This is a genomic window from Actinoplanes sp. NPDC004185, from assembly GCF_053603475.1.
Genome location: NZ_JBSGFR010000037.1, coordinates 1 through 55,221 on the forward strand (window position 1 = coordinate 1; position 55,221 = coordinate 55,221).

The 55,221-nt window shown below is 71.3% G+C and carries 55 protein-coding genes and 1 pseudogene (1 of these 56 only partly in view); 36 read left to right on the top strand and 20 right to left on the bottom strand.

What is annotated here, in order from left to right:
• The coding region (locus ACWEOZ_RS31445) for an endo-1,4-beta-xylanase (protein WP_451914286.1) at window positions 1-257 on the bottom strand (257 nt) is incomplete at its 3' end.
• Window positions 258-513: 256 nt separating this feature from the next.
• Here ACWEOZ_RS31445 and ACWEOZ_RS31450 point away from each other — a divergent pair.
• The 9 genes from ACWEOZ_RS31450 (at window position 514) to ACWEOZ_RS31490 (ending at window position 11,741) form a co-directional block, all read left to right on the top strand.
• The gene (locus ACWEOZ_RS31450) at window positions 514-669 is read left to right on the top strand and encodes a hypothetical protein (RefSeq protein ID WP_451914287.1); all 156 of its coding nucleotides are present in this window, start codon (window positions 514-516) and stop codon (window positions 667-669) included.
• 39 nt (window positions 670-708) lie between these two features.
• Entirely contained in the window at window positions 709-1,386 is a 678-nt protein-coding gene (locus tag ACWEOZ_RS31455; protein WP_451914288.1) for a hypothetical protein, read from the top strand.
• On the top strand, window positions 1,383-1,736 hold the full coding sequence (locus tag ACWEOZ_RS31460; RefSeq protein WP_451914289.1) for a transcriptional regulator: 354 nt from the start codon (window positions 1,383-1,385) through the stop codon (window positions 1,734-1,736). Before ACWEOZ_RS31455 ends, ACWEOZ_RS31460 begins: the two co-directional genes overlap by 4 nt.
• Window positions 1,736-2,914: an alpha/beta hydrolase family protein gene (locus ACWEOZ_RS31465; RefSeq protein WP_451914290.1), complete on the top strand. Its 1,179-nt coding sequence runs from the start codon at window positions 1,736-1,738 to the stop codon at window positions 2,912-2,914. Before ACWEOZ_RS31460 ends, ACWEOZ_RS31465 begins: the two co-directional genes overlap by 1 nt.
• Window positions 2,915-3,107: 193 nt before the next feature.
• Window positions 3,108-5,702 (top strand): rifamycin-inactivating phosphotransferase, encoded by a 2,595-nt coding sequence (rph, locus tag ACWEOZ_RS31470; RefSeq protein ID WP_451914291.1) that lies wholly within the window; start codon window positions 3,108-3,110, stop codon window positions 5,700-5,702.
• 111 nt (window positions 5,703-5,813) lie between these two features.
• Entirely contained in the window at window positions 5,814-6,638 is an 825-nt protein-coding gene (locus ACWEOZ_RS31475) for an ABC transporter substrate-binding protein (protein WP_451914292.1), read from the top strand.
• Window positions 6,635-7,441 (top strand): amino acid ABC transporter permease, encoded by an 807-nt coding sequence (locus tag ACWEOZ_RS31480; protein ID WP_451914293.1) that lies wholly within the window; start codon window positions 6,635-6,637, stop codon window positions 7,439-7,441. The genes ACWEOZ_RS31475 and ACWEOZ_RS31480 overlap by 4 nt, the downstream gene beginning before the upstream one ends.
• Window positions 7,442-7,446: 5 nt before the next feature.
• Window positions 7,447-8,223, top strand: a complete 777-nt coding sequence (locus ACWEOZ_RS31485; protein ID WP_451914294.1) for an amino acid ABC transporter ATP-binding protein — start codon at window positions 7,447-7,449, stop codon at window positions 8,221-8,223.
• A 167-nt stretch (window positions 8,224-8,390) separates the two neighbouring features.
• Complete coding sequence (locus ACWEOZ_RS31490; RefSeq protein WP_451914295.1) at window positions 8,391-11,741, top strand: family 16 glycoside hydrolase; 3,351 nt, start codon at window positions 8,391-8,393, stop codon at window positions 11,739-11,741.
• A 66-nt stretch (window positions 11,742-11,807) separates the two neighbouring features.
• Here ACWEOZ_RS31490 and ACWEOZ_RS31495 read toward each other — a convergent pair whose 3' ends face one another.
• Entirely contained in the window at window positions 11,808-14,615 is a 2,808-nt protein-coding gene (locus ACWEOZ_RS31495) for a TIM-barrel domain-containing protein (RefSeq protein WP_451914296.1), read from the bottom strand.
• A 194-nt stretch (window positions 14,616-14,809) separates the two neighbouring features.
• Between ACWEOZ_RS31495 and ACWEOZ_RS31500 the strand changes: the two genes are divergently transcribed.
• A complete protein-coding gene (locus ACWEOZ_RS31500) occupies window positions 14,810-16,777 on the top strand; it encodes a methyl-accepting chemotaxis protein (protein WP_451914297.1) in 1,968 nt (655 codons plus the stop codon).
• Window positions 16,778-16,853: 76 nt separating this feature from the next.
• Here the strand turns inward: ACWEOZ_RS31500 and ACWEOZ_RS31505 are convergent, their stop codons facing one another.
• Both ACWEOZ_RS31505 and ACWEOZ_RS31510 read right to left on the bottom strand, forming a co-directional pair.
• Window positions 16,854-17,492: a DUF4360 domain-containing protein gene (locus ACWEOZ_RS31505; RefSeq protein WP_451914298.1), complete on the bottom strand. Its 639-nt coding sequence runs from the start codon at window positions 17,490-17,492 to the stop codon at window positions 16,854-16,856.
• A 193-nt stretch (window positions 17,493-17,685) separates the two neighbouring features.
• Window positions 17,686-18,393: a Clp protease N-terminal domain-containing protein gene (locus ACWEOZ_RS31510; RefSeq protein ID WP_451914299.1), complete on the bottom strand. Its 708-nt coding sequence runs from the start codon at window positions 18,391-18,393 to the stop codon at window positions 17,686-17,688.
• 135 nt (window positions 18,394-18,528) lie between these two features.
• Between ACWEOZ_RS31510 and ACWEOZ_RS31515 the strand changes: the two genes are divergently transcribed.
• Genes ACWEOZ_RS31515 through ACWEOZ_RS31525 form a run of 3 tightly spaced genes read left to right on the top strand, consistent with a single transcriptional unit; the run spans window position 18,529 to window position 21,352 of the window.
• Window positions 18,529-19,752 (top strand): serine hydrolase domain-containing protein, encoded by a 1,224-nt coding sequence (locus ACWEOZ_RS31515; protein WP_451914300.1) that lies wholly within the window; start codon window positions 18,529-18,531, stop codon window positions 19,750-19,752.
• Between the two features lie 4 nt (window positions 19,753-19,756).
• Complete coding sequence (locus tag ACWEOZ_RS31520; protein ID WP_451914301.1) at window positions 19,757-20,434, top strand: TetR/AcrR family transcriptional regulator; 678 nt, start codon at window positions 19,757-19,759, stop codon at window positions 20,432-20,434.
• Between the two features lie 3 nt (window positions 20,435-20,437).
• Window positions 20,438-21,352, top strand: a complete 915-nt coding sequence (locus tag ACWEOZ_RS31525; protein ID WP_451914302.1) for an aldo/keto reductase — start codon at window positions 20,438-20,440, stop codon at window positions 21,350-21,352.
• 9 nt (window positions 21,353-21,361) lie between these two features.
• Here the strand turns inward: ACWEOZ_RS31525 and ACWEOZ_RS31530 are convergent, their stop codons facing one another.
• Window positions 21,362-22,183 carry a DeoR/GlpR family DNA-binding transcription regulator gene (locus ACWEOZ_RS31530; RefSeq protein WP_451914303.1) on the bottom strand — a complete coding sequence of 274 codons (822 nt, stop codon included), beginning with the start codon at window positions 22,181-22,183 and terminating at the stop codon, window positions 21,362-21,364.
• 294 nt (window positions 22,184-22,477) lie between these two features.
• On the opposite strand from ACWEOZ_RS31530, the gene ACWEOZ_RS31535 reads away from it, so the two are divergent.
• From ACWEOZ_RS31535 to ACWEOZ_RS31560, 6 genes are read left to right on the top strand one after another with little or no spacing between them, the layout of a single operon-like run.
• The gene (locus tag ACWEOZ_RS31535) at window positions 22,478-23,767 is read left to right on the top strand and encodes an ABC transporter substrate-binding protein (RefSeq protein WP_451914304.1); all 1,290 of its coding nucleotides are present in this window, start codon (window positions 22,478-22,480) and stop codon (window positions 23,765-23,767) included.
• Between the two features lie 52 nt (window positions 23,768-23,819).
• Window positions 23,820-24,755, top strand: a complete 936-nt coding sequence (locus ACWEOZ_RS31540) for a carbohydrate ABC transporter permease (protein WP_451914305.1) — start codon at window positions 23,820-23,822, stop codon at window positions 24,753-24,755.
• Between the two features lie 5 nt (window positions 24,756-24,760).
• Window positions 24,761-25,603 (top strand): carbohydrate ABC transporter permease, encoded by an 843-nt coding sequence (locus tag ACWEOZ_RS31545; protein ID WP_451914306.1) that lies wholly within the window; start codon window positions 24,761-24,763, stop codon window positions 25,601-25,603.
• Window positions 25,604-25,639: 36 nt separating this feature from the next.
• Window positions 25,640-26,503 (top strand): ketose-bisphosphate aldolase, encoded by an 864-nt coding sequence (locus ACWEOZ_RS31550; protein WP_451914307.1) that lies wholly within the window; start codon window positions 25,640-25,642, stop codon window positions 26,501-26,503.
• A 1-nt stretch (window position 26,504) separates the two neighbouring features.
• Window positions 26,505-27,707 (top strand): ADP-dependent glucokinase/phosphofructokinase, encoded by a 1,203-nt coding sequence (locus ACWEOZ_RS31555; RefSeq protein ID WP_451914308.1) that lies wholly within the window; start codon window positions 26,505-26,507, stop codon window positions 27,705-27,707.
• On the top strand, window positions 27,704-28,663 hold the full coding sequence (locus ACWEOZ_RS31560) for a class I mannose-6-phosphate isomerase (RefSeq protein WP_451914309.1): 960 nt from the start codon (window positions 27,704-27,706) through the stop codon (window positions 28,661-28,663). The genes ACWEOZ_RS31555 and ACWEOZ_RS31560 overlap by 4 nt, the downstream gene beginning before the upstream one ends.
• Here the strand turns inward: ACWEOZ_RS31560 and ACWEOZ_RS31565 are convergent.
• On the bottom strand, window positions 28,615-30,075 hold the full coding sequence (locus ACWEOZ_RS31565) for an MFS transporter (RefSeq protein ID WP_451914310.1): 1,461 nt from the start codon (window positions 30,073-30,075) through the stop codon (window positions 28,615-28,617). The genes ACWEOZ_RS31560 and ACWEOZ_RS31565 overlap by 49 nt on opposite strands.
• A 66-nt stretch (window positions 30,076-30,141) precedes the next feature.
• On the opposite strand from ACWEOZ_RS31565, the gene ACWEOZ_RS31570 reads away from it, so the two are divergent.
• From ACWEOZ_RS31570 to ACWEOZ_RS31580, 3 genes and pseudogenes are all read left to right on the top strand, one after another.
• Window positions 30,142-30,768, top strand: a complete 627-nt coding sequence (locus ACWEOZ_RS31570; RefSeq protein WP_451914311.1) for a TetR/AcrR family transcriptional regulator — start codon at window positions 30,142-30,144, stop codon at window positions 30,766-30,768.
• A gap of 116 nt (window positions 30,769-30,884) precedes the next feature.
• Window positions 30,885-31,316, top strand: a pseudogene (locus tag ACWEOZ_RS31575) (sigma factor); the annotation flags it as partial.
• A 52-nt stretch (window positions 31,317-31,368) separates the two neighbouring features.
• Entirely contained in the window at window positions 31,369-31,854 is a 486-nt protein-coding gene (locus ACWEOZ_RS31580; protein WP_451914312.1) for a hypothetical protein, read from the top strand.
• A 6-nt stretch (window positions 31,855-31,860) separates the two neighbouring features.
• Here the strand turns inward: ACWEOZ_RS31580 and ACWEOZ_RS31585 are convergent, their stop codons facing one another.
• The gene (locus tag ACWEOZ_RS31585) at window positions 31,861-32,910 is read right to left on the bottom strand and encodes a hypothetical protein (protein ID WP_451914313.1); all 1,050 of its coding nucleotides are present in this window, start codon (window positions 32,908-32,910) and stop codon (window positions 31,861-31,863) included.
• 92 nt (window positions 32,911-33,002) lie between these two features.
• Here ACWEOZ_RS31585 and ACWEOZ_RS31590 point away from each other — a divergent pair, with 92 nt between their 5' ends.
• From ACWEOZ_RS31590 to gap, 3 genes are all read left to right on the top strand, one after another.
• Window positions 33,003-33,629, top strand: coding sequence for a TetR/AcrR family transcriptional regulator (locus ACWEOZ_RS31590; RefSeq protein WP_451914314.1), 627 nt, complete (start codon window positions 33,003-33,005; stop codon window positions 33,627-33,629).
• Window positions 33,630-33,679: 50 nt separating this feature from the next.
• Window positions 33,680-34,618, top strand: coding sequence for a GlxA family transcriptional regulator (locus ACWEOZ_RS31595; protein ID WP_451914315.1), 939 nt, complete (start codon window positions 33,680-33,682; stop codon window positions 34,616-34,618).
• Between the two features lie 78 nt (window positions 34,619-34,696).
• Window positions 34,697-35,701, top strand: a complete 1,005-nt coding sequence (gene gap, locus ACWEOZ_RS31600; RefSeq protein WP_451914316.1) for a type I glyceraldehyde-3-phosphate dehydrogenase — start codon at window positions 34,697-34,699, stop codon at window positions 35,699-35,701.
• Between the two features lie 13 nt (window positions 35,702-35,714).
• On the opposite strand, the gene ACWEOZ_RS31605 is transcribed toward gap, so the two are convergent.
• Window positions 35,715-37,163, bottom strand: coding sequence for an alpha/beta hydrolase (locus ACWEOZ_RS31605; protein WP_451914317.1), 1,449 nt, complete (start codon window positions 37,161-37,163; stop codon window positions 35,715-35,717).
• 88 nt (window positions 37,164-37,251) lie between these two features.
• Complete coding sequence (locus ACWEOZ_RS31610) at window positions 37,252-37,713, bottom strand: VOC family protein (RefSeq protein WP_451914318.1); 462 nt, start codon at window positions 37,711-37,713, stop codon at window positions 37,252-37,254.
• Window positions 37,714-37,858: 145 nt separating this feature from the next.
• Here ACWEOZ_RS31610 and ACWEOZ_RS31615 point away from each other — a divergent pair, with 145 nt between their 5' ends.
• A complete protein-coding gene (locus ACWEOZ_RS31615) occupies window positions 37,859-38,833 on the top strand; it encodes a helix-turn-helix transcriptional regulator (RefSeq protein ID WP_451914319.1) in 975 nt (324 codons plus the stop codon).
• A 7-nt stretch (window positions 38,834-38,840) separates the two neighbouring features.
• Here the strand turns inward: ACWEOZ_RS31615 and ACWEOZ_RS31620 are convergent, their stop codons facing one another.
• Together ACWEOZ_RS31620 and ACWEOZ_RS31625 are read right to left on the bottom strand one after the other, a co-directional pair.
• A complete protein-coding gene (locus tag ACWEOZ_RS31620; protein WP_451914320.1) occupies window positions 38,841-39,263 on the bottom strand; it encodes a GTP pyrophosphokinase in 423 nt (140 codons plus the stop codon).
• Window positions 39,232-39,357 carry a hypothetical protein gene (locus ACWEOZ_RS31625; protein WP_451914321.1) on the bottom strand — a complete coding sequence of 42 codons (126 nt, stop codon included), beginning with the start codon at window positions 39,355-39,357 and terminating at the stop codon, window positions 39,232-39,234. The genes ACWEOZ_RS31620 and ACWEOZ_RS31625 overlap by 32 nt, the downstream gene beginning before the upstream one ends.
• 107 nt (window positions 39,358-39,464) lie before the next feature.
• Between ACWEOZ_RS31625 and ACWEOZ_RS31630 the strand changes: the two genes are divergently transcribed.
• On the top strand, window positions 39,465-39,920 hold the full coding sequence (locus ACWEOZ_RS31630; protein WP_451914322.1) for a GNAT family N-acetyltransferase: 456 nt from the start codon (window positions 39,465-39,467) through the stop codon (window positions 39,918-39,920).
• Window positions 39,921-39,930: 10 nt separating this feature from the next.
• On the opposite strand, the gene ACWEOZ_RS31635 is transcribed toward ACWEOZ_RS31630, so the two are convergent.
• From ACWEOZ_RS31635 to ACWEOZ_RS31645, 3 genes are all read right to left on the bottom strand, one after another.
• Window positions 39,931-40,914, bottom strand: coding sequence for a methyltransferase (locus ACWEOZ_RS31635; protein ID WP_451914323.1), 984 nt, complete (start codon window positions 40,912-40,914; stop codon window positions 39,931-39,933).
• 126 nt (window positions 40,915-41,040) lie between these two features.
• Window positions 41,041-41,622 (bottom strand): lytic polysaccharide monooxygenase auxiliary activity family 9 protein, encoded by a 582-nt coding sequence (locus ACWEOZ_RS31640; RefSeq protein ID WP_451914324.1) that lies wholly within the window; start codon window positions 41,620-41,622, stop codon window positions 41,041-41,043.
• A gap of 260 nt (window positions 41,623-41,882) precedes the next feature.
• Window positions 41,883-42,770 carry a LysR family transcriptional regulator gene (locus tag ACWEOZ_RS31645; RefSeq protein ID WP_451914325.1) on the bottom strand — a complete coding sequence of 296 codons (888 nt, stop codon included), beginning with the start codon at window positions 42,768-42,770 and terminating at the stop codon, window positions 41,883-41,885.
• Window positions 42,771-42,868: 98 nt separating this feature from the next.
• On the opposite strand from ACWEOZ_RS31645, the gene ACWEOZ_RS31650 reads away from it, so the two are divergent.
• From ACWEOZ_RS31650 to ACWEOZ_RS31665, 4 genes are all read left to right on the top strand, one after another.
• Window positions 42,869-43,489, top strand: a complete 621-nt coding sequence (locus ACWEOZ_RS31650) for a LysE family translocator (protein ID WP_451914326.1) — start codon at window positions 42,869-42,871, stop codon at window positions 43,487-43,489.
• A gap of 103 nt (window positions 43,490-43,592) precedes the next feature.
• Window positions 43,593-43,844 (top strand): hypothetical protein, encoded by a 252-nt coding sequence (locus ACWEOZ_RS31655; RefSeq protein ID WP_451914327.1) that lies wholly within the window; start codon window positions 43,593-43,595, stop codon window positions 43,842-43,844.
• Between the two features lie 16 nt (window positions 43,845-43,860).
• A complete protein-coding gene (locus ACWEOZ_RS31660) occupies window positions 43,861-45,402 on the top strand; it encodes a sensor histidine kinase (protein WP_451914328.1) in 1,542 nt (513 codons plus the stop codon).
• Window positions 45,403-45,421: 19 nt separating this feature from the next.
• Entirely contained in the window at window positions 45,422-46,078 is a 657-nt protein-coding gene (locus ACWEOZ_RS31665) for a response regulator (protein WP_451914329.1), read from the top strand.
• Window positions 46,079-46,184: 106 nt separating this feature from the next.
• Here the strand turns inward: ACWEOZ_RS31665 and ACWEOZ_RS31670 are convergent, their stop codons facing one another.
• The 3 genes from ACWEOZ_RS31670 to ACWEOZ_RS31680 are packed head-to-tail and all read right to left on the bottom strand — an operon-like array spanning window position 46,185 to window position 48,946.
• Window positions 46,185-47,336, bottom strand: a complete 1,152-nt coding sequence (locus ACWEOZ_RS31670; RefSeq protein ID WP_451914330.1) for a GDSL-type esterase/lipase family protein — start codon at window positions 47,334-47,336, stop codon at window positions 46,185-46,187.
• Between the two features lie 53 nt (window positions 47,337-47,389).
• Window positions 47,390-47,959, bottom strand: a complete 570-nt coding sequence (locus tag ACWEOZ_RS31675; RefSeq protein ID WP_451914331.1) for a TetR/AcrR family transcriptional regulator — start codon at window positions 47,957-47,959, stop codon at window positions 47,390-47,392.
• A 60-nt stretch (window positions 47,960-48,019) separates the two neighbouring features.
• Entirely contained in the window at window positions 48,020-48,946 is a 927-nt protein-coding gene (locus ACWEOZ_RS31680) for a quinone oxidoreductase family protein (RefSeq protein ID WP_451914332.1), read from the bottom strand.
• 84 nt (window positions 48,947-49,030) lie between these two features.
• Here ACWEOZ_RS31680 and ACWEOZ_RS31685 point away from each other — a divergent pair, with 84 nt between their 5' ends.
• From ACWEOZ_RS31685 to ACWEOZ_RS31695, 3 genes are all read left to right on the top strand, one after another.
• Window positions 49,031-49,438, top strand: a complete 408-nt coding sequence (locus ACWEOZ_RS31685) for a MarR family winged helix-turn-helix transcriptional regulator (RefSeq protein ID WP_451914333.1) — start codon at window positions 49,031-49,033, stop codon at window positions 49,436-49,438.
• 132 nt (window positions 49,439-49,570) lie between these two features.
• Entirely contained in the window at window positions 49,571-49,987 is a 417-nt protein-coding gene (locus tag ACWEOZ_RS31690; RefSeq protein ID WP_451914334.1) for a hypothetical protein, read from the top strand.
• Window positions 49,988-50,047: 60 nt separating this feature from the next.
• Window positions 50,048-51,082 carry an aminotransferase class V-fold PLP-dependent enzyme gene (locus ACWEOZ_RS31695; RefSeq protein WP_451914335.1) on the top strand — a complete coding sequence of 345 codons (1,035 nt, stop codon included), beginning with the start codon at window positions 50,048-50,050 and terminating at the stop codon, window positions 51,080-51,082.
• Here ACWEOZ_RS31695 and ACWEOZ_RS31700 read toward each other — a convergent pair.
• The 3 genes from ACWEOZ_RS31700 to ACWEOZ_RS31710 form a co-directional block, all read right to left on the bottom strand.
• Window positions 51,031-52,470: an MATE family efflux transporter gene (locus ACWEOZ_RS31700; protein ID WP_451914336.1), complete on the bottom strand. Its 1,440-nt coding sequence runs from the start codon at window positions 52,468-52,470 to the stop codon at window positions 51,031-51,033. The two genes, ACWEOZ_RS31695 and ACWEOZ_RS31700, sit on opposite strands and share 52 nt — an antisense overlap.
• Window positions 52,471-52,634: 164 nt before the next feature.
• Window positions 52,635-53,075 carry a MarR family winged helix-turn-helix transcriptional regulator gene (locus ACWEOZ_RS31705; protein ID WP_451914337.1) on the bottom strand — a complete coding sequence of 147 codons (441 nt, stop codon included), beginning with the start codon at window positions 53,073-53,075 and terminating at the stop codon, window positions 52,635-52,637.
• Window positions 53,076-53,100: 25 nt separating this feature from the next.
• Entirely contained in the window at window positions 53,101-53,832 is a 732-nt protein-coding gene (locus ACWEOZ_RS31710) for a helix-turn-helix domain-containing protein (RefSeq protein WP_451914338.1), read from the bottom strand.
• Window positions 53,833-54,063: 231 nt separating this feature from the next.
• On the opposite strand from ACWEOZ_RS31710, the gene ACWEOZ_RS31715 reads away from it, so the two are divergent.
• Complete coding sequence (locus ACWEOZ_RS31715) at window positions 54,064-54,729, top strand: DUF4097 family beta strand repeat-containing protein (RefSeq protein WP_451914339.1); 666 nt, start codon at window positions 54,064-54,066, stop codon at window positions 54,727-54,729.
• An 11-nt stretch (window positions 54,730-54,740) separates the two neighbouring features.
• Window positions 54,741-55,221: the 5' portion of an alpha/beta fold hydrolase gene (locus ACWEOZ_RS31720; protein WP_451914340.1), read on the top strand. 299 nt of this gene lie beyond the right edge of the window; 481 of the gene's 780 nt are visible here — the first part of the coding sequence; it begins with the start codon at window positions 54,741-54,743; the stop codon falls past the right edge of the window.

Consider the following 55,221-nt stretch of genomic DNA (forward strand, 5'->3'; position numbering starts at 1 on the left):
CTGTAGGTGAAGCTGCCCCGGGCCGGTTCGGTGGCGTCCCACTTCATCTCGTTCTCAGGGGTGACCGCGTTGAACTCGCTGTTCAGGATCCGGGTGTAGGTCGCATCACCCAGCCGGCCGGCCGCGATCGCCGCACCGAAGTAGCGGCCCTTGGCGGCCGCGGAAGCGCCCAGCGTGCTGGCGGCCTCGGCGGAGCCGACGACCGCGATGCTGGCGGCGACGACCACACCCGCGGTCGCTGCCGAGAGCAGCAGCATGCGTCGTTTTCCTGAGGAGGTTCGGAGCTTCATGAGGAGATGTGCCTTTCCGGCGCGGCGAGGACGGCGAATGGCGGGGATACGTCGGTCCCCCCAGCGGCCACGAAAAAGATGAGAGCGTTAACAGCCTGATGCGAGAGATTGCCAGATTGTTTCCACGCATTCAAGTGGCATCCTTCGATGTCTTTCATTGTTCCTGGTCAGGGCGGCATCAGCGGATCAGCGACTTTCTCGATGCGCCGGTCATAACAGGTAATTGATTTCCGCCATTGACGGCCTGGAATGCAATGTCAGCTTTCCCGGACAACGCCGCTACGGTCGGCCCGGCCCCGACGGCGGGATCGCCCGGGGCGAGCGGCGATCGATCGAGGAGCTGCCGGTGACCGAACCCGCGCCGTTCGCCACGGCTTGAGAGCTAGCGCAAATCGGTTTGCCGTGGAAACCTGTTGGCATGACCACTGAATCGATGTCCGCCGGCGGCGACCCCCGCCGGCTTCTGTCGGACGTCCGGGGCCTGACCCGCCGGGTACGCCTGGACCAGCGGCTGACCTGGCTGGCGCTGCTCGTGCTGGGCCTGGTGACCCTGGCCGGGATCCCGTTCGACTGGTTCGGCATGCGGCTGAACTGCGCCCCGGACGGCAGCTGCGAGTTCGCCCGGCGCGGCGTGCTCTTCTACTGGCCGCCCGCCCTCGTGCTGGCGTACGCGGGGATCGCGATCAGCTACATCCGGGCCGCCCGGGCGCGGGGGCTGGGCGCCCGGGTGCTGCCGTACGCGATCACCGGCGCCGCCCTGACCGTCCTGTTCACCGCCGCCTGGGTGGCGGCCGCTCTGTACTTCCCGGACCACCCGGTGCGGTTCCCGTCCTGGGTGCTCGTGGTGGACCGGCTGATCGCGCCGTGGGGGGTCATCGGGGTCGCGCTGCTGGTGCTGGCCCGGGTGGAACGCAACCTCGCGTTGCTGCTGTTCACCCTCGGATATCTCGCGGTGGCGCTGACGTTGCCCACCAACGAGGGGTGGGGGACCGCCTGGGGCATCCGGACCGACTTCGCGATCCCGCAGGTCATCTGCGGCATCGTGCTGCTGCTGGGCGCGACCGGCTTCGCGGTGGCCCGCCGGCGGCATCGGTGACCGCCGAGGCGCCGGAGCCGCGGACGGCGTCCGGGCATCCGGTCACCGGGCTGGACGAGGTCGTGCACCAGCGGGTGCGGCTGGGGATCCTCGCCATCACCCATGAGGCCCGCCGGGTCGAGTTCAGCTACCTGCGCCATCAACTGGACCTGACCGCCGGCAACCTTTCCAAGCACCTGAGCGTGTTGGAGATGGCGAGCCTCATCGACGTGGAGAAGGGCTACGAGGGCCGGCGTGGCCGCACCTGGATCACGCTGACCGCCGCGGGCAGCACCGCGCTCGCCGAGGAGATCAAGCGGCTGAAGCTGCTCATCACCCAGATCGAGAGCACCGACACCCCGGAGGACTGATGACCACCGCCCTGACCCGCCGGCACCTGCTCACCGCCGCGATCGCGACCGGCGTCGCCGTGCCGCTCGGCGCCGGCCCGGCCCGAACGGCCCATGCCGCGCCCGGCCCCGTACGGCTGAAGCTGCCCGCACCCACCGGGCCGCACCGGATCGGCACCGTGTCGTTGCACCTGGTCGACCGGTCCCGCCCGGACCCGGTCACCGGACGGGGGCACCGGGAGCTGATGATCAGTGTCTGGTATCCCGCCGCTCCCGGCGCCCGGAGTCATCCGGTGGCGCCGTGGATGACCGCCGCGCCGCTGCGGGCCCTGCTGGCCGACAACGGCTTCGATCCCGAGGTCGCGGCCGGACCCCGCACGGCCGGGCATGAGGATGCGCCCGTGCTGCGGGGTGGGGACCGCCGGCCCGTGATCGTGTTCTCCCACGGCTCCGGCGGTCACCGCTCGGAGACCACCATCGTGGTGCAGGAACTCGTCAGCCACGGGTACGCCGTGGTGACGGTCGACCATCCGTACGACTCCTACAGTGAGTTCCCCGGCGGGCGGCTCACCGTGCCCGGCGACGACGTACCGGTGACGCCGTGGGACCACGCGAACGACGTCCGCTTCGTGCTCGACCGGATCGAGGACCTCGTAGCCGGACGCAACCCCGACGCCGGGCGCCGCCGGTTGCCGGCCGGTCTGGGGGCCACGCTGGACACGCGCCGCGTCGGCATGTTCGGCTGGTCGAAGGGCGCGACGGCCACCGCCCTGGTCATGAACACCGACCGGCGGGTGCGGGCCGGGCTCAGCCTGGACGGCCCGATGCAGTCGCAGCCGCCGGTGACCGGGCTCGACCGGCCGTTCATGCTGATGACCGCCGAGTTCAACCGGGCCGCCGAACCGAGTGTCGAGGAGTTCTGGTCGCTGCTGCGGGGCTGGCGGCTCAACGTGCAGGCGGAGGGCGGGCTGCACGGGGCGTACTGCGACCACCAGTGGCTGGTTCCCCAGCTGGCGACGATCACCGGGATGAGCGACGACGAGCTCGCCGGCTGGATCGGCACTCTGGACCCGGCCCGGGCGGTACGGATCCAGCAGGCGTACCCGCTCGCCTTCTTCGACCGGCACCTGCGCCACCGCCGAGGACACCTGCTCGACGGTCCGAGCCGGGCCTTCCCCGAGGTGCGTTTCCTGCCCTGAGCCGGGCCCGGGAAGAAGTGGCGGGTGAGATAAAAGCAAAGGCAAGGAGAGATCTCCCTGCCACTTCTAACGTATAGCGCAGTGGGGGGCTTGCGGCAAGACCCCGGTGGTGGCGCAGAATCGTCCGCCGAGACCACCACCTGCGGAAATGGGGACACGACGTGCGGATGTTGTCGGCCGATGAGCTGCCCCGGTGACCGGGCGGTACGTGCTTGATCTCGACCGGATCGACGGGACGCGGGCTGCGGTGGCCGGTGGCAAGGGCGCGCAGCTGGGGGCGTTGTCCCGGCTCGACGGCGTCCGGGTGCCGGCCGGCTTCTGCGTGACGACCGACGCCTTCCGGCGGATCCTGGCGGAGGCGCCGTCGACCGGCGGCCGGCTCGATCAGCTGTCGGGCCTGGACCCGGACGACCGGGACGGGATCCGCACCCTGAGCGCGGAGATCCGCCGGAGCATCGAGGGGATCACCGTCCCGGAGGATCTCGCTGCGGACATCACCGGCGCGCTCGTGGAGCACGGCGAGCAGGCCGCCTACGCCGTACGGTCCAGCGCGACGGCGGAGGACCTGCCCACGGCCTCCTTCGCCGGCCAGCAGGACACGTATCTGAACGTGGTGGGGCCCGCGGCGATCCTGCAACACGTCAGCCGGTGCTGGGCCTCCCTGTTCACCGAGCGGGCCGTGATCTACCGCCGGCGCAACGGCATCGACGACCGTACGGTCGGCATGGCCGTGGTGGTGCAGCGGATGGTGTTCCCGCGGGCCTCCGGCATCCTGTTCACCGCCGACCCGGTCACCGGAGACCGGCGGACCGCCACTGTGGACGCGGGCTTCGGCCTCGGCGAGGCCCTGGTCTCCGGCCTGGTCAACCCGGACGTCTACCGGGTGCGCCGGGACGAGATCGTGGCCCGGACGATCGCCGCGAAGGAGCGGGCCGTGCAGGCCCGGCCCGGCGGCGGTACGCAGCAGGTGGCGATCGATGCAGACCGGCAGGAGCAGCCCGCGCTGACGGACCCGCAGGTCCTGGAGCTCGTACGACTGGGACGGCGGATCGAGGCCCACTTCGGCCGCCCGCAGGACATCGAGTGGTGCCTGGCCGAGGACGGCTTCCGGATCGTGCAGAGCCGCCCGATCACGACCTTGTTCCCCGTGCCCGCCGCCGACGACCAGGTGAACCGGGTGTACCTGTCCGTCGGTCACCAGCAGATGATGACCGACGCCATGCGGCCCCTGGGCTGGTCCATGTGGCAGCTGACGGCCATGGCGCCGATGCACGAGGCCGGCGGGAGGCTGTTCGTCGACGTCACCCGGGCCCTGGCCACGCCGGCCGGCCGCACCGGCCTGCTGGAGATGGCGGGCCGGTCCGATCCGCTGACCCGGGACGCACTGGAGACCGTCCTCAGCCGCGACTTCGTCCCGTTGTCCCCGGACGCGGGTCCCGGCCGGCCGGCCGCCGGAACCGGGCCCGCCCCGATCGAGACCGATCCGGCCATCGTCACCGAGCTCATCGCTCGCAGCGAGGCGTCGGTCGCTGCCCTGCAGCGCGACATCCGTACGCGGACCGGGCCGGCTCTGTTCGACTTCCTGCTGGAGGCGTTCGAGGAGCACAAGCGGGTCCTCAGTGATCCGGTGAGCATCCAGGCGATCATGGCCGGCATGGAGGCCACCTGGTGGCTCAACGACCGGCTGCAGGAGTGGCTGGGCGAGAAGAACGCGGCCGACACCCTGACCCTGTCCGCCCCGGGCAACATCACGTCGGAGATGGGGCTGGCACTGCTGGACGTCGCCGACGTGATCCGCCCGTACCCGGAGGTGGTGGCGTTACTGCGGGGCGTCGGGGACGAGGGGTTCCTGGAGGAGCTGCCCAAGCTTGCGGGCGGGACCGAGGCGCGCGACGCCATCGAGGCCTACCTCGACCGGTACGGCATGCGCTGTGTCGGCGAGATCGACATCACCCGGCCACGCTGGCGGGAGCGCCCCGGCACGCTCGTGCCGGTCATCCTCGACAATGTCCGCAACTTCGAGCCGGGTGCGGCCGGGCGGCGTTTCGAGCAGGGGCGGCGGCAGGCGCAGGAGAAGGCCCGGGAGGTGCTCGAACGTCTGCGCGCGTTGCCGGACGGCGAGCAGAAGGCCGGCGAGACCGAGCGGATGATCGACCGGGTCCGCACCTTCATCGGTTACCGGGAGTACCCCAAGTACGGCGTCATCTGCCGCTACTTCCTCTACAAGCAGGCTCTGCTGGACGAGGCCGGGCGCCTCGTGCGGGACGGTGTGCTCGCCGGGGAGGAGGACATCTACCACCTCACCTTCCAGGAGCTCCACGACGTCGTACGGACGCGCCGGGTGGACGAGCGGCTCATCGCGCGGCGCAAGGAGGAGTTCCGGGCGTACCAGGCGCTCACGACGCCGCGGGTGCTGACCTCGGACGGTGAGGGGATCGCGGGGTCGTACCGGCGCGACGACCTGCCGGCCGGTGCCCTGGCCGGGCTGCCGGTCTCCGGCGGGACGGTCGAGGGCCGGGCCCGGGTCGTCCTCGATCTGGCGCAGGCCGACCTGGAACCGGGCGACATCCTGGTCACGCCCTTCACGGACCCGAGCTGGTCGCCGCTGTTCGTCGGGATCGCCGGCCTGGTGACGGAGGTGGGGGGCCAGATGACCCACGGCGCCGTGATCGCCCGGGAGTACGGCCTGCCGGCCGTCGTCGCCGTGCCGCGGGCGACCCGGCTCATCCGCGACGGCCGGCGGATCCGGGTGCACGGCACCGCCGGCTACGTCGAGCTGCTGTCCTGAAGATCGTTGTGTCGAAGACCTCGTCCTCCCGTAGGGCATAGATGCTCTTGATCGCCCTGGACTAACCTGGCATCGCCCGCCGCGGGCGTGGGCCGGGACCGGGAGAAGACCATGAACATGCAGGGAACGAGTCGCGCGGCGGCCCTCGCGGCCGCCGCGGTGCTGGCGATCAGCGGCGTTGCTGGCTGCGCCAAGGAGGACACCGGAGGCACCACCGACAGCGGCGTGGCGCTGGTGAAGTCCGGGGTGCTGACCACGTGCACCCACCTTCCGTACGCGCCGTTCCAGTCCAAGGACGCGTCCGGCAAGGTCGTCGGCTTCGACGTCGCCCTCGTCGACCTGGTCGCGGCCAAGCTCAAGGTGACCCAGGAGATCGTGGACACGCCGTTCGAGGGCATCAAGTCCGGTTCCGACCTCAACGCCGGCAAGTGCGACATCGCCGCGGCCGGCATGACGATCACCGAGGAACGCAAGAAGGTGCTCGACTTCTCCGACCCGTACTTCGACGCCACCCAGGCGCTCGCCGTGCTCACCGGCAAGGAGGTCAAGACGCTGGAGGAGCTGGCCGGCAAGCGGCTCGGCGTGCAGGGCGGGACCACCGGCGAGGAGTACATCAACGCCCAGGTCAAGCAGAAGAAGCTGGACATCGAGGTGGTGTCCTACCGCGACCTCGCCGCGCTGCAGCAGGCGCTGGCCACCAACCAGATCGTCGCGGCCGTCAACGACCTGCCGGTGTGGAACGAGTACATCAAGGCCAACCCGGGCAAGGTCGTCGTCGCGACCGGCTTCGACACCGGCGAGCAGTACGGCTTCGCGGTCAAGAAGGGCAACGCGGCGCTGCTCAAGGTCGTCGACGAAGCCCTCGCGGCGGCCCGGTCCGACGGCACGTACGACAAGATCTACAAGAGCTGGATCGGCGAGAAGCCGGTCGGTTGATCCGCGACATGGTCATGAGCCGTCGCCGGCGGCAGCGGATCGTCCGCGTCGCCGGCTATGTCGTCTTCGCGCTGGTGATCGTGGCCGCGGTGAGCGCGGCGGACTGGGGCCGGCTGTCCGAGGCGTTCTTCCGGCTCGACGTCGCCGGGAGCATGTTCCCCCAGGCGGTCACCGTCGCGCTGCGCAACACCATCGCGTACACGTTGCTGGCGTTCGTCTTCGGTCTCACCGTCGGGCTGGTCCTGGCCCTGATGCGGCTGTCGTCGATCCTGCCGTACCGGTGGCTCGCCACCGCCTACATCGAGTTGTTCCGCGGCCTGCCCGCCCTGCTGGTGCTGTTCATGGTCGGTTACGGCGTGCCGCTGGCCTTCCCGGACCGGGAGATCCCCGGCGGGGTCTACGGCTCGGTGACCGTCGGTCTCGGCCTGACCGCCGCCGCCTACATGGCGGAGACCATCCGGGCCGGCATCCAGGCGGTGCCCAAGGGGCAGCTCGAGGCCGCCCGTACGCTCGGCATGTCGCACACCCGCGCGATGATCTCCATCGTGCTGCCGCAGGCGTTCCGGATCGTCATCCCGCCGCTGACCAACGAGATCATCCTGCTGACCAAGGACACCTCGCTGGTCTACGTCCTGGGCGTGACCCCGACGACGATCGAGCTGACCAAGTTCGCCGGCGACGCGCTCAACACGCGGGTCAACCCGACCCCGCTCGTGGTGGCCGGTCTGCTCTATCTCGTGATCACCCTGCCACTGTCCCAGCTGGTCCGCGGGCTGGAGCGCCGGGCCCGGAGAGAGAGGTGAGCACGATGTCCACCATCGAGATCGCCGGCCTGCACAAGTCCTTCGGCCGGCTCGAAGTGCTGCGCGGCATCGACCTCTCGGTCGATCCGGGCGAGGTCGTCTGCGTCATCGGCCCGTCCGGCTCCGGCAAGTCCACGCTGCTGCGCTGTGTGAACCTGCTGGAGGAGCCCAGCGCGGGCACGATCCGGGTGGCCGGCGTCGAGGTCACCGACCCGGACTGCGACATCGATGCCGTCCGCCGGGGCATCGGCATGGTGTTCCAGCAGTTCAACCTGTTCGGTCACCTGACCGTGCGGGAGAACGTCACCATCGCGCAGCGGCGGGTCCTCAAGCGCAGCCGGGCCGAGGCCGGCCGGATCGCCTCGGTGAACCTGGACCGGGTCGGTCTGGCCGACAAGGCGGACGCGTATCCCGCGCAGCTGTCCGGCGGCCAGCAGCAGCGCGTCGCCATCGCCCGGGCGCTGGCGATGGACCCGCAGCTGATGCTGTTCGACGAGCCGACCAGCGCCCTCGACCCCGAACTGGTCGGCGAGGTGCTCGCGGTCATGCGGGGCCTGGCCGCCGAGGGCATGACCATGCTCGTGGTCACCCACGAGATGGCCTTCGCCCGGGAGGTCGCCGCGCGCGTCGTCTTCATGGACGACGGGGTGATCGTCGAGCAGGGCCCACCGGCCACGGTGTTCGGCAGCCCCCGCGAGGAGCGCACCCGCGGGTTCCTGCACCGGGTGCTGGAGCCCACCCGGGTCAGCGAGACGGAGATCGGCGCTCACCTGACGGACTGACTTCTGAAGAAAAATGCAAAAGTTCATAGCTGCATAACCAAAGTTGTGGACTTTGATGCAGAAGGAGCCTAGCGTCCAGACATCGATGGTCGTCGACCCTCGATCCCGACCGTCCCGGTGTCTGGGGAGAGCGCTCTATGAGAATGTCGATGTTCACCCGTCCCCGTATGTCTCTGCTGGTCGGCGCCGCTTTGCTGACCAGCCTGCTGCAAGCGGTCCCCGCCGCTGCGGCCGTCCCGCCCCAGCAGCCCGGCGTCACGCTGCGCACCTTCGACCTGCAGACCGCGCGTGACCGGATCTGCACCCTCAAGTCCGGCCAGACCCCGAACGTCGACAAGCTCATGCCGACGGTCAACTGGAGCACCGCAGCCGACTTCGGCGTCGAGGACAACTTCCAGGCCGAGGTGATCGGCAACGTCACCATCCCCACTGCCGGCCTGTACACGTTCCGGCTCACCAGCGACGACGGCTCACGGCTGCTGATCGACGGCGCGACCGTCATCAACCACGACGGGCTGCACGGGGTGACCTCGATGGAGGGTGGCATCACCCTCACGACCGGATACCACAGCCTGCACATCGACTACTTCGAGGCGACCGGCGGCCAGCAGCTCACCCTGGAATGGCGCCAGCCCGGCGCCACCGCGTTCACGCTCGTGCCCGGCTCGGCGCTGAGCACCGACGCCGGCGTGGTCCGGGTGACCGCGCCCGGGCGCAAGGAGTGCGAAACGGCGGGGGACAGCCCGGGCGACGGCCTGCCGCTCAACGCCGTGCACCCCGGCTACACGCTCACCAACCTGCGCCCGGCCGGCTTCCAGCCGCAGGTGAGCGCGATGGACTGGTTCCCCGACGGGCGCCTGGCCATCGCCACCTGGGGCGGCAGCGACACCGTGGCCGGTGAGGTGTACGTCCTCAGCGGCGTCACCGGCAGCACGTCGCCGAGCCAGGTCACGTACAAGAAGGTCGCGAGCGGGCTGCGCGAGCCGATGGGCCTGAAGATCGTCGACGGCAAGATCTACGTGTCGCAGAAGCACGAGCTCACCGAGCTCAACGACACCAACGGCGACGGCGTCACCGACCAGTACCGCCGGGTCGCCACCTGGCCGTTCGACGGCAACTTCCACGAGTTCGCGTTCGGCCTGCTCTACAAGGACGGCTACTTCTACCTGAACCTGTCCGTCTCCATCGACCTCGGCGGGGCCACCACCCAGCCGCAGGGCTCACCGAACCGCGGCACCAGCCTGAAGATCAACCGTTCGACCGGTGCGGTGGAGTACGTCGCCGGCGGCCTGCGCACCCCCGACGGGCTGGGCTGGGGGCCCGAGGGCGACATCTTCGTCCTGGACAACCAGGGCGGCTGGCTGCCCGCCTCGAAACTCGTGCAGATCAAGCCGAACCGCTTCTTCAACCACTACACCAACCCGGACGGCCCGTTCGACAACCAGCCGGTCACCCAGCCGGTGCTGTGGTTGCCGCAGAACGAGATCGCCAACTCGCCGAGCACCCCGGTGATGCTGAACTCGGGACCGTACTCGGGCCAGATGCTCTTCGGCGACGTCACGTACGGCGGCATCCAGCGGGCCTTCCTGGAGAAGGTGAACGGCCAGTACCAGGGTGCGGTCTTCCGCCTGACGCAGGGCCTGGAGTCGGGCGTGCTGCGGCTGAGCCAGGGCCCGGACGGCGCGCTCTACTACGGTGGGCTCGGCGCCGGCGGCAACTGGGGCCAGGAGGGCAAGCTCACGTACGGGCTGCAGAAGCTCACGCCCAACGGGACCGCGGTCTTCGACATCAAGGCGATGCGGGCGGTCGCCGGCGGCTTCGAGCTCGAGTACACCCAGCCGGTGTCGGACAGCACCGCCGCCCAGCTCGCCGCGCGGTACCGGGCCGAGCAGTGGCGCTACGTCCCGACCCCGTCCTACGGCGGCCCCAAGGTCGACGAGGAGTCACTGGCGGTGGCGTCGGCGACGCTGTCGGCGGACCGGCTCAAGGTGACGCTCAAGCTCAACGGGCTCAAGCCGGGCCGGGTCGTGCACGTCCGCTCCCCGCGCCCGTTCACCTCGACGTCGGGCACCTCGCTGTGGAGCACCGAGGCCTGGTACACGCTCAACAGCCTCGCCGACGGCACGACGCTGCGCACGGACCGGGTCGAGGCCGAGAACGCCGGCCTCAGCGGCACCGCGGGCGTGGCCTCCGACCACACCGGCTACACCGGTTCCGGCTTCGTCGCCGGCTACGGCTCGGCCGGTGCGGCCACGACCTTCAGCGTCGACGTGCCGTCGGCCGGGTCGTACCCGGTGGGGCTGCGCTTCAGCAACGGCCCGAACCCGTCGGCCGGTGCCAAGACCCTGAGCCTGTACGTCAACGGGAGCAAGGTGAGCCAGGTCAGCCTGGCCGACACCGGTAACTGGGACACCTGGGCGACCAGGACCGACACCGTGACCCTGCGGGCCGGCGGCAACACGATCGCCTACAGGATGGACACCGGCGACATCGGCAACGTCAACCTGGACAGCCTGACCGTGGGCGCCGGCGGGGGCAGCACGGCGACCACCCCGCGGACCGGCACCCTCACCGGCATCGGCGGCAAGTGCGTCGACGTCGACAACGCCAGCAACGCCGACAAGGCGAAAATCCAGCTCTACACCTGCAACAACTCCTCCGCGCAGAGCTGGACCCGCAACGGTGACACCTTGCGGGCGCTGGGCAAGTGCCTGGACATCGACAACGGCGGCACCGCCGACGGCACCAAGGTGCAGCTGTTCACCTGCAACAACAGCGCCGCGCAGGTGTGGCAGGCCCAGGCCGACGGGTCGCTGCTCAACCCGCAGTCCGGCAAGGTGCTCGACGCCGCGGGCGGTGCGAGCGCCGACGGCACCCAGCTCCAGATCTGGACGCCGGCGAACGTCACCCAGCAGAAATGGACCCACAACGGCACCAGCCGGGTGACGCTGTTCGACGGCGGCAACCTGCAGGCCTTCCAGAACGCCGACGGCAGCGCACCGACCTGGCCGATCTCCGGCGGCTCGGCCGAGGTCCTCGGCGGGGACCTGCGCACCAAGCAGACCTTCGGCGACTTCAAGCTGCACGCCGAGTTCTGGTTGCCGAACCTGCCGGCCGACGTGACCGGGCAGGCCCGGGCCAACAGCGGCATCTACCTGCAGGACCGCTACGAGGTCCAGATCCTCGACTCGTACGGCAAAGCGACCCCGGCCGACAACGACAGCGCGGCGATCTATCTGAAACGAGCGCCGTCCACGAACGCGGGGACGGCCCCGGAGACGTGGCAGACCTACGACATCACGTTCCGGGCCGCCCGCTACAGCGGCACGACCAAGACCGAGGACGCCCGCGTCACCGTGGTGTGGAACGGCACGACGGTGCACAACAACGTCGCGATCGACGGTCCCACCGGCAACGGCGCCGCCGAGGGACCGGACATGCTGCCCATCCGCCTGCAGGACCACGGCGACCCGGGCGCCAATGTCCGCTACCGCAACCTCTGGATCGAACCCGCGTAACACGCGAGCGGCGGGTGCCGGGCCTGGAGGCGGCCCGGCACCCGCCGCTTCGCGGTCCTGCCCCGATTACGGCCGGGCCGCTCCGGAACGGACGAAGACCGGCATCGTGTCCAGCGTCGTGGTGACCGAGGCGCTGGTGCCGCCCGCGTACCGCTTGCCGGTGAAGTAGTCCGTCCAGGTGCTGCCGGGCGGGAACCACACCGTCGTGGCGGCGGTGGCCCCCGGCGTGGTCACCGGGGCGACCAGCAGGTCCGGGCCGTACAGGTACTGGCTGCCGGCCGTCGCGTAGGCCTCCTGCTCGCCCGGGTACGCCAGGTACATCGGCCGAACGATGGGTGTGCCGGTGCGGGTGGCCTCGGCCGCCGCCGCGTACGTGTAGGGCTGGATCTTCTTGCGCAGGTTGAGGAACTTCTTGGCCGAGGCGTTCGCGGCCGGGCCGTACTGCCAGGGCAGCCGGTCGCTGTGGTTGGAGTGCAGCCGGTCGATCGGCTGGAACGTGCCCAGCTGGACCCAGCGGGCGTACAGGTCGTCGGGCAGTTTGGTGCTGCCCGGCTCGCTGCCCGGCTCCTGCAGCCCGCCGGTATGCCCGCCGATGTCGTGGCTGATAGCGGCCAGCCCGGTGGCCGCCGACTCACCCGGGGTGTAGCCGACCTCGAACCGCAGCGTCTCCCAGTTCGAGATGGTGTCGCCGGTGAAGTGCAGCGTGGTCCGCTTGTCGGCCCACGGCCCGGTCGGCACCGGGCCCGGGTTGCCGTAGCCGCCGGCCTGCAACGACCCGTACGCCCGGGAGAAAGCGAAACCGGTCTTGTCGGCGTACTGCTGGTTGATCCAGGCGTCCGGGGTGACGCCGGGCAGCGTGGAGCGGGAGCTGTCGCAGCACCAGTCCAGCCACCAGAAGTCGACGCCCGCGGCGCCCATCTGGTCGTGCAGCCACAGGTACGCCTTCAGCTGGTCCGGGTCACCGAAGTCGAACACGTAGCAGTCGGGGCCGCCGTTGCAGCCGGCTTTCTGCAGTTTGCCCCGGGCCAGCTGCTGGGCCTTCGGGAAGGCCGGGTCGGAGCCGAGGATGCTCGGGTGGATGTTCAGGCCGGTGTGCACGCCCCGGGAGCGCAGCCCGGCGGCGAACGCCTTCCAGTCGGGGAACCGGGTGGCATCGATGGACCAGCCGTTCCACTTGTCCGGCGCCTTGAAGTCGGTGTCCACGACGAGCACGTCCAGCGGCACGCCCTCGCCGGCGAACCGGGACACCAGGCCCTGGAACTCGGCCGCCGTCCGGTCGTAGTACTCCGAGTACCAGACGCCGTACGCCCAGCGGGGGAGCAGCTTGGTCGGCCCGGTCAGGGTGGACAGCTCACGGAGTCCGCGCCGGTAGTCCTGGCCGTACGCGAAGACGTACCCGTCCTGGCCCGCGGTCCGGCGCTGGGTGACGGTGCCGGTGGCCGGGCGGTAGAGCGCCGACGCCGAGTCGTCGAGCAGCGACCAGCCGTCCTGGTGGAGCAGTCCGCCGTAGGTGCGCGCACCGCCGTTGACGTTGTCCAGCCCGCGGCGGTAGCCGCCGAGCGGCGCGTGCGGGGCGAGCGGCGGCGCGCCCTTCGCGGTGACCGCGACGGTGTCCACGTTGACGTTGCAGCTCTGGTCGGTGGGACAGCCGAGCGCCACGGTGTTCGTGCCGGCCCGCAGGGCGACCAGCACCGACTCCGTACGCCAGTAGTCCCAGCCGCTGGTCGGCGGCAGCGTGGCCGTGGCCGGTGCGGTGTCGTTGGCCGTCACCGCCATCGTCCGCGTCTGCACGGGTTGGCCACCGGCCTGACCGTTGGCGTAACGCACCTGCACCCGGTAGTCGCCCGCGGCCGGCACGCCGGTCACGGTGAGGGCGACCCCGGCCCCGGTCCGTTCCAGCCCGGCCACGAAGCCCTCGCCGGAGTAGCCGTTGTGGTCGTCGGCGAGCCGCGCGCCGCCGGTCAGCCCGCCCAGGTCGGCCTCGCACACCGCGCCGAACGCGCAGGGCTGCGGGACGGCCGGCGTGGGTGCGGGGTACGCCGCACCCGGCGCGAGCACGGCCAGGCTGTCTATGTTGACGTTGCCGGAGTCGGTCGGCGTCCGCACCAGGCCGACCTCGTGCCGGCCGGCCGGCAGCTCCAGCGGTACGGCGGCGAGCGCCCAGGTGTCCCAGTTGGCGGTGGGCGGCAGGGTCAACGTGCCCGCCGCGACGCCGTCCACTGTGACGGTCAGAGTGCGGGCGACGTTCTGGCCGTCCCCGCCGGTGCTGTTGGCATAGCGGACGGTGAGCTGCTGAGCGCCCGCGGCCGCCGGGGTCACGGCGAAGGTCAGCGAGTTGCCCGCGCCCTCGAAACCGGCGACGAAGCCCCGGCCGGTGTAGTCGCGGTGGTCGGTGGCCGCGCTCAGGCCGTTGAGCGCGAGCGCCTCGGCCTCGCACAGGACGCCGGGCGCACAGTCGGGAGCACCGAGACCGGCCCAGGGTGCGGCGGTCACGGTCTGCCGGCCGGCTTTCAGGCGTACGGTCAAGTTGTCGGCGGTGAACGGCCCGGAACCGACGCGGTAGCGCAGGGTGGCCGCGCCCGTGTCGATGGTCAGCCAGCCGTGCGAGACCCGCCTGGTGAACCGGGCCGGCCGGAAGTCGTCGCGCCCGATCACGTTGTAGGTGTCCGCGTCGGTGAACCGGCCGCCCGGGGCGTACTCGGTTCTGATCAGGGTCGGGGAGAGCACCTGGAAGCGGGCGTTCCCCGAGGTGACGGTGTGCGACTTTCCGGGGGTGGCCCCGGCGGGGCCCGGCGTACTCAACGCCAGGCCGCTCGACACCAGGGCCAGGACGGCCGCGGTGGCGACCCTCCGGCGAACACGATCAGGCACCATGAGCTCCATCGGTAGGGAGTGAGACATCTCGATGACAACGGTGTCACCCCGCGTGACCGAGGTCAATGGATCATGCCCGGTCGTGCCCTTTCCGGCGCCGGCCGCCGGTGTGACGGCTCAGGAGCCGGCGCCAGGCGTCGATCTTGCTGAGGGGAAGCGTTTCCCCCGGTCAGTCAGTCCCGGAAGGAGCGTCCGTGCGCCGTCCTCGTTTCACGATCAAGGTGCGGGTTGTCGCCAGCATGGTGCTGGTCCTGGTGATCTCGATGCTGGCGGTCGTCTCGTACATCACCGGCCGTAACGCCGCCGACGCCCGCCGGGCGGGCTTCGCCTATGCCGACGAGGTGGCCGGGCGCAACGCCGCCCAGGTGCAGCAGCAGCTCGCGGCCGGGCTGGGGACCGCTCGCGACATGGCGCAGGTGCTGAAGGCCACCGGTACGTCCGGAGGAGACCGGCGTACCGTGAATGCCCAATTGCAGGCGGTTCTCGGTGTGCATCCCGACTACCTCGGCACGTGGACGGGCTGGGAGCCCGACGCCTTCGACCAGCGGGATGCCGCCTTCCGCAAGGCTGACGCCGGGCACGACGCCACCGGACGGCTGGTGCCCTATTGGTTCCGCGACAACGGCAAGATCAGCCTCTCGCCGCTGACCGACTACGACAAACCCGGGGCCGGCGACTACTACCTGATCGCCAGGAACAGCGGTGCCGAGAAGGTCATCGAGCCCTACGTCTACAACGTCGGCGGCCAGGACGTCCTGATGACCTCGGTGGCCGTGCCCATCGAGCGCGGCGGTGCGGTCGTGGGTGTCGGCGGCATCGACATGGCGCTGAACCGGCTGCAGGAGCTGGTCTCGGGCATCCGGCCGCTCGGCACCGGACGGGCCGTGTTGCTCAGCACGGCGGGAGCTGTGGTCGCCGGCGGGGACAGTGCCGCCGCCGGCAAGCCCGCGGATCAGAGTCTCGCCGCTCTGGCGGCCGGTGCCGTCCGAGCGGGCCGCCCCGCCCAGCGGGTCACCGGCAGCGGCGACGACGAGATGCTCGAGATCGCCGCTCCGGTCCCGCTGGGCAGCAGTGACACCTGGACACTGGTGGTGTCCGTGCCGACGGCCACGGTGCTGGCGGACGCCTACGCCACCCGCCGGGTCAGCATCATGCTCGCGGTCGGTGCCGTCCTGCTGGCCGCGCTGGCCGCTTTCGCGGTCGCCCGCACCATCGTGCGTCCGATCGAGCGGCTCCGCGATCGCATGATCGAGATCGCGGACGGCGACGGTGACCTGACCCAGCGGGTCCGGGCCGACCGCGATGACGAGGCGGGACAGCTGGCGGAGGCCTTCAACCGGTTCGTCGACAAAGTCGTCACGACCATCCGCGGCATCGCGGGGACGGCAGTCACGCTCACCGCCGCCGCGGACAACCTGACCGACGTGAGCACCCGGCTGCGGGGCAGCGCGTCGGAGGTGTCCCAGCGGGCCGGTACGGCGAGCTCCGCCAGCGAAGAGGTCAACGCCGGGGTCCAGTCCATCGCCGCCGGGGCCGAGCAGATGAGCGCCTCCATCGCCGAGATCGCCACGAACGCCACCCAGGCGGCCCAGGTGGCGGCCCAGGCGATGATCGCCGCGGACACCACCAACGCCCAGGTGGCCGAGCTCGGCACGGCCAGCGCGGAGATCGGGGACGTGGTCAAGCTGATCACCAGCATCGCCGAGCAGACGAACCTGCTGGCCCTCAACGCCACCATCGAGGCGGCCCGGGCCGGCGAGCTCGGCAAGGGCTTCGCGGTCGTCGCCGGAGAAGTGAAGGACCTGGCCCAGCAGACCGCCAGGGCCACCGAGCAGATCACCGCCCGCATCGGCGCGATCCAGTCCTCCAGCGGCTCCGCGGCCACCACCATCGGCGACATCGCGCAGGTGATCACCAGGATCGGCGACTACACCACCACCATCGCGTCGGCGGTGGAGGAGCAGACCGCCACGACCGCCGAGATGACCCGTACCGTCACCGAGGCGGCGGCCAGCAGTGGCGAGGTGGCCCAGACGGTGTCCGGTGTCGCCGAGGTCGCCTCGACCACCGCCGACGGTGCCCGGGCCACCCAGCAGGCCGCCGGCGACCTGGCCGAGCTCGCCGGCGACCTCACGAAGCTGGTCGACACGTTCCGTTACTGACAGCCGAGGTGCCGCCCCTCCAGTGCCTCATCGGCACCGGAGGGGCTTTCCCAGGAGAAGACCACGGACGGAACTGTCAGCACTTCTTCCAGGCGACGTGGTACACGGTGTCGAGGTTGCCGTCGGTGGAGTCCATGGTCAGCATGCTCGTGGTCCTCTTCTTGTCGGACCAGCCGGCGTTGACGCGCAGTTCGTTGTTGACGTTGAGGTAGCGCTCCTCGCCACAGGGCCGGTACGACAGGGAGCTGATCCCGACGGTGTCGGTGCGCTGCCAGTCTCTGTCGATCGGGCCGGTGAAGTCGTGCCGGATCCGGCTGGTCCGCGACTCACCCTGGAAGTAGTAGAACGCCGTCTGGGTGGCGGACGCTCCGCGTTCCAGTCGCGCGTAGCCGCGGTAGTCGGTGCTGGCGATCGCGTAGGTGTAGCCCTGCGGGACGTGCACGTTCAGGCCGAGCTGACAGTTCTTGCGGAAGTCGGTCGGCTTGGCACCGGCCCCCACCTGGGCGGTGAACTCGCTGTAGGTGACGGTGAACGCCTTGCTGTCCGGTGACACCGTCACTTCCGCCGTGCCCCACGGGCAGCCGGACCCGTTCGCCGAGACCACATCGATCTTCATCTTGCCGCTGGGTGCCGGCGTGGGCGCCGCGTGCGCGGGTGCCGCGGTCGCGGCGAGCGAGGCGAGCAGCGTGGCGGTTGTAGCGAGGGCTCTGAGCATGGTGATCCTCTTCAAGAGCGCGGATATCGGTAGGTGACCCGTGCGGGCGCCGTGAGACAACCGGCGGTACCGCGCCCATAAAGTAAGCTAAGAGCGCTATGTCCGATATGCGAAGACCCGTCCGGATGATCACGAAGGAGTGAGACCGGGCCACTTCCGAGCCGAGTGGTTGATCAAGGCATGGTCCGTTCGGCTACTTCAGGTCGGCGGTGACGAACGCCTCGGCGGCGGCCTTGTCGACGCCGAGGCCGGCGAGCACTCCGGTGCCGTCCTCGAGCTCCAGCAGCGCGAGCAGGATGTGCTCGGTGCCGACGTGGTTGTGGTTCAGCCGCAGGGCCTCCCGGAAGGTCAGCTCCAGGCCTTTCTTGGCGTGCGCGTCGAACGGGATGAGCGCGGGCACGGGATCGGCCGCCGCCGGCAACGTCGCGGCGGCGGTTTGCCGGACGCCGTCCAGCGGGACGCCCTGCGCGACGATCGCCCGGGCGCCGAGCGCGGCCGGGTCGGCCACCAGGCCGAGCACCAGGTGGGCCACGCTGATCTGGTTGTTGCCCCGGGCCCGTGCTTCTTCCTGCGCCGTCACGACGGCCTTCCGGGCCCGGTCGGTGAAGCGGCTGAATCCCTGACTGGCGTCCAGGTCCGGCGCCTCGCCCTTGGGGACGAAACGCTTCTGGGCGGCCTGCTTGCTGACCCCCATGCTGCGGCCGATCTCGGTCCAGGAGGCGCCGGAGCGGCGCGCCTGGTCGACGAAGTGCCCGATCAGATGGTCCGCCACGTCACCGAGGTGATCGGCGGCCAGGACCGCGTCGGAGAGCTGGTCGAGGGCGGTGGAGTGGCTCTTCTTGATGGCCTCGATCAGGTCGTCGAGCCGGACCGAGGCGGTGACGGTTTCAGGAGTTGTCATGCCGTCAACCATAGGTTGACGGCATCGGTTCGTCAACCCAAGGTTGACGAACGGCGGTTTCCCGCTCGACACGAGCCGAATCGGCTGCTACTTTCGGAACGTGTTCCTAAAGTTGACCGGCGAGGAGGCCGCATCGTGAGGATCCGATTGATGGCGTGGGCGAGCGTCACCGTGCTGGGCGTCGGCGCAGGCATGGTGGCTGCCTCGACGCGGGCCGTAGCCGCAGGTGAGGTCTCGGCTGCGCACCCGAACCTGAAGTCCGCTCTGGACAGTGTGCATCGCGCCGGGATGCCGGGCGTCTTCGCCGAGGTGCGGGACGGCAGCACGATCTGGCGCGGCGCTTCCGGGGTCGCCGACCTGCGCACCGGCCGTCCGGTCGAGCCCGGCATGCGGCACCGCGTCGGCAGCCTGACCAAGACGTTCACCGCCGTCGCCGTCCTGCGGCTGGTCGAGCAGGGCCGGATCGGGCTCGACGCGCCGATCGGCCGCTACCTGCCCGAGCTGGTGCCGGGGGAGCGCGGCCGGCAGGTCACCGTACGGATGCTGCTGAACCACACCAGCGGCTTCCCCGAATACCTCCCGTACGCCTTTCCGTCGCTGCAGCCCTCGCCGTCCGGCCCCTCGGGCGACAGCCTGGACGACAACCGGTTCCGGCAGTTCGACCCCATCGAGCTGATCAGGATGGGCGTGACGGCGCCTCCGGCCGGCGAGCCGGGCAGCACTCCGGGGACCTACTCCAACACCAACTATCTGCTGCTCGGCCGGCTGCTGGAGCACGTGACCGGCATCCCGGCGGAGCAGTACATCACCCGGGAGGTCATCGACCGCGCCGGTCTGCGGCACACCGGGTTCCCCACCGGCACGCGCATCAAGGGCCCGCACCCACGGATGTACGAGGCGCTGTTCGGCCTCATCGACCCGCCCCGCGACTACAGCGTCTACAACATGTCCTGGGTGTCGACCGGCGCCGGCCTGATCTCGACCGTGGCCGACCTCAACACCTTCTACCGCATGCTGCTGGGCGGCGAGATCCTCCAGCCGTCCTCGCTGGCCGAGATGCAGCGCACCGTGCCGGTCATCAGCCAGACCGGCGAACCCATCACGTACGGCCTCGGCCTGCACAAGTTCACGCTGCCCGGTTGCGGCCCCCTGTGGGGCCACGACGGCACGGTGTGGGGCGCCGGAACGATGTCCCTGCACAACGCCGACGGCAAGCGCCAGATGACGGTCGCGGTGAACCTGGCCCGGTGGAACCGGATGGACTCCTCCGGGAAGCCTCAACCTCATCCCATCGACGACGCGCTGAGGGCCTTCTCCGGGGAGGCGATGTGCGGTGCCGCGCCGGGGGCAGTTAGATGAGGTGGTGTCCCCATCCGCCGCACCGCAGGGCCGCACTGGCCGGCCGCCGGTCACGTCCCGGGCGCAGATCCTGGCCACGGCCCGGCAGCTCATCGATCAGGACGGCTGGGCCAAGCTGACGATCCGCCGGCTGGCCGCCGAGCTCGGCATCGGCGCGACCACGCTGTACCACCACGTGCGGGACAAGGAGGATCTGCTGCTCCTGCTGCTCAACGCGTACGCCGAGCAGATCCCGCGGCCGGAGCCGGCCGGTGAGCCGGGGGACCGCATCGTCGCCGCCGCGACAGCGCTGCACGACGGCCTGGCGGCCTGGCCGTGGGCCGCGGAGGTGCTGACCGCCGACGGGTTCGTCGGCCTGCTCGGTGAGCCGGCCCTGGAGCTGGTCGAGACCATCGTGGCCGGGGCCGTCGACCGCGGGTGCACGCCGGCCCAGGCCGTCGACCTCTTCCGCGGCATCTGGTACTACACGGTCGGCGAGATCCTCGTGCGCAGCCACTCCGATCGCCGCCGCCCCGGTGACGACCGGCCCCGGTACAGCGACATCGACTTCGGCAGCTTCGACGCGGCCCGGCTGCCGCACCTGGCCGCCATCGGCGAGCAGTGGCCGGCCCTGGCCGCACGCGACACGTACGCCGAGGGTCTCCGCGCGTTCGTCGGCGGTTTCCTCGGGAAGGTGCTCTGAGCCATGACAGTCGTCGACCGGCTGGCCGGGGCGTCGCGGATCGGGCTGGGGCTGGCCGCCGTCGGCCGCCCGGGTTACATCAATCTCGGCCGCGAGGCGGACCTGCCGGCCGGGCGGACGGTCGAGGCGATGCGGGAACGGGCCCACGAGCTGCTCGATCAGGCGTACGCGGCCGGTGTCCGGTACGTCGACGTGGCCCGCTCGTACGGCCGGGCCGAGGAGTTCCTGGCCCAGTGGCTGCGGGCCCGGCCGGACGCCGACGACGTCGTGGTCGGCAGCAAGTGGGGTTACACCTACGTCGCCGGGTGGCGGGTCGACGCCGAGGCGCACGAGCTCAAGGACCACAGTGTCGCCACGTTCGACCGGCAGCTGGGGGAGTCCCGGGCGCTGCTGGGCGACCGCCTCGACCTGTACCAGATCCACTCCGTGACCCCGGACAGCCCGGCGTTGCACGACGAGGTCCTGCACCGCCGGCTGGCCGATCTGGCCGCCCGGGGCACCGTGATCGGGTTGTCGACCAGTGGTCCCGCGCAGGCCGGGGCGATCCGCGCCGCGCTCGGCATCCGGGTCGGCGGGCGCCCGCTGTTCCGCAGCGTGCAGGCGACGTGGAATCCGCTGGAGCCCAGTGCCGGCCCGGCCCTCGCCGAGGCGCACGACGCGGGCTGCCTGGTGATCGTCAAGGAGGCGCTGGCCAACGGCCGCCTCGCGGCCGGCGGCGCCCCGGCCGACGCGGTGGCGCTCGCCGCGGCGTTGCAGCAGCCGTGGGCGACGGTCGTGCTCTCCGGGGCGGTGACCGGTGACCAGCTGGCCTCGAACCTCCGGGCGCAGACGCTCACCGTCGATCCCGCCCGGTGGCAAGGGCTGGCGGTGCCCAGCGCCCGCTACTGGCATGAACGGTCGCAGCTGCCCTGGACCTGAGGCCGGGCCTCAGGCGCTTCGGGCCGCCGGGGTGATCAGCTCCACCTCGTTCGCGGCGAGGGCCTCCCGCAGGTCGGCCGGCGGTGCGGTGTCGGTGATCAGGTAGTCGGCCGCGCCCAGCTCGGAGACCTGCGCGAACAGCCGGCGACCGAACTTGGAGGAGTCGGCCAGGATGGCCACCCGGGCCGCGCGCGAGATCATCTCCTGCATCATCGCCGCCTCGGCCAGGTTGCTGGTCGTGTAGCCGGCCTCGGCGGAGACCGCGCCGACGCCGATGAGCGCCAGGTCGCAGCTGATGTCGAGCTCGGCGCCGCCGTTGGCCCGGAAGCTGACCGGCCCGATGGTGGCCAGGGTGAGGGTGCGCACCGCGCCGCCGAAGACGTAGATGTCGCGGACCGCGGCGGGGGGCAGCGCGCCGGGCAGCAGCAGATTGTTCGTCGCCACCGTCAGGTCGCGGTGCTGGCCCAGATTGCGGGCGACCGCGAGGGTGGTCGTCCCGCCGTTGATCATGATGGTCGAGCCGTCCTGGACCAGCGCCGCGGCCAGTGCCGCGATCTTCTCCTTCTCCTGCTCCTGCAGGGCGAGCCGCTGGTCGACGGCACGGTCGGTGCGCGAGATCGTGGACAGGCTGACCGCTCCGCCGTACGTGCGCACGAGCACCCCGTCGGCACTCAGCTGGTCGAGGTCACGCCGCACGGTGTCGATGGAGACGCCGAAGCGCTCAGCCAGCTCGCCCACCGTGACCTGACCGGTCTCGGCGACGTACGCGGCCAGCTGGGCCTTACGACCGGCGGGCAGATGCCGCTGCCGCTCGTCCTTGTCGACGCTCACTGCTTCCCCTTCGTCAGTGCGGCAGTATGCCACAACCGCGCGAACACCACGCACATCGCTGCGTAGAGCGGCGAAGAGCCGCAAGGAGGGGCACCTTCCCTCGGAGGAGGACTCTTCGGTGCCCGTCTCCAGCTCAACGCCGTCTCGTCAACCCCGCACTTCTGCCGCATGACGCAACAGTATGCCGTACTCCGCAGCTTTCTGCTGTTCTTGTCTTGTCCTCATCTGTAACACGCTGCTAACGTGGCGCCAACACAGCAGAGAACAGAAAGATCTCGATAGAAGGAGTTCGCCATGGCTCTCGGTGCATCCCGGCTCAAGCGAGTGATGGCGGCGGCCACCGCCGCCTCGCTGGTCGCCTTCGTGGCGGCGTGCGGTTCAGGCGACTCGGAGGACGCCGGCTCGGGAGGCACCGTGACGCTCGAGTTCGCCCAGTGGTGGGGAGCCGAGCTGCCGGCCGGGGACTTCGACAAGATCATCTCCGACTTCACGGCACAGAACCCCACGATCAAGGTCAAGCTGCTCAGCGCGCCGTACGCGTCGACCAAGCAGCAGCTGGTCACCGGCGCCGCGTCCAAGACGCTGCCCGACGTGGTCGGCCTGGACGGCGCCTGGGTCAACGACTTCGCCAAGCAGGGCGCCATCACCGACATGTCCAAGCTGATGACCGACGCGAGCTACGACGCGTCCCAGCTGGCCAGCCAGGTGCAGATCAAGGGCAAGACGTACATGATCCCGGTGGTCAACTTCGTCTACCCGCTGTTCGTCAACAAGGACCTGCTCACCAAGGCCGGCGTCAGCAAGGTGCCCACCACGCGCACCGAGTTCCTGGACGCGGCCAAGAAGATCAGCGCCTCCGGCGGCAACGTCAAGGGCTGGGCGCTCCCGCTCGACACCGCCGTCCCCAACGGCGTCCAGAACGACGTCATGTCCTGGCTCTGGGCCTCGGGCGGCAGCATGCTGGCCGACGGCAAGCCGGCCCTGACCAGCCCGCAGGTCAAGAGCACGGTGGAGTACGTGAAGAGCCTGAACGACGCCGGGGTCATCGCCCCCGGCTCGCTCACCATGAAGGAACAGGACAAGGTCGAGAAGTTCACCAACGGCCAGGTCGGCATGATGATCGACTCGCTCGCGCACATCAACCTGATCAAGAAGAACAAGCCGGACCTGAAGTTCGAGGTGGCGGCCCTGCCGGCCGAGGACGGCTACACCGGCAAGCGCGGCATCCCGTACGCGTCCTGGGGGATCGGTGTCTCGAACTCCACCAAGCACAAGGCCGAGGCGTTCAAGCTGGTCTCGTACCTGATGAGCCAGGAGACCAACGCGAAGCTGAGCACCATCGCCAACGGCTTCCCCGGCAACAAGAACGCCAAGCCCGACTTCGGCACCAGTGACCCGATGTTCAAGTCCGCCTTCGACATCTACCAGCAGGGCTACCCGGCCAACGAGTTCGTCGGCCTGCCCAAGTCCGAGGACCTGATGCGCAGCTTCGACGAGCAGTTGCAGCTGGTGCTCACCGGCAAGGCGAGTGTCGACGACGCCCTCGCCAAGTCGCAGGAGTCCTGGTCGTCGGTGATCGAGTAGCTCGCCCGGATGCCGCGCCGGTCCGGCGCGGCATCCGATCAAGGAGACAGCCATGACATTGACCGCACCGGAAACCGCGGCGCCGGCCCAGCCGGCCGCCCCGGGCCGGCCCCGCTCTTCCTTGGCCCGGCGACTGGTCCCGTACGGCTATCTGTCCCCCACGGTGCTGCTGATCGTGGTCCTGATGGTGGTCCCCATCGTCATGGTGATCGGCTACTCGTTCCGGGACAACGTGATCGTGCAGGACAACTCGGTGTTCGCCGGGCTGGTCAACTACACCAAGGTGCTCACCGACCCGGACTTCCTGGTCGCGATGAAGAACACCGCGATCTTCATCTCGGTCAGCACCGCGGCCCACCTGGTCCTGGGTCTCGCCTTCGCGATGATGCTCAACACCAACCTGCTGAGCGGGGTCACCAAGGCGGTCTTCCGGATCGTCTACATCCTGCCCTGGCTGTTCACGATCGCGGTGATCGCCGTCATCTGGCGGCTGCTGCTCGACCCGTCCGGCGTGGTCAACTACGTGCTCCAGACGCTGGGCTTCGTGCAGGAGGGCGTGGACTGGCTCGGCAGCCCGACCACGGCGCTGTGGGCGGTGACCTTCGCCAACATCTGGTCCGGCTACCCGTTCTTCATGATCAGCCTGCTGGCCGGGCTGCAGGGCATCTCCGCCGACCTGTACGAGGCGGCGGCCGTGGACGGCACCAACTGGCTCCAGCGCTTCGTGCACGTGACGCTGCCCCAGCTGCGGCCGGTGATCATCAGCATGGCCGTGCTGGACCTGATCTGGACCTCCCAGCAGTTCGCGCTGATCTGGATGATGACCGGCGGCGGGCCGCTGAACAGCACCGAGATGCTCAGCACCTACACCTACAAGCAGGCCTTCAGCGAGTACGAGTTCGCGACCGCGTCGGCCGCCGCCGTGGTCGTCCTGCTCATCACGATGGTGCTGGCCTTCTTCTACGTACGCTCGCAATGGGAGCGGTGAGGCAGATGGCCACCGTCAAGACCCGGCGCACCCTCGCGAAGGCCGGTGTCATCACCGGGCTCGTCATCGGCGCGCTCTTCGCCGGCCTGCCGGTCCTGTGGATGCTCTCCACCTCGTTCAAGAGCAACGGGGACGTCTTCCAGAACCCGCCGAAGCTCATCACCGACAGCTTCTCCTTCGACGCCTACCGCGAGATCCTGGGCAACGGCGCCCAGTTGCGGTTCTTCCTCAACAGCTACATCGTCGCCCTGGCCGTGACCGCCCTGACCCTGCTGGTCGCCCTGCTCGCCGGGTACGCGTTCAGCCGCTTCACGTTCCCGTTGCAGAAGACCATCAACGCGGTGATCGTCAGCGTCCAGGCGGTGCCGCCGATCACGCTGGTCATCCCGTACTTCGGGCTGGTCGTGGCGCTCGGGCTCTACAACACCTATCCCGGCCTGATCCTCACCCACATGGTGTTCACCCTGCCGTACGCGATCATCATGATCACCGCGTACCTGAACACGCTGCCGCGGGAGCTGGACGAGTCCGTCAAGGTCGACGGCGGCACGAGCTGGACCGCGCTGTGGCGGATCCTCGTGCCGGTCTCGGTGCCCGGTCTCATCGCGGTCGGGGTCTACACGTTCATGATCTCGTGGAACGAGTACCTGTTCGCCCTCACGCTGACCCGCACCGACGACATGCGCACGGTGCCCATCGGCATCCAGCTGCTCATGGGCCAGCACTCGTACGAGTGGAACCAGATGATGGCGATGAGCATCCTCGGGTCCGTCCCCGTCCTGGTCCTCTTCCTGCTCTTCCAGCGGCGCTTCATCGGCGGCCTGACCGCCGGCGCCGTCAAAGCCTGATTTCCCCTCGGCCACGCAAAAGGAGATACACCGAACATGCTGACGACCGGTAAGGCGATCCTGGACGTCGCCAACGAGCACAGCTTCGCCGTGCCCGCCTTCAACATCAGCGACTGGGCGATGTTCCAGGGGATCGTGGAGATCAGCGAGGAGACGGACGCGCCCCTGATGGTGGCGATCCACCCCGACGAGGTACGGCACATCGGCCGCGAGATGATCACCGGCATCATCCAGCGCGCGCACCACGCGAGCGTGCCGATCGCCATCCACTGGGACCACGGCGGCACCTACGAGCAGATCCTGCAGGCGGCCCAGTACGGCTTCACCTCCGTGATGATCGACGGCTCGCTGCTGCCGTTCGACGAGAACGTCGCGCTCTCCCGCAAGGTCGCCGACTCGGCCCACGCCCTGGGCCTGTCGGTGGAGGGTGAGCTCGGCACGATCGGCGCGAACGACAGCTACGCCGAGGCGGGTGCCGCCACCATCATCTACACCGACCCCGACGACGCGGTCACCTTCGTCGAGCAGACCGGCGTGGACAGCCTCGCCATCGCCATCGGCACGTACCACGGCTTCTTCCCGGCCCACCTGAAGCCGGAACTGAAGCTGGACCTGCTGAAGGAGATCAAGGGCCGGGTGCGGATCCCGCTGGTGCTGCACGGCGGCTCCAACAACCCGGACGACGAGATCGCCGAGGCCGCCCGGACCGGCATCAACAAGATCAATATCTCCACGGACATCAAGGTCGCGTACCACAACAAGATGCGTGAGGTGCTGGGCAACGACCCGAAGGTGCGCGAGCCCAACGCCATCCAGCCCGCCTGCATCGACGCCATGAGGGTCGTCGCCGCCCAGAAGATCGAGCTGTTCGGCGCCGCCGGCAAGGGCTCGCTCTACTGAGATGACCGACGCCTCCTGTGTAGTGCTGGGCCTGGGCGGCTGCGTGGACTACGAGCTGAAGCTGACCGCGGATGTCCTGGAGCAGCTCGTCGCCGAGCACGGGATCACCGCCGCGGACCTGACGCCGCCCGCCGTGGTGAGCAGCGTTCGGGACCTCGTGGTGTCGATCCTCGGTTACGTGGCCCGGGGCGGGGGCGGCGAGCACTACGTCGCCTCGGCCCCGGCGCTCGAGAGCTTCGCCGCCCGGTTCCCGTACCGGCCGGCGCTGGGCGGGACCTCGGTGCGGGCCGGGATCCTGATGAGCCGGCTGGGCGTGCCGTCGACGCTGCACCTGGTGAGCGTCAACGACACCGTACGGCGGCTGCTGCCCCCGGACAGCGAGTACATCTCCAGCGGCGCCGAGGACACCTTCCACCCGCACCTGATCGTCCAGTACGACCAGGGCCTGCGGATCCGCACCGGTGACCTGGACATCACCGCGCCGTTCCCGAACCGGCTGATCTACGTCAACGATCCGGCCAACGGCGCCATGCTGCTCACCGCCGACCTGGGCGACCGGCTGGGTGCGGCGGAGGTGTTCCTGATCTCGGGGTTCAACGCCATGCGCTCCGCGGCCGAGCTCGATCACCGGTTGGCCGAGCTGCGCGCGCACATGCGGCAGCTGCCGCCGGGAGCGGTGACCTACTTCGAGGACGCGGCGTACCACGAGCCGGCGTTCAGCCGCCGGGTCCGCGACGCGTTGCTCGACCGGATCGATGTGTACGGGCTGAACGAGGACGAACTGCAGGCGTACCTCGGGCACTCCGTCGACCTGCTCTCGGCGCCGGCGGTGGCGGACGCCCTCACCGCGGTGCACGCACTGATCCCGGTGCCGGCGCTGGTGCTGCACACCAAGTACTGGGCCCTGGTCCTCGGCTCCCGGGCCGCGGCCTACGCGGACGCCCTCGACACCGGCACGCTCATGGCCGCCACCCGCTACTGCCACGGCGACGACTTCACCGACGAGGACGTCGACCGCCTGCGCCGGCAACCCCGGCGAGGAGAGTCGGTGGCCTTCGCCGCCGAGCTGAGCGAGCGGCTGGGTGACGTGGTCCACTGTGTACCGGGCTTCGCGCTGGACGTCGGGAACCCCACCACCGTCGGGCTCGGCGACACGTTCGTCGGTGGCTTCCTCACCGCGGTCGCCCGGAGGGAGTCCCGATGACCGTCCAGGCCCTGCCGGCCAACCAGCCCGAGACGTTCTACCGCGGCGCCGGGCGGATCGCCGAGTTCCGCAACGGGCCGGCGCTGCCGGACCGGCCCGAGGACTGGGTGGCCTCGGTGACCACGCGCTTCGGGCTGGCCCCGTCCGGCCTGTCCACCCTGCCCGGCGGCCGGGTGCTCGCCGAGGCGATCGAGGCCGACCGGCACCACTGGCTCGGGCCGGACCGCGCCGACACCGGGATCCTGGTGAAACTGCTCGACGCGGGACAGCGACTGCCGTTGCACGTGCACCCGGACCGCCGCTTCGCGACCGCGCATCTCGGTTCGCCGTACGGGAAGACCGAAGCCTGGGTGATCGTCTCGGCCCGCCCGGACGCGTATGTCCATCTTGGCTTCGCCCGCGACGTGGCGGCCGAGGAGCTGGCCGGGTGGGTGTCCGCGCAGCGGACCGGGCCGATGCTGGCGGCCACCAACCGGATCCCGGTGGCGGCGGGGGACGCCGTTCTGTGTCCCGCCGGGCTGCCGCACGCGATCGGCGACGGCATCCTGCTCGTCGAGATCCAGGAACCGACCGACTTCTCGGTGCTGCTGGAGTACGAGGGCTTCGGCCTGTCCGACGGGCACCTGGGACTCGGCTACCAGCAGGCGTTGCAGTGCGTCGACCGTGGTGCCTGGACGCCGGAGCGCCTCGACACCCTGCGAGGTGGGCCGCGGCTCCTGCCCGAGGCCGCGGATGAGTTCTTCTCCGCCCGGCGCCTGCACGGCGGTGACCGCCTGGAACAGGGCTTCCGCGTGCTGGTCGTGGTGGGCGGCGAGGGACGGCTGACCGGCGAGAAGGACGACCTGTCGCTGCGGCGGGGGGACACTCTGCTGGTGCCGTACGCCGCCGGTCCGCTCCGGGTGGACGGTCAGGTCGAGGTGATCAGCCTGACCTCCGGTTCACCGTCCCGCGCGTAGCGACGGGTGTGCCGGATCGCCCATCCGACCAGCGCCGCCGACACGGCCGTCAGCGTGAGACCGGCGATGGTCGCGGCCTGCTCGAACTCGGCGGTCTGCCGGCCGGTCCAGGCCGAGGCGGCGACGGAGCCGGTCACCATCGCCGCGAGGATGGTGCCGGTGACCGCGATGCCGGCCCCGGAGGTCACCTCGGACGCGGTGTCGACCAGGGCCGCGCCGATCGTGGTCCGGTCCTTCGGCAGGCCCCGCAGCACGTTGACCCCGGCGACCACGCCGACCACGCGCATTCCCGCCGCCACCAGCACCAGGGCGACCGCGATCCACGCGTACCCGGACGTGCCCAGCAGGCCGTAGACGCCGAGCCCGGCCACCACCGCGGTGGCGCTGAGCCACGCGGCCCGCTCCAGGCCGGCCCACCGGACGAACGGATCGACCAGCGCGCCCCCCGCGACCAGCACGACGACCTGGGGCAGCATCCCGACGGCGGCCATCGCGGGCGACCACCCCCAGTCGAGCTGCAGCTGCAGCGTCACCAGGTAGCCCAGGCCGGCGGTGGCCAGCCCGGCCGCCGCTTTGTAGGCCAGGCCGCCGGCGACCAGGGGATGGGCCACGAGCCGCAGGTCGAGCAGCGGGTGCCGCGCCGAACGCTCGCGCCGCACGAAGAGAACTCCGCCCGCGACGGTTGCCGCGGTGGCCGTCCACGGTGCCCACGAGCCGCCGCCCTCGTCGACGAAGAGCGTCGGTGCGATCAGCGCGAGCACGATCGTCGCGGTGCCGAGCACCGCCCCGAGGACGTCCATCGGGTCGCGATGCAGATCGGCCGGCCCGTCGGCGGCGATGCCGGTGCGTACGCCGATGACCGCGAGCGCGGCGATCGGCACGTTGACCAGCAGCAGCACCTGCCACGGGGCGATCGCCAGCACCAGGCCGCCGGCCGTCGGGCCGATCGCCAGCCCGATCAGGCCCACGGTCGAGATGAGGGTCATCGCCCGCACCCGCAGGCTGTCCTGCTCGAACAGCCGGAAGGCCAGCGCCATGGAGCCCGGTGTCGTCATCGCGGCCGCGACGCCGGTCAGCACCCGCACGGCGATCAGCTGCTCCGCGGTCGTGACGAAGGCGGTGGCCAGGCTGGCCGCGCCGAGCAGCAGCAGCCCGATGAGCATCATCCGGCGGCGGCCGAACCGGTCGGCCGTCGCGCCGAACAGCAGCATCAGCCCGCCGAACACCACCGCGTACGCGCCGGTCACCCACTGCAGCGCGACGGTCGAGGCGTGCAGCTCGCGGCCGATGGTGGGCAGCGCGACGTTCAGGATCGAGTTGTCGAGCATCTCGAACAGGAACACCGCGGACAGCCCGGCGAGGGCCACCCGGGCCTCCCGCAGGGACCGGGGCACAGATGCGGTAGTCGTCATGTCGCGACCGTAACGCTAACGGTTAGTGTTTTGCAACGGTTAGCGTTTCGCTGCTAGGATGGGGCCGTGACCGAGCAGCCCGGACGACGGGAACGCAAGAAGGCCGCCACCCGCAAGGCCATCGCCGACACGGCGCTGCGCATGTTCCTGGAGCGCGGTTACGACGCGGTGGGGATCCGGGAGATCGCGGCGGCGGCCGACGTGGCCATCACGACGCTGTTCGCCCACTTTCCGTCGAAGGAGGCGCTGGTCTTCGACGAGGACCCGAAACGGGAGCAGCGGCTCATCCGGGCGGTGACCGAGCGCGAGCCGGGCCGGTCGGTCCCCGACGCGTTGCGCCGGCACCTGCACGAGGCCGTCCGGGAGGCGTCCACGCCCGGCTCGATGGCCTTCTGGCAGCTCGTCGACAGCTCATCCGCCCTGCGGGAGTATGCGACGACGATGTGGTTGCGCCACGAGACCGCGCTGGCCGCCGCGCTGGCTGCCGACCTCGGCCGGGCGGAGCCGCCGACGCTGTGCCGGGCGTTCGCCCGCTTCGTGCTCGGGGTGCACCCGCTGGCCCGGGAGGCGGCGGACCCGGCGGCCGCGGTCGACGAGATCTTCGACCTGATCACCCCGGGCTGGGACGCCGCGGTTACCGCCGGGCCCCGCGCCCGCGTCACCGCTGCCGCCGAGCCGGCCCGAGAGACCTGAGGGCCGGGCGGCCGTGACCCGGCCGGCGCCCGAGGGTCGTCAGTGCCGGCGGCCGAACCCCTCGGCCGGCCAAGGTGCCGGTGGCGCCGTGCAACCCCTGGCGATCCGCGGCGGTCATGGTGAGTGTGAGACCAAACAGAGGGCCGGGCGAGAGCGAGCGTGACCGGCAGTTCCACGACTTCGTGGCCGAACGGCGCGGGCGGCTGCTGCACACCGCCCGGCTGCTCACCGTGGGGGACGCGCATCTGGCCGAAGACCTGGTCCAGACGGCCCTGACCAAGCTGTACGTCTCGTGGTCGGCGTTCCGCCGGGCCGACAACCCCGACGGTTACGTGCGTCGCGTCCTGGTCAACGCCCTGACCGACGAACGCCGGCGGATCTGGCGGCGCTTCGAGCGCAGCGTGCCGGATCCGCCCGACCGCCCCGGCGGGGACACCGCGGCTCTGGGCGACCCCGAGCTCGCGTACGCGTTACGGCAGCTGCCGCCCCGGATGCGCGCGGTGGTCGTCTTCCGGTTCCTCCACGAGCTCGACATCGCGGAGACCGCCGAGGCCCTCGGCGCAGGACATCGCGGCCGACCTCGAGCATGGCCGCCGGGCCGTGCGCCGCCGCCGTGGCGTCCAGGCCGTCGCCGCCGCACCCGGCCGGCTCGCCCTGGTCGACTACCGCGGCCCGCAGCCCCGGAACTTCACCGTCGACAAGGCGCCCGACGGCTTCTTCATCCAGAACCACGACGAGGGCGGCCTGACCATCGCGCCGGTCGCGGTCCAGCACCCCGGCCCCGGCGTCGACCCCTCGCAGGATCCGATGTACGACCCGCGGGACCTGACCGGCAAGATCGGTATCTATCTGGAGACCAAGGAGTACCGCGGCGAGCTGACCGGCGAGAAGCTCACCGTGGCCGGCCACGAGTCCGTCCTGCACTCGGTCGGCCCGACCCGGCAGCTCGTCATGTCGGTGTCACCCGAGGTCTACGCCACCGTCCAGGTCGACGTCCCGCTGAGCCGGGAGCAGATCCTCGAGCTCGGGGCGGGGCTGCACGTCCACCGCAAGGCCATCGAGCGCGCTGCGGGGAAGGGCGACTGACTGGTCTCACACTGTCGCGGTCACCTTCGGCTGTGCCGCCGCGTCGCCGGTCGCCGGGCCGGTGATCCGGCGGGCCCGCAGGCCGCCGATCAGGCACAGCACGACGCCGAGCGTGACCCACGCCGCCAGCACGACGAGGGGCCGGGTGATGCTGTGGCCGTCGAAGAAGGCGGTCGAGCGCAGCAGCTGGCTGCCGGCACCGGGCGGGAGGAGCTGACCGAGGGCGCCGGACCAGCCGGGCAGCATCTCCGGGGCGGTCGCGGTCCCGGAGAGCGGGTTGCCGACGAGCATCATGGTGGCGGCGCCGAGACCCAGTCCGGCCGCGCCGAGCAGCGACTCCAGGCCGAGGACCGTCAAGGCGGTGGCCGCGATGGTCAGGCCGACGGCGCCCGCGTTGGCCAGGTAGGCACCGTCGAGGGAGCCGAGCCAGAACTGCAGGATCGCTGCCATGGCGAGGCCGCCGGTGACCGCGAAGGCGAGCGCGCCGGCGACCCGGCGGCCGGTACCCCGTACCAGGGTCGTGAGCAGAGCCGCGGCGAGCAGGCCGCCGATGACCAGCGGCAGGGCGCCGGCCGTCAGGCCGGCACCGCGCGGGTCGTCGGCAGGCAGCGCGACGACGTCGCGGACGGCCACCGCCGGAGTCTGTCCCTGGGCCTGGGCCTGGGCGAGCGCGGTGGCGACGCCCTGCAGGGCCTGGGCGACCGGGGCGCCGGCGGCGGAGGCGGTGATCACCTGCGGGGCGCCGGCGCTGACGTCGATGGCGCCGTAGACCTCGCGGTCGCGGATGAGCCGGACGGCGGCGGCCGTGGTGTCAACCCGGGTGATCTCGAAGGCGTCCGGGAGGCGCTGGTCGAGGGCGGCGCTGACCTGGCCGGCGGCGGCGCCGGGCCCGACGACGGCGATGGGCACGTCGTGCACCGAGGACCGCACCGACGGCCAGGCGAAGGCGGTCAGCAGCACGCTGATGATGAGGGTCAGCAGGGCGACTGCCCCGGCCACCCGCGCCCACGGTGACGGTGCCGAGGTGTCTGCTGCTGAGGAGGCCCGCGTGGCCATGTCGACTCCTTAAGAGAACGGTTGTTCGCTTTTTTATCGTCCGCCCAACCCGCCTTCTTGTCAAGAACGAACGTTCGCTTTAACGTGAGCGCATGCCCCGCGTCTCCGAGCAGTACCGCACCAACCGCCGCGCCGAGATCCTGGTCGCGGCGGCCCGGCTCTTCGCCACCAACGGCTTCCACAACACGTCGATGGCCGACATCATCGGCGAGTCCGGGTTGTCGGCCGGCGCGGTCTACCGGTACTTCCGGAGCAAGGAGGAACTCATCGGGGCCGTGGCCGAGCAGGCCCTGTCGGCCGCCGACGAGGTGTTCGGCGAGCTGCTCGCCCACGGCGCCACCCCGTCACCCGACCGCGCCCTGACCGCGATCCTGGAGGCGATCAGCGGCCGGATAGCCGACAACCCGGTCATCGGCGCGGACATCACCCGCATCGGGGTGCAGGTCTGGGCCGAGGCGCTGCGCAATCCGGAGCTGGCCGCCCGCGCGAACTCGGTGTACGAGCGGCTGCGGGGGCACTTCGCCGAGGTGGCCCGCCGCTGGCAGGCCGCCGGCCACCTGGCCGCCGACGCGGTGCCGCAGCAGGTGGGTGCCGCCCTGCTCAGCCTGGTGCAGGGTTTCGTGCTGCAACGTCTTCTGGTCAGAGGCACCGACACCGCCGGCTACCTCGCCGGCGTGCGAGCTCTGCTGGCCACGGCTGCGCCCGCCGCCGAGAGGTAGCCACGCGCGGCCGGTGGCGGGATCCTTGCGGCCGGTGTCATCGTGGCCCCATGAATCATCGGGTCGTGGTGCTCGTGCTCGACGGCGCCAAGCCGCTCGACGTCGGCATTCCCGCGCAGGTGTTCGCCAACCGGCCGACGATGCCGTACCAGGTGTTCGTGTGCGGGGCCGCGCCCGGACCGGTGGCCGGCGGGGACGGGCTGTCGTACCACGTGGCCGAGGGGATCGACGCCTTCGCGCACGCGGACACGATCTTCATCCCGGGCTACCGGCAGCCCGCCACCACGGAACCGCCCGCCGAGGTCGTCGCGGCGCTGCAGGCCGCCCACCGGCGCGGCACCCGGCTGGCGGCGATCTCCACGGGCGCGTTCGCGCTCGCGGCGACCGGCCTGCTGGACGGCAAGCGGGCGACCACCCACTGGCACTACACCCGGGCCCTCGCGGAGAAGCACCCCCGGGTACGGGTCGACGAGAACGTGCTGTTCGTGGACGAGGGTGACGTGCTGACCTCGGCCGGCGCGGCGTCCGGCATCGACCTGTGCCTGCACCTGGTACGCCGTGACCACGGCGTCGGACTGTCCAACATCGTGGCCCGGCGGCTGGTCGCGGCGCCGTACCGCAGCGGCGGCCAGGCCCAGTACGTGCCCCGCAGCGTCCCGGAACCACTCGGAGACGTCTTCGCCGGCACCCGTGAGTGGGCGCTGGCCCGGCTGGACGAGCCGCTCACCCTGGAGGCGCTGGCCCGCAACGCCCGGGTGTCGGCGCGCACCTTCTCCCGGCGGTTCGTGGAGGACACCGGCTACACACCGATGCAGTGGGTGCTGCGGGCCCGCGTCGACCTGGCCCGCGAGCTGCTCGAGGTCACCGGGCTCGGCGTGGAGCAGATCGCCGCCCGGGTCGGTCTCGGCACCGCCGCCAACCTGCGCCTGCACTTCCAGCGCATCCTCGGGACCTCTCCGACGGAATACCGCAATACGTTCTCTTCTTGATCTTGATGGCGAGATCCTTGCGCACAGTGGCTTCCCAGCCACTGTCGCCGCTGAGACCGGTTCCCGGACGATGAAGCCATGACTCGCATCGCCGTCAATGGCTTCGGACGCATCGGACGCAACACCCTGCGGGCACTGCTGCAGCGCGACAGCAAGCTCGAGGTGGTGGCGATCAACGACCTCGCCGCCCCGGAGACCCTCGCCCATCTGCTCAAGTACGACAGCGCGCTGGGCCGCCTCGGCCGCCCCGTCGAGATCGACGGCACCGATCTCACGGTCGACGGCCACCGCATCCGGGTGTACGCCGAACGCGACCCGGCCGCGCTGCCCTGGGCCGACCTCGACGTCGACATCGTGCTGGAGTCCACCGGCCGCTTCACCGCGGCCAAGGCGGCCCGGGCCCACCTCGACGCGGGTGCGCGCCGCGTGCTGGTGAGCGCGCCCTCCGACGGTGCCGACGTCACCCTGGCCTTCGGCGTGAACACCGGCGCGTACGACCCGGATCGGCACCTGATCGTCTCCAACGCGTCCTGCACCACCAACGCGCTGGCCCCGCTGGCGTCGGTGCTGGACGACCTGGCCGTCATCGAGCACGGCTTCATGACCACCGTGCACGCGTACACGCAGGAGCAGAACCTGCAGGACGGGCCGCACCGAGATCTGCGCCGGGCCCGGGCCGCGGCGGTCAACATCGCCCCCACGACGACCGGTGCCGCCAAGGCGATCGGCAAGGTCCTGCCGCGCCTCGACGGCAGGCTCACCGGTGACTCGATCCGGGTGCCGGTGCCGGTGGGCTCGCTGGTCGAGCTCAACACCACGGTCGAGCGGACGGTGAGCCGCCACGAGGTACTGGCGGCGTACCGGGCCGCGGCCGGCGGCGCACTGCACGGCGTCCTGGAGTACACCGAGGACCCGCTGGTCTCCAGCGACATCACCGGCAACCCGGCCTCGGCGGTCTTCGACGCCGCGCTGACCCGGGTGGACGGCCGGCACGTCAAGGTGGTCGCCTGGTATGACAACGAGTGGGGCTTCGCCAACCGCGTCATCGACACGCTGGAGCTGATGGCCGGGGCGTCGCGCTGACCCCCATGTCCGTCTAGGCCGCGGGGAGCCGCGGGGGTGCGGCGCACGTGGCACCTCGCGGCGGCACCACCAGGTCGATCAGATACCGGTCGACCACCTCCCCAGTGCACGGCGTCGTCCGGTACGCGCCGTGGCCCCAGCCCTCGTAGGTGACCAGCCGGCCGTGCCGGCCCAGCTGCGCGGCGACGTGGGTGGCCCATTCGTAGCCGGTGCGCGGATCGTGCCGGGCGTTGATCAGCAGCAGCGGGATCCGGGTGTGGACCCGCGGCACGTGGATCGGGTTGCGTACCGGCATCGGCCAGCCCAGGCAGGTCCCCACGGCGAGCAGGCCCGCGCCGTAGCGCACGTCCGGTGCCACGGCCCGGGCCGTCCTGACCAGCTCGGCGTACTCGTCGTAGTCGCGTACCGGTACCGGCCAGTCGTTGCAGAACACGGCGGTGCTGATCGGCGGGATGGCGGCCGGCACCGGGGTGCCCGTGGACAGCGTCCGCACCGCCTCGGCGAAGCCGGGCCAGTCCGGGCGGGCCAGGGCGCCGACCGGGATCGCGGCGATGTCGAAGCCGGTGTACGGCGCGTACTCGCCGCGGTCGGCCCGGGCCAGCACGCCGGCCCAGATCCCGCGTACGTCCTCGCCGCGCAGCACGCACGCGGAGCTCGTGTCGCACCACGCGACGAACTCGTCGAACGAGTCCTGCGCCGCGATCGCCGCGGTACGCACGAACTCGCGGACGCCGAGGCTGTGGTCGAACACGCTCTCCAGCACGAGGGCCCGGACCCGGCCGGGATACCGCTCGGCGTACTGGGTGCCGAGCAGGGTGCCGTACGAGCTGCCGTGGAAGGTGAGCTTCGGCTCGCCCAGCGCACGGCGCAGAGCCTCCAGGTCGCGGACGGTGCTGAGCGTGTCCGCGTGGTCGAACACCGGGCTGGTCGGGCGGCAGGCGTCCCACAGTGCCCGGTTGTAAGCAACCAGGGCGTCGAAGTCGCGCTGACCGGCCGGCAGCATCGGCGGCTGGGGGACAGCGGGGTCGGGAGCGCAGCTCGGTGCACCGCTGCGGGCCACGCCACGCGGGTCGAAGCTCACCGTGTCGAACTTGTCGAGGATCTCCGGGCTGAACCGGTTGCCCAGGCGGATCCGGTTGACCCCGGAGTCGCCCGGGCCACCGGGGCCGAACACCAGGGTGCCGACCCGCTGCTCGGCCTGACGAGCCGGGCGGCGGGCCACCCACAGGTCGAACGTCGCGCCGTGCGGCTGCGCCCAGTCGACCGGCAGGCGCAGCGTCGCGCACCGTACGGGATCGTCCGGCTTGGGCGGCAGCTCCTTGATGTCGTCCGGGCAGGTCCGCCAGGCGAGCGCGGGGGCCGGCCGACCGGCGCCGGCGGCCGGGGGAGCGAGCGCGAACACGGCGGCCAGGGCGACGGCGGCGGTGCCGGCCACGGCTCGTACGGTGATGCTGCGGGTCATCGCACTTCCCTTCGACGAACCCACAGCATCGACGCGTGACGACAGTGGCCGATATCCGGAAACACCCTGAGACAGCCCTGAACTGTCCTCAGTCGAGGCAGAACTCGTTGCCCTCGGGATCGGCCATCACGAGAAAGCCGGAACTCAACGGGGGCTCGGGCTCGGAGCGGCTCACCCGCCGGGCGCCGAGCGCGACGAGCCGGTCGCACTCGGCCTCCAGCGCCGCCATCCGCTCCTCGCCCTGCAGCCCCGGGGCGGCCCGGACGTCGAGGTGGACGCGGTTCTTGGCGACCTTGTCCTCGGGCACCTGCTGGAAGAACAGCCGCGGCCCGTGGCCCTGCGGGTCCTCGATGGCCGACCGCGTGTTGCGCTCCTCCTTCGGCACGCCGACGCGCTCGAGGAACTCCTCCCACGCCGCCAGCGGGTCGGCGCCCTCGGGCAGCTCCACGCCGGGCGGGCCGGGGTGGACGTAGCCGAGCGCGTCGCGCCAGAAGGACGACAGCGCCGCCGGGTCGTGGGCGTCGAAGGTCACCTGGATCTCGCGGCTCATCGGGCAGCTCCGTTCTCGGGGGTAGTCGTGTGCAGACACAGGTCCCGCAGCAGGTAGACCCCGGACAGCTCGTCTGGTTCCGTGCCGCCCACCCTGCCACCCGAGGCGGACAGTACCGGTCCGCTATCTCTGACAAAGTGGTGGCATGGATCCGGTGGGCGGCGGCGAGCGGGGCACGACCGAACGCGTGCTCACCCTGCTGGGCCTGCTGCAACAGCGCCAGGTCTGGACCGGCCCCGAACTCGCCGAACGCCTCGGGGTCACCCCGCGCACGGTGCGCCGCGACGTCGACCGGCTGCGCACGCTGGGCTATCCCGTGCACGCCGGCCAGGGGGTCGGGGGCGGCTACCGGCTCGGCCCCGGACAGCACCTGCCGCCGCTGCTGCTCGACGACGAGGAAGCCATCGCCACCGCCGTCTCCCTGCTCGCCGGGGCGGGCGGTGAGGTCGCGGGGGCCGGGGAAGCGGCACTGCGGGCGCTGACCAAGCTCGACCAGGTGCTGCCCCTGCGGCTGCGGCACGACGTCCGCGCGCTCGCCGGTTCGGTGGAGTCGGTCGGCGGTGGCCGTACCCCGGTCGACCCCGACGTGCTGATGACGCTGGCCCGGGCTTGCCGCGACCAGGTCGAGGCCGGCTTCGGCTACCCGTCCGGCCAGGAGGTACGCCGGCGGCGGGCCGAGCCGTACCGCCTGGTCGCCTCGGACCGCCGCTGGTACCTGTTCGCCTACGACCTGGACCGCAACGACTGGCGGAGCTTCCGCGTCGACCGGATGACCGAGGTGGCCGCCCGGGCCTGGCACTTCCGCCCGCGCCCGGCCCCCGACGCGGCGACGCACGTGCAGGAGGGCGTGGCGAGCCGGGTCTACCGGCACCAGGCCCGGTTCCTGGTGCACGCGCCGGCCGGCACCGTGCGCGCGCAGGTCCCGGCGTCCGCGGCCGTCGTCCGTCCGCGCGGGAGCAAGCGCTGCGAGGTGCTCAGCGGGGCCGGCAGCCTGGACTTCGTGCTCATGCACATGGTCCTGCTGGGGCACGACTTCGAGGTGCTCGACCCGCCGGAGCTCGTGGGACGCTGCCGCGCGCTGGCCGAGCGCCTGCTCTCCGCCGGCGGGGCCGCGCGGTAGCCCCCGCTCAGCGCTGCCCGAGCTCGGCGCGGAGCCGTTCCATCTTCTTGTCGAGGTTGCCGGCCACCGTCGCGGCCTCCTGGAGCTCCTCGACCAGGCCGGCCGGGATGTCGCCGCGGTACTTGTAGCGGATCTTGTGTTCCAGCCCGGCCCAGAAGTCCATCGCCGCGGTCCGGATCTGCACCTCGACCGGGACCAGCTCGACCCGGTCGGACAGGAACACCGGGATCCGGAGGATCAGATGCAGACTCTGGTACCCGCTGGGCTTCGGGTGCCGGATGTAGTCCCGGGTCCGGACGACCGTCACGTCCGGCTGACGGGTGAGCATGTCGGCGACGCTGTAGACGTCGGAGATGAATCTGCAGGTGATCCGGACGCCGGCGATGTCGAGCAGGTGCTCACGGATGCTCGCCGGCTCCGGGGAGGTCACCCACCGCGGTGCCCAGCTCGGCTCCCCGCTCGAAGGGATTGGCCCGCGGCTCGCGCCGCACCGGTCGCTGGATGAGCTGCTCTGCCTCGATCATGCTTCATGGTTGCCCGCGGCCGCGTCCCGGCACATCCACCAGCCGCAGGCTTTCGTCCCGGCCGGCCTACACCAGCCGCGGTATGGACCACTGGGTAGGTTGGCGGCATGACGGAGGTGCGGCTGGAGCCGATGACCGAGGACCAGTACCAGCCGTGGCGGGCCGAGACCGAGACGCACTACGCGCGGAGCATCGCCGCGACGGGCCTGTCGCCGCAGGCCGCGGCCCGCGAGGCCGCCGACACGTACGCGCGGCTGCTTCCCGACGAGTTCGCCACTGCCGGACACCACTTCTGGTACGCCTACGACGGCGAGCGCCGGGCCGGCTTCCTCTGGGTCAAGGTCACCGGTGACACCGCGTTCGTCTACAACGTCGCCGTCGAGCCGGAACTGCGCCGCCGGGGCTACGGCCGGGCGATCATGCTGGCCGCCGAACGCTGGTGCCGCGACAGGGGGCTGACCAGCATCGGTCTGCGCGTCTTCGCCCACAACGCCGGCGCCCGGGCCCTCTACGAGCAGCTCGGCTTCGCCGAGACAAGCCGCACCATGGCCAAGGCCCTGTGAAGGAGGGCGCTCAGTCCGGCACGGCCACCAGCACGCCGGAGGGCGGCGGCAGCGCGGTGAGTCCGGTGAACTTCCAGCCGGTCCCGGCCAGCCAGCCGGCCACCTCGTCGACCTGGTAGAGGTCGCCGCCGCTGATGATCAGGAACTCACCGGCGCCGAAGCGGGCCGACGGGTGCGGTGCCCGGTCGGTGCGCCACCAGTCGACGAGCAGCAGCGTGGTGCCGGGCGCGGCGACCGCGCGCAGCCGCCGGAACAGCTCGGTGATCCGGTCCGGCGGCAGCAGGTGCACGAGGTTCGCGACCAGGATGACGTCGTGCCCGGGCGGCAACGGCGCCTCGAAGACGTCGACGCCGATCGCGGTCAGGCGGGGGATCGCCTGACCGGTGACCGCCGCGGCCACCTCGGGCAGGTCGATCAGGGTGACGCTCAGATTCTCGTACGCGGACAGGATCGGCCGGGCGAACGTGCCGTAGCCGCCGCCCACGTCGAGCAACCGCCGATGCCGGCCCAAGTCGTACGTGCGGGCCAGGTCGGCCGCGGTCTCGGCGGTGACGAGCGCGACCGTCGATTCGTACGCGTCGGTCTGGGCCTGGTCGAGCACCGGCCGCACGCCGCGCCGGGTGCGGAACGCCTCGATCGCGCTGCCCCAGGCCGGATAGCTCACTGTGGCCCAGTAGCGGGCCATCGGCCGCAGGTCGGCCGGGCCGCGTCCGGTCAGGAAGGCCTCGGCGTCCGGCGCGGTGCGGAAGGCGGCACCGTCCCGCTCCAGCAGGCCGGCGTCGGCGAGCAGATCGGCCATCGCCCGCGCGCTGCGTTCCGGGATGTCGCAGCGTTCGGCCAGCTCGGCCGGGGTGGCGGCCTCGGGCCCGGCCGCGGCGAACAGGCCGGTCTCCACGGCCGCGAACAACGTCTGGGAAATCATGTAGCCGCAGTACAGGTCGATGATGCGCGCCGGGCCGGGCGGACCGTCCGGCGACTCGAACACTCGGGACATCGCGGCACCTCCTCGCGTCCGTCCACATTGTTACTCATCGATGACATTCCGTGGGGACCGTGCCGCCGGGAACGCGTCCGGCCCGGGACGGTGGTGTCCCGGGCCGGAGTGCGGCGGTGCTGCGGATCAGCCGAAGTTCACGTCACTGCACCACATGTAGGCCTGGTCAAGGTGCGAGGCCTGCCAGATGACGAACAGGATGTGGTGTCCGGTGTAGCCGGAGGTCGAGACGTTGAACGTGATGTTCTGCGCCGGGGCGTACCGTCCGGTCTGCGTGAGGAAGTCGAGGTTGCCCCACCCGAGGCTCTGGGTGGCCGGGTTGAACCCGTTCTTGCTCACGTAGACGCGGAAGAAGTCGGCGCCGTGGCTGGCCTGGTCGTACAACTTGACCGAGAAGTTGTTGCTGACCCGGGTCTGCTTCCAGGCCCCGGGCGTGTTCAGGCTGTTGTTCCTGGCGAGGCCGTTGCTGCAGAGCTGGCCGTCGGGCGTGCGGGCCTGGTACTGCCCGCCGAGACCGTCCCGCAGCGCGCTCATCCAGTTCCACATGGTGTCGGAGTTGGCCTGGAAGGCCTGCCAGCACATCGGGTCCTGCTGCTGCATGGCCGGATCGGTGTGGTGGGTGCCCCAGGACTGCCAGCACTGGTAGGCCCGGGAGGCCGGGTCGACGATGGTGCCGTGGGCCTGCGCCGCGCCGGCCCAGGGCAGCATGCCGGCCATGATGGCGACGAGCAGGACGAGTGCCCGGAGAGGCTGGCGGACGGCTGAGGAGGATCGCCTGCCGGATTGCCCGAGCTGGGGGGAACTCATGGATCATCTCCGTTCATCGACGTGAGGTTCCATATGGGAGCGCTCCCAAGTATGACATCGAGCAACATGAATTTCAATGATTGGTCAGCTTTGGTGGGGCTGTGTGGCGAGTTGGCCGGAGTCGCCACCGTACGGCCCGGCCGGCGCGATGTCGGACTGCCTCAAGGCGCGGAGGCGCCTGCGCCGGTCGCGGCCGCTTCGGTGAGGGCGGCGATCAGCGCGGCGGTGGCGGGCGGGTCCGGTGGCTCGCCGTAGGTGGCGGCGTGGATCCGGCGCAGCGGTACGGGCAGCGGGGTGGCGGTGATCGCCGGATGGCGGTGGGCCCGCAGGGCCAGTCCGGGGATGGTGGTGACGCCCATGCCCGCGGCGACCAGGCTCTGCATCACGACCATGTCGTCGGTGGTGTACGCCAGGCGCGGGCTGAAGCCGGCGCGTTCGCACATCTCCACCAGGTGGATGCGGCACCGTTCGCAGCCGGCGATCCAGGGTGAACGCGCGTGGTCGGCGAGGGTGGTGCCGCCGCCGGTGGTGAGCAGGTAGAGCGGGTCGTCGAGCAGGTGGGTCAGCCGGATGCCGTCGTCCTCCGGGGCGGTGTCGTCGTACCGGAAGATCACCGCGACCTCGACCTGCCCGGTGCGCAGCTGGTGCAGGGCCTCTTCCGGATGGGTGTCGGCCAGGCCGAGCTCCAGGCCGGGATGGCGCCGGGCCAGGATGGTGGCCGCCTGCGGGACCAGGGAGCTCATGACCGAGCCGAAGCCGGCCAGCCGGACCCGTCCCGTGCTCAGCCCGACCAGCGCGGAGAGCTCCGCGGTGGCCGCGTCGACCCGGCCGATGATCTCGGCTGCCCGGTCCGCGAGCAGGCGGCCGGCCGGGGTGAGCCGGATCCCGCGGCCGGCCCGTTGCAGCAGTCCGGCCCCGAGCTGAGCCTCCAGTCTGGACAGCTGATGGCTGATCGCGGGCTGGGTGTAGCGCAGCTCCTTGGCCGCGGCGGTCACCGATCCGAGCCGGCCGACCGCGTCGATCACGCGTAACTGCACCAGGGTCACCATCAATAAATTCTAGTCATGAGACCGGCCGATTATTGGCATTGGACGTATGGATCGGCCGGCGGCATCGTCAAGGGCACCGACGGAACGAGGAGACGGCGATGCTGACATTCGCGATGACGGCCCTGGTGTTGATCATGCTGCCGGGCCCGGACCAGGCTTTGATGACCCGCAACGCGCTGGTCGGCGGCCGGGCCGGTGGAGTGCTGACCCTGATCGGCGGCGTGCTGGGAGTGGGCGTTCACGCGAGCGCCGCCGCGCTCGGGTTGTCGGCGCTGCTGTTCGCCTCCGCGACGGCGTTCACGGTGCTGAAGATCGCCGGGGCGGTGTACCTGCTGTGGCTCGCGGCGCAGATGCTGTGGTCGGCGGCGCGGTCACCGCGCTCGCCGGTCACCGACGAGGCGGAAGTGGTGCCGGTGCGGCGGTCGGCGTACTTGCGGCAGGGGTTCCTGTCCAACGCGCTGAACCCGAAGGTCGCGCTGTTCTTCGTCACCTTCCTGCCGCAGTTCCTCACCGTGGGCAGCGGCTCACCGCGGAGCGAGGCCCTGCTGCTGTCGGCGATCTTCGCGGGGCTCTACCTGAGCTGGTTCGGGCTCTACGTCGCCGCGGTGGACCGGCTCGGCCGCTGGCTGCGCCGCCCGCGGGTCAAGGCGCGCATCGAGCAGGTCACCGGGCTGGTCCTGGCCACCGTCGCCGTCCGTCTGCTGGCCACCGGCCACTGATCCGGGGGCACCGGTCAAGTCAACGAAAGTCTGATCCGGGCCCGGCGCGCGTCAGTCGTTCCGCAGACGCGGGGGCCGGGCCCGGATCGGCAGACTTCTCCGCATGATCTGGATTGCCCTGAGCATCGGCCTGATCGGCATCCTCATGCTGGTCCTCTCCGCCTACCTCACCCGCCACGCCCGCGCTCTGACCGCCGGCCGCCCGATCGACGTCGAGGCCATGCAGGCGGACGTCGGGACAGCCCTCGACCGCGACGACCCCGCGGCAGCCGTACGGATCTACCGGCAGCACACCGGCGCCGGGCTGCTCCAGGCCAGCAAGGCCGTCGACCGTATCGCCCGGGACCGCCGGTGAGTGGTAGGAACTCGCCATGACCTTGGCCGTGCTGCGCCGGACGGGTTCGTGGCGACTGACCTACGAGATCCTCCTGACGGTGCTGGTGACCGCCGGCGTGACAGTCCCCGCGGCCGTCGCCGCCGTGTACCCGGCCGTGCCCTGGATCGTCGGGGTGAGCACTCCGCTGCTGGTGGTGCTGCGGCTGGTGCACCCGCCGGCCGCGTACGCGGCGGCGGCGGTCATCGGCCTCTGCACCGGCGGGGAGAACAGCCTGCTGCTGGTGGTGCTGAGCGCGTCGTTCAGCTATCGCGTCGCCGACCGACGGCAGCTCGTGGCCGGGCTGGCGGTGGCCTGGGCCTGCCTGCTGGGCGCGGTGTGGTGGTGGGAGGAACCGCTCGACGGCACCACCATCGTGCTGATGTCCGCCCTGTTCGTGCTGCTGGCGGTCTTCCCGGCGGCGACCGGCCGGCTGGTGCGCCGGCGTCGGACCTGGCTGGCGGCCATGCATCGCCGCAACGTGCAGCTGCACGACGAGCGGGACGAGGCCGCCCGCGAGGCACAGGCCCGCGAGCGCACCCGCATCGCCCGCGACCTGCACGACTCGCTCGGCCACAAACTGACCCTGATCTCGCTGTACGCCGGCCTGGCCCGCGACGAGAACTCACAGCTGCTGAGGGAGGCGTCCGCCGCGGCCATGACCGAGCTGCGGCAGATCCTCGGCCTCCTCGGCCAGGACGACAGTCAGTCGCCGGCGCCCTCGCTGACCGGGCTGGACGAGCTGGCGGCGAACGCCCGCGCGGCCGGCTCGCGGGTGACGATCGTCCGGCAGGGCGAGGAGCGGCCGCTCCCGGCGCTCACCGAGCACGCGGCCTACCGCGTCATTCAGGAAGGCGTGACCAACGCGTTGCGGCACGCGCACGGGGGCGACATAGAGCTGTCTCTGCGGTACGAGACCGACGCCCTCATCGCGAGCGTGACGAACACCGCGGGGCAGCGCGTCGCCCGGACGACATCCGGGCGCGGGCTGCTCGGCCTCACCGAACGGGTCCGGGTGGCGGGCGGCCTGCTCTACCACGGTACGGCGGCCGGCGGCGGGTTCCGGCTGGCGGCGACCCTCCCGTACCCGGAAGACCCGGCGGAGGCTCCCCGGACCGCGGCCGCGGACGGGCCCTCGCCACCCCCGGCCGCCCGCGCGGACTTCGCCGATCTGGTCGACCGCGACCGCCGGCGGTCGCGGTTCGTGCTCGCCGCCGCGACCCTCGCCATCGGCGGCGTCCTGGCCCTCTGCGTCGCCGGGCTCTGGCTCACCACCACCCTGGGCACGGTCCAGCGCGACACCTTCGAACGCGTCCACATCGGACAACAGGCCACCGAGGTGCACGCGCTGCTGCCCGACGACGGCGGGGTCACCGGCGCGGTGGGCGGCCGGCCCGTGCCCGGCGCCACCTGCGAGGATCATCGCGGCGCCGTGCTGGAGCAGCTGGCCGTGGTGACCGGGCAGGACCTGATCTACCGGTTCTGCTTCCGCGACGGCACACTGGTCGACAAGCAGGAATTCCTGGACCAACGGTCCTGACAACCACGAGAGCGCTGCCGTGACCGACCTCATCCGTGTCCTGCTGGCCGACGACGACCGGCTCATCCGCACCGCGATCGATGCCATCCTGCGCACCACCGACGGCGTCGAGCTGGTCGCCCAGGCCGCCGACGGCCGCGCGGCGGTCGAGCTCGCCGTGCGGCACCGGCCGGACGTCGCGCTGCTCGACATCCGGATGCCCGTGCTCGACGGGCTGGCCGCGCTGCGGGAGATCCGCCGGGTCGCGCCCGAGGTGCGCGTCGTCGTGCTGACCACCTTCGGCGAGGACGAGTACGTCGCCGAGGCGTTGCGCGCGGGGGCGGCGGGCTTCCTGCTCAAGGAGTCGGCCGTCGACGAACTGCCGCAGGCGATCCGGGCCGCCGCGGCCGGCGCCGCGTTCCTGTCCCCGAAGGTCACCCGGCAGGTGCTCGACGGGCTGCCGGCCGCGCCCGTCGCCGCGGCCGAGGAGCTGCGCAAGGTCGCCACCCTGAGCGAGCGCGAACGTGAGGTGCTGGTGCTGCTGGCCCAGGGCCTGTCCAACGCGGAGATCGGCGCCCGGCTGTGGGTCAGCGAGGGCACGGTGAAGACCCACCTGTACCGGGTGTTCGCCAAGCTGGACTGCGACAACCGGGTGCGGGCCGCGATGCTCGCCCAGCGGGCCGGTCTGCTCGGCTGACGCCGGGCGCCGACGGCCGTCAGCCGTCACGGGCCGCCGGCCGTCGGTCGTGCTCGGGCCGGGCCGTCAGTGCTTGGCCCGGCCGTCAGTGCTTGGCCCGGGCCCGTCAGGCGTGGGCCGTCGCGAAGGCGCCGCCGCCCGCGAAGACCAGCTTCGCGAAGCGGTCGCCGATGCGGCGGTGGGTGGCCGGGTCCGGGTGCAGCCGGTCCGGCAGCGGCAGCTCGGCGAAGTCGGCCTCGCCGTAGAGGTCGAGCCCGCTCAGGTGATGCAGGTGCGGGTCGCCGGCGGCGCGTTGCGCCACGATGCGGGCCAGCTCGTCACGGATCACCCGCAGCGTCAGCTTGCCCGCGGCGCGCTCGGCCGGATCGCCGGTGGCGATGAACTTCACCTGGCCTTCGCGCAGGGCGTCGAGGTCGAAGGCCCCCGGACCGGGCGTGTCCTCATGGATCGGGCAGTGGATCGGGGAGACGACCAGCAGGGGAGTGCGGGGATGCCCCTCCCGGATGGTGTCGAGGAAACCGTGCACGGCCGGGCCGAAGGCGCGCAGCCGTATCAGGTCGGCGTTCACCAGGTTGATGCCGATCTTGACGCTGATCAGGTCGGCCGGGGTGTCCCGCAGGGTGCGCGCGGTGAACGGGTCGAGCAGGGCACTGCCGCCGAGACCCAGGTTGATCAGCTCCACGCCGCCCCGGGCGGCGGCGAGCGCCGGCCAGGTGGTGGACGGGCTCGCGGCGTCGGAGCCGTGGCTGATCGAGCTGCCGTGGTGCAGCCACACCGGCCGGTCGCCGGGGGCGGCCGGCAAGACCGGTGCATCCGTACGCAGGGCGACGAGCTCGGTGGCCTCGTTGTGCGGCAGCCAGATCTCGACGTCCTTGTCGGTGTCCGGCAGCCCGGTGAACGACACGGTGCCCACCGGGCCCGGCCGGTGTTCGGTGCTGCCGGTCGTCATGTCGATGGTCAGGGTGGCACCGCCGGGCACGCTGCCCTGTCCGGCCAGCCGGCCGTCGACGAGCAGGTCGTACACGCCGTGCGGGCGGGGCGGCAGGCCGGCGTAGGTGCGCCGGGTGGCCAGGGTGTCGAGCTCGACGGCCGTGGCGCGGGTGCGGAAGCTGATCCGTACGCCCGAGGGCTGCGCCTCGACCATGGCCAGCTGCGGGTCTGCGGTCTGCGCCCGGGCCCAGGCCGGCAGCCGGTGCGGCCGCAGGCCGTGCTCCGTGCGTTCCAGCTCGGCGGCACCGCGGACGAACTCGGCAGTCACGGGTGTGGTGATCCAGGTGTTGATGACGTCACCTCGGGTCGAAGGGGGAGGGATCATGCCGCGGGCCAGTTGCGCAGCAGGGAGTCGAGGGCGTCCACGATGCGCGTCCAGGACTGCTGCGAGTCGGGGCTGCTGTGGTCGAAACCGCCGGCCAGCTCCAGGCTGATGTAGCCGTGGAAGGTGCTGCCGAGCAGCCGTACGGCATGGGTCTGGTCCGTCTCGCTCAGCTGATAGCCGCGCAGGATCGCGCGCAGCAGCTGCGCGTGCCGCGGCCCGGCGCTCGCCGCCGCGGTCGCCGGGTCGAGCCGCATGCGGGTCGCGGCATACCGGCCGGGGTGGGCGCGGGCGTAGTCGCGGAAGACGTCGCCCAGCGCGCTCAGGGCGGCCTTGCCCGAGCGGCCGGCCAGCGCGGCCGCACTGAGGTCGGCGAGCTCGTCGAGGGCGAGGAGAGCGATCCGGGTCTTGAGGTCCCGCGAGCCCTCGACGTGGGCGTACAGGCTCGGGACCTTGACGTCGAACTGCCGGGCCAGCGCGGACACAGTGACCTGGTCGAAGCCGACCTCGTCGGCCAGGTCCGCCCCGGCCCGCACCAGACGCTCCGGCGTCACTCCCGCTCGCGACACGATCGCCCCCCTCTTCCTAAGACCACTATGCAACTACCTAATACCCTTAGGCAAGGTGATTCACGGCACGAAGACCACGCGGTCGTCGGTCCGGGTCGCCCAGGCCTGCGCGACTTCGGCGAGCGGCACGGTGTGCGGCCGTACGTCGATCGCGCCTTCCGCCACCGCGGCGGCCAGCTCCGGCAGTTCGGCGAGGAAGTCGCGCGGGGGCACGGAGCCGATGCCGCTGCCGACGATCTGCAGCCTCGCCCCGCGCAGGACCGCGGACGGCACCGGGGCTGTCCGGCCGGCGACCGAGCCGATCTGGATCCAGCTCAGCGGGACACTCCGGTCGGCCCGCGCGGTGAGCAGCGCCGTCATGGCATCGGCGGACGGCTCGCCCCAGACGTAGTCGATGACGACGTCGACGTCGGCCGCGCGATCGACCTCGTCGAAGGTGATCGTCTCGTCTGCGCCGAGGGCGCCCAGGCCGGCCAGCCGCGCGGTGTCGCGGCCGCAACCGATGACGTGCGCGGCGCCGAACTGCTTGGCGATCTGGACCGCCATCCGCCCGGCGTTGCCGGTGGCGCCGAGCACGAGGACACGCCGGCCCGCGCGGAAGGAGATGCGCCGGCGCAGCGCGACCCAGGAGGACATCGCGGGGTTCATCGCGGCGGCGATCCGGACCGGGTCGATGTCGTCGGGCAGCGGCACGCTGCGGCGGAGGTCGATGACGGTGCGGTCGGCGAACGTACCCAGGGCGGTGTCGTCCAGCACCGCGTAACGCAGGCGCCCGGCCGGATCCCGGACGACCCCGTCGACGCCCGGGATTAGCGGGAGCGGGGCCGAACTGCTGTAGTGCGTGCCGTTCGCCTTGGCCCGCACGAGGTGGTGCAGGCCCGCCGCGAGGACCTCGACGACCACCTCGTGATCGTTGCCGGCAACCGGCTCCGGGTGCTCGCGGTAGGCCGGCGGGGCGTCGAACGCGGTGATGACGGCAGCGTGCATGGTGTCCTCCGGAAGAGATTGTTTGTATTACCAACTACCTCGATAATGATTGGTATTGCAAACCATGTCAACTAGTCTGGGCGCATGACTTCCGACGCCGTCGTGGACGACGCCCTGGTCCGCAGCGCCTTCCGGGTCATGGGAGTGCTCACCCGGGTCGGCGCCGCGCACGACCTGTCCCTGACCCAGCTGCGGGTCCTCGGCATCCTGCGGGACCGCCGCCTGCGGATGACCGAGCTGGCCGGATACCTCGGCCTGGACAAGTCGACGATGTCCGGCCTCGTCGACCGGGCCGAACGCCGCGGACTGCTGGCCCGCGGCCGCAATCCCGGCGACAAGCGGGTCGTCGACGTGTTCATCACCCCGGCCGGCCTCGAGCTGGCCGATCGGGTGCAGGCCGAGATCCAGCGGGACCTGGCCCCGGCGACCGGCCGGCTCGACCCCCGCCAGCGCACTCAGCTCGCCGGGTTGCTCGAGCTCGTCCTGGCTTGAGCCGGGGGTGGACAATGAGGCGTCCGCGTCCGGCGAGCTCGACCAGGGCCGAGCCGATGGTGCGCCGCGAGTGGGGCTAGTCAGGCGGAGGCGCAGCACATGATCGTCCATCGGTCGCCGGTGAGGTGGGGGGTGCTGGGCGCCGTTGTCTTCGGACTGCTGGCAGCCGGCGTCTTCTTCGTCGACGACAAGCTCCGCCAGGACGTCGTCGAGCACGGCATCCGCACGCAGGCGGTCATCACCAGCGACCACGACGACGAGCTCGACCACTGGTTCACGGTGAGCTACACCGTCCAGGGCGAGCAGCACAGCGCAAACCTCTACTACCCCTGGGTCATGGACGAGGTCCGCGAGGGCCGGGAGCTGATCGTCTACGCCGACCCGACGGATCCGGAGCGGATCGCCACCGAGGACGGCTATGCGACGCCGGTGTGGACCTCCGCTCCCGGCGTGCTCGCTGTCCTGGCGGTGCTCGGCGTCTTTGTCGCCGTCGTCGAAAGCCGGCGGGCCGTCCGCCACGGACGCCGTGCTGATCCACGAGACGCTTAGGGGCCACGACGCCCCGATTGGCTGCTTCGGCCCGGCGGGTGCGCTGACACACTCGGCCGGGTGGATATCAGGGAAGCTCAGCAGCTCTGGAGTGCACTGCCCGGCTGGTTGAACACCGCCGGCTACGGCCTGCCGCCGCGGCCCGCGTGGGACGCGCTGCAGGCCGCGCTCGGTGACTGGCGGATCGGCGCCACCTTCGCCACCGAATGGGACGGAGCCACCGGGCTCGCCCGCGCCCGCTTCGCGCGCCTGCTCGGGGTGCCCGAGGCCGACGTCGCGGTCGGGGCGCAGGCGTCCCAGCTGATCGCCCCGGTCGCCACCGCTGTCCCGGACGGGTCGCGGGTGGTGGTGCCGGAGATCGAGTTCACGTCCAACCTGTTCCCGTGGCTGGTGCACAGCGACCGGCTGAAGGTGCTCACGGTGCCGACCGACCGGCTGGTCGAGACGGTGGCCGCGGGCTGCGACGTGGTGGCGTTCTCGCTGGTCCAGTCGGCCACCGGGGAGGTCGCCCCGTACGAGCGGGTGGTCGCGGCCGCCCGCGAGGTGGGGGCCATGGTGGTCGTCGACGCCAGCCAGGGCTGCGGGTGGCTGCCGTTCGATGCCGGGCTGGCCGACGTGGTGGTCGTCAGCGCGTACAAGTGGCTGATGTGTCCGCGGGGTGCGGCGTTCGCCTATCTGAGTCCGCGGATCCGCGACCAGGTCCGGCCGATCGCCGCCGGCTGGTTCGCGGGTGCCGACCTGAGCGACTCCTACTACGGCCCGGAGATGCGGCTGGCCGGCGACGCGCGGCGCTTCGACGTGTCACCGGCGTGGTTCAGCTGGATCGGGGCCGCGCCGGCGCTCGGCGTGGTGGAGCAGATCGGCATCCCGGCGATCCACGACCACGACGTGGCGCTGGCCAACCGCTTCCTCGCCGGGCTGGGCCGGCCGGCCGGTGACAGCGCGATCGTCAGCTTCGAGGCGCGCGATGCCGGAACCGCTCTCGCGGCGGCCGGCATCCGCGTGGCCCAGCGGGCCGGCCGGCTGCGCGCGGCGTTCCACATCTACAACACCGAGTCCGACGTGGACCGCGCGCTGGACGTGCTGACCGGCTGATCCGGTTCCGGGATGCCCTCGGCCAGGCCGCGGTCGATCGCGGGGCGGGACGCGAGCCCCATGATGCCGCCGGCGACGAGCACGACGACCTCGGTGACGGTCAGCGCCCAGATGATGCCGGCCAGCCCGAACCAGAGGTTGCCCAGCAGCACGATCGGCAGGAACAGCACGCCCTGGGTCACCGACATCACGGTCGCGGCCACCGCGCGGCCCGTCGCCTGGAACAGCGAGGTGATCAGGCCGGTGAAGCCGTTCGCGATCATCGCCACGAGCTGGGCGGTGAGGATCGTGACGCCGGTCGCCAGGACCGCGGGGTCGGCCACGAACGCGGAGAACACCTGCTCGCGGACGAGGAACACCGCCGCCGAGAAGGTCAGCGCGATGCCGCCCACCGCGATCGCGGAGCCGCGCAGCGCCGCCAGCAGCCGGGTCCGGTCACCTTTGCCGTAGGCATAGGCGAGCAGCGGCAGGACCCCGAACGTCACACCCATGACCAGGAACTCCGGCACCTGCGCGATGCGGACGGCGACGCCCATGGCCGCGAGCGGGCCGTCGCCGTAGGCGGCCGCGAGATTGTTGAGCAGCAGTGAGGTGACGATCAGGAACGCGGACTGCAGCAGCGTGCCGACCCCCACGCCCAGGACGGGCTTGAGCACGGCGGGGGAGAGCGTGAACCACCGCGGCGCGAGACTCAGATGCTCGCTGTGCCGGGCCAGCCAGGCGGCGAAGTACGCGACGACACCCACATTGGCGAGACCCATCGCCAGTGCCGCTCCGGCGACACCCCAGTGCAGCACGAGGATGAACAGGACGTCGAACCCGATGTTGGCGACCGCCGAGGCGATCAACCCGATCATCACCTGGCGCGCGGCGCCCTCGGCCCGGACGAGCTGCTCGAGACAGACCGCCGCGGCGAGCACGGGCACGAAGGCCAGCATGACGGCAACGAAAGCCCTGGTCGCAGGGGCGGCGGCGGCATCCGCGCCGAGCAATGACACGAGCGGGTGCAGCAGGAACAGCCCGGTGCCGCCGAGCACGGCTCCGACGATCACCGAGCCCCAGACGGCGAACGACGAGACGCGCCGGATCTCGCCGGCCCGCGCGGGGTCGCGTTCCGCCGCGCCGAGCAGCCGCGAGACGAGCGCGCCGCCGCCGACGCCGAAGACGTCGCCGACCGCCATGACCAGGCCCAGGATCGGTGTCCCGAACGTGACCGCGGCCAGCAGTGCGGTGTCGTGCAGCGAGCCGACGAAGCCGGCGTTGATGAGGTTGTAGACGGCGCCGACGATCATCGCGGCGGCCATCGGCACGCAGAGGTGCAGCAGGGCGCGGGTGATCGGTGCGGCCGACAGGTACCAGCGGTTCGTGCCGACGACGTCGGTGGTCATGACTTCTCCTCGGGCAGGGTCGAGCGCGCGCCGGCGAAGGCCGGCACGGCGGTTTTCGGGCAGGGTGAAGGAGGTGGTGACGAGGCAGCTTTCAGCTACGCGTCGGCGCCCGCCGGTGCGGTGAGGAAGTGGTCGCCAGCGCGGCCGGAGCCGCGCATCCGCCGTTACGAGCGCGTGGGCTGCGGCAGTTCCGCGGTGATCTTCGTGAGCAGTGCGTGCAGGGTGGCCCGTTCGGCCTCGTCGAGCGGGGCGAGGATGGTCTCGTCGGCGGCGGCCATGGCGGTGTCGAAGCCGGCGATGAGCTCGGCGCCGGCCGGCGTCGCGTAGACCCGTTTGCTGCGCTCGTTGCCGGGCTCGGTGCGCCGCTCCACCAGGCCGCTGCGCTCGAGTCCCTGCAGCAGGCTCGACACGCTGGCCGGGGTCGTGCGGCTCACCTGGGCGATGTCGCGCTGGATGGCCCCGGGGTTCTGCACCAGGTAGCCCAGCACGAAGGCCTGCTCGTGGCTGAGCTCGCGGGCCCGGATCCAGTCCTCGCCGGCCTTGCGCTGGGCCCAGCCGATCCAGCGGATCAGTTCCAGGCTGGTGGTGAGCTTCGGTGCTTGCATGATTAGAAAGCTAACTGTTTGAAGTCTAACTGTCAATGCTCGAACTGGCCGCCGAGGTGTGCAGGACCTCGCGGGCCTGCTCGGCGGCGCGCACGATGCTCTCGCTGATGAAGTCGAGGAAGCGGGCGACGTTCTCCAGGCGGGTGGCGGCGGCGGTGTGCGGGCCGAGGAGGGCGACGCCCCGGCGCGCGGTCTCGACGAGCTGGTCATTGGCCCGGGCGCTGGCGATCGTGGCCTGGTAGAAGAGCTCGTCGTCGACGATGTAGCGGTCGCGGCGGCGGTCGTCGCGCTCCCGGCGGATCAGGCTCTGGCTCTCCAGGAAGGCGATCGCCTTGGAGATGGACGCCGGGCTGACCTGGATGCGCCGGGCCAGCTCGGCGGCGGTGAGGCTGCCCGCGTCCGTGGTGAACAGGCAGGTCAGCACGCGGGCCCCCATCTTGCTCAGGCCGGAGGCCATGAGGACGGTGGTGAGTGTCTCCTCGTACTCGGCCACGGCCTCGGCGTCGCGTCCGTGGGCCTGGGGGGCCGGCTCCGCGCCTCGGGGGGTGGTGGGCCGGCGCCGGTGGGCGCGGCGTTCGGTGGCGCGGTGGGCCAGGTCGGCCCGGTATCCGGTGGGGCCGCCGTTGCGCATCACCTCCCGCGTGATCGTCGACGTCGGGCGGTCGAGGCGCCGGGCGATCTCGGCGTAGGGGAGGCTGTCGGCCAGTCCCAGCGCGATCTGCTGGCGTTCCTGCTGGGTGAGCCTGCCTCCCGGCATCGCGATCTCCTCGGTCCGTGGCTGTTCCGAAGCCGCCACCATAGCGTTCACTTACACGCCATTGCAATGATCAGTGAATCGTCGTTGCGTTGCGTGGCAGGACCATTGCAATGACTTAGGGTCTTTGAGCTGCAGTTACGCTCACGTGATGCAACGAAGATGTTGCCGGAACTGGAAAGGCAACGTAGCGTTTCTCATGTCGGAAACAACGAACGAGCACGGGAGAATTCGATGCCGAAGTTCGACACCCCCGCCCCCATCGCCGCCGTCCTCGACATCCCCGCCGGACGCATCCAGGTCATCGCCGCCGACCGCGCCGACACCGTCGTCGAGGTGCTGCCGGCCGATCGCGCCAAGAGCCGTGACCTCCGGACCGCGGAGCAGACCACCGTCTCCTACGCCGACGGCGTGCTGCGGATCCAGGTCGCCGCGCCCAAGAGCCCGCTCCTCGGCTCGGCCGGCTCCGTGGAGGTCACCGTCCAACTGCCCGCCGGCTCACGGATCGAGGCCAGGGCCGCCGCCGCCGAGCTGCGGGGTGTCGGCCGGCTCGGTGACATCACTGTCGAGGGCGCGTACCGCCAGATCAAGATCGACGAGGCGGGGAGCGTCCGCCTGACCGCGGTCGACGGCGACGTCGAGGTGGGCCGGCTCAACGGCCCGGCGGAGATCAGCACCACCCGGGGCGACATCCGGATCGCGGAGGCGGTACGCGGCACGGTCGTTCTGCGTACCCAGTCCGGCGACATCTCGGTCGCCGCCGCCGCCGGTGTCTCGGCGGTCCTGGACGCCGGCACCGGCCACGGCCGGATCAGCAACACCCTCAAGAACGACGGCACCGCGGAGCTCGACATCCGCGCGACCACTTCGCACGGCGACATCGCCGCCCGGAGCCTCTGATGGAGTCGACCATGAGTGACCAGACCAGCTGGACCGGCATGGTCCCGGTCGAGGACACCGCCCTGGCCGTCACCGACACCGGCGGTCCCGGCATCCCCGTCGTCTATCTCAACGGCCAGTTCGCCACCCAGGGATACTGGCGCCACGTCATCGCGGAACTCGGGCCGGGCCTCCGGCACATCACCTACGACGAGCGCGCCCGCGGCAGGTCGAAGCGGTCGGCGGATTATTCGTTCGAGGCGGCCGTCCGGGACGTCGACGCGGTCCTCGCGGCCCGCGGCGTGGACCGGGCGCTGCTGGTGGGCTGGTCCTACGGGGCGGTCGTCGCGGCGCACTGGGCTCACCGGAACCCCGAGCGCGCGGTCGGCGCGGTTCTGGTCGACGGCGCGTTCCCGCACGACTGGCTCGACGAGGCCATGGAGGTGAGGATCCGCAAGCTGTTCCGGCGGATGAGCTGGTTCCTGCCGCTGCTCCGCCCGACCGGCCTGGCCC

Bases quoted from the DNA above. Each gene is read 5' to 3' on its own strand.
- ACWEOZ_RS31680 (WP_451914332.1), bottom strand. From the start codon at position 48,946: ATGCACGCTGCCGTCATCACCGCGTTCGACGCCCCGCCGGCCTACCGC.
- ACWEOZ_RS31705 (WP_451914337.1), bottom strand. From the start codon at position 53,075: ATGCAAGCACCGAAGCTCACCACCAGCCTGGAACTGATCCGCTGGATC.
- ACWEOZ_RS31455 (WP_451914288.1), top strand. From the start codon at position 709: ATGACCACTGAATCGATGTCCGCCGGCGGCGACCCCCGCCGGCTTCTG.
- gap (WP_451914316.1), top strand. From the start codon at position 34,697: ATGACTCGCATCGCCGTCAATGGCTTCGGACGCATCGGACGCAACACC.
- ACWEOZ_RS31565 (WP_451914310.1), bottom strand. From the start codon at position 30,075: ATGACGACTACCGCATCTGTGCCCCGGTCCCTGCGGGAGGCCCGGGTG.
- ACWEOZ_RS31535 (WP_451914304.1), top strand. From the start codon at position 22,478: ATGGCTCTCGGTGCATCCCGGCTCAAGCGAGTGATGGCGGCGGCCACC.
- ACWEOZ_RS31465 (WP_451914290.1), top strand. From the start codon at position 1,736: ATGACCACCGCCCTGACCCGCCGGCACCTGCTCACCGCCGCGATCGCG.
- ACWEOZ_RS31710 (WP_451914338.1), bottom strand. From the start codon at position 53,832: ATGCCGGGAGGCAGGCTCACCCAGCAGGAACGCCAGCAGATCGCGCTG.
- ACWEOZ_RS31660 (WP_451914328.1), top strand. From the start codon at position 43,861: ATGACCTTGGCCGTGCTGCGCCGGACGGGTTCGTGGCGACTGACCTAC.
- ACWEOZ_RS31615 (WP_451914319.1), top strand. From the start codon at position 37,859: ATGGATCCGGTGGGCGGCGGCGAGCGGGGCACGACCGAACGCGTGCTC.
- ACWEOZ_RS31560 (WP_451914309.1), top strand. From the start codon at position 27,704: ATGACCGTCCAGGCCCTGCCGGCCAACCAGCCCGAGACGTTCTACCGC.
- ACWEOZ_RS31715 (WP_451914339.1), top strand. From the start codon at position 54,064: ATGCCGAAGTTCGACACCCCCGCCCCCATCGCCGCCGTCCTCGACATC.
- ACWEOZ_RS31510 (WP_451914299.1), bottom strand. From the start codon at position 18,393: ATGACAACTCCTGAAACCGTCACCGCCTCGGTCCGGCTCGACGACCTG.
- ACWEOZ_RS31540 (WP_451914305.1), top strand. From the start codon at position 23,820: ATGACATTGACCGCACCGGAAACCGCGGCGCCGGCCCAGCCGGCCGCC.
- ACWEOZ_RS31625 (WP_451914321.1), bottom strand. From the start codon at position 39,357: ATGATCGAGGCAGAGCAGCTCATCCAGCGACCGGTGCGGCGCGAGCCG.
- ACWEOZ_RS31685 (WP_451914333.1), top strand. From the start codon at position 49,031: ATGACTTCCGACGCCGTCGTGGACGACGCCCTGGTCCGCAGCGCCTTC.
- ACWEOZ_RS31585 (WP_451914313.1), bottom strand. From the start codon at position 32,910: ATGGCCACGCGGGCCTCCTCAGCAGCAGACACCTCGGCACCGTCACCG.
- ACWEOZ_RS31485 (WP_451914294.1), top strand. From the start codon at position 7,447: ATGTCCACCATCGAGATCGCCGGCCTGCACAAGTCCTTCGGCCGGCTC.
- ACWEOZ_RS31545 (WP_451914306.1), top strand. From the start codon at position 24,761: ATGGCCACCGTCAAGACCCGGCGCACCCTCGCGAAGGCCGGTGTCATC.
- ACWEOZ_RS31640 (WP_451914324.1), bottom strand. From the start codon at position 41,622: ATGCTGCCCTGGGCCGGCGCGGCGCAGGCCCACGGCACCATCGTCGAC.
- ACWEOZ_RS31595 (WP_451914315.1), top strand. From the start codon at position 33,680: ATGAATCATCGGGTCGTGGTGCTCGTGCTCGACGGCGCCAAGCCGCTC.
- ACWEOZ_RS31610 (WP_451914318.1), bottom strand. From the start codon at position 37,713: ATGAGCCGCGAGATCCAGGTGACCTTCGACGCCCACGACCCGGCGGCG.
- ACWEOZ_RS31475 (WP_451914292.1), top strand. From the start codon at position 5,814: ATGAACATGCAGGGAACGAGTCGCGCGGCGGCCCTCGCGGCCGCCGCG.
- ACWEOZ_RS31605 (WP_451914317.1), bottom strand. From the start codon at position 37,163: ATGACCCGCAGCATCACCGTACGAGCCGTGGCCGGCACCGCCGCCGTC.
- ACWEOZ_RS31550 (WP_451914307.1), top strand. From the start codon at position 25,640: ATGCTGACGACCGGTAAGGCGATCCTGGACGTCGCCAACGAGCACAGC.
- ACWEOZ_RS31655 (WP_451914327.1), top strand. From the start codon at position 43,593: ATGATCTGGATTGCCCTGAGCATCGGCCTGATCGGCATCCTCATGCTG.
- ACWEOZ_RS31495 (WP_451914296.1), bottom strand. From the start codon at position 14,615: ATGGTGCCTGATCGTGTTCGCCGGAGGGTCGCCACCGCGGCCGTCCTG.
- ACWEOZ_RS31630 (WP_451914322.1), top strand. From the start codon at position 39,465: ATGACGGAGGTGCGGCTGGAGCCGATGACCGAGGACCAGTACCAGCCG.
- ACWEOZ_RS31650 (WP_451914326.1), top strand. From the start codon at position 42,869: ATGCTGACATTCGCGATGACGGCCCTGGTGTTGATCATGCTGCCGGGC.
- ACWEOZ_RS31635 (WP_451914323.1), bottom strand. From the start codon at position 40,914: ATGTCCCGAGTGTTCGAGTCGCCGGACGGTCCGCCCGGCCCGGCGCGC.
- ACWEOZ_RS31525 (WP_451914302.1), top strand. From the start codon at position 20,438: ATGACAGTCGTCGACCGGCTGGCCGGGGCGTCGCGGATCGGGCTGGGG.
- ACWEOZ_RS31645 (WP_451914325.1), bottom strand. From the start codon at position 42,770: ATGGTGACCCTGGTGCAGTTACGCGTGATCGACGCGGTCGGCCGGCTC.
- ACWEOZ_RS31590 (WP_451914314.1), top strand. From the start codon at position 33,003: ATGCCCCGCGTCTCCGAGCAGTACCGCACCAACCGCCGCGCCGAGATC.
- ACWEOZ_RS31490 (WP_451914295.1), top strand. From the start codon at position 8,391: ATGTCTCTGCTGGTCGGCGCCGCTTTGCTGACCAGCCTGCTGCAAGCG.
- ACWEOZ_RS31555 (WP_451914308.1), top strand. From the start codon at position 26,505: ATGACCGACGCCTCCTGTGTAGTGCTGGGCCTGGGCGGCTGCGTGGAC.
- ACWEOZ_RS31505 (WP_451914298.1), bottom strand. From the start codon at position 17,492: ATGCTCAGAGCCCTCGCTACAACCGCCACGCTGCTCGCCTCGCTCGCC.
- ACWEOZ_RS31700 (WP_451914336.1), bottom strand. From the start codon at position 52,470: ATGACCACCGACGTCGTCGGCACGAACCGCTGGTACCTGTCGGCCGCA.